This window comes from Methylobacterium sp. DB0501 (genome assembly GCF_011043735.1).
Lineage (GTDB): Bacteria > Pseudomonadota > Alphaproteobacteria > Rhizobiales > Beijerinckiaceae > Methylobacterium > Methylobacterium alsaeris.
This window is the reverse complement of the sequence record NZ_JAAKGV010000008.1, coordinates 1-52704: the sequence shown is the minus strand read 5'-3', so window position 1 is coordinate 52704 and position 52704 is coordinate 1. Positions and strand designations below refer to the sequence as shown.

The 52704-nt window shown below is 70.8% G+C and carries 62 protein-coding genes and 1 tRNA gene (1 of these 63 only partly in view); 26 read left to right on the top strand and 37 right to left on the bottom strand.

Annotation, left to right across the window (positions count from 1 at the left end; translation table 11 throughout):
- From tolR to G4G93_RS13285, 5 genes are all read right to left on the bottom strand, one after another.
- Nucleotides 1-362, bottom strand: the 5' portion of a protein-coding gene (tolR, locus tag G4G93_RS13305) for a protein TolR (RefSeq protein ID WP_165084897.1). Its footprint begins 133 nt before the window's first position; the window shows 362 of its 495 coding nt (coding positions 1-362); the start codon lies at nt 360-362; its stop codon lies beyond the left edge, outside the window.
- A 62-nt stretch (nt 363-424) separates the two neighbouring features.
- Complete coding sequence (locus tag G4G93_RS13300; protein WP_165084896.1) at nt 425-1117, bottom strand: MotA/TolQ/ExbB proton channel family protein; 693 nt, start codon at nt 1115-1117, stop codon at nt 425-427.
- 128 nt (nt 1118-1245) lie between these two features.
- Nucleotides 1246-1821 (bottom strand): Tat pathway signal protein, encoded by a 576-nt coding sequence (locus tag G4G93_RS13295; RefSeq protein WP_312891965.1) that lies wholly within the window; start codon nt 1819-1821, stop codon nt 1246-1248.
- Between the two features lie 299 nt (nt 1822-2120).
- Complete coding sequence (locus G4G93_RS13290; RefSeq protein ID WP_246736746.1) at nt 2121-2591, bottom strand: photosystem reaction center subunit H; 471 nt, start codon at nt 2589-2591, stop codon at nt 2121-2123.
- A gap of 52 nt (nt 2592-2643) precedes the next feature.
- A complete protein-coding gene (locus tag G4G93_RS13285; RefSeq protein ID WP_165084895.1) occupies nt 2644-3048 on the bottom strand; it encodes a response regulator in 405 nt (134 codons plus the stop codon).
- Between the two features lie 251 nt (nt 3049-3299).
- On the opposite strand from G4G93_RS13285, the gene G4G93_RS13280 reads away from it, so the two are divergent.
- The 3 genes from G4G93_RS13280 (at nt 3300) to G4G93_RS13270 (ending at nt 6423) form a co-directional block, all read left to right on the top strand.
- Nucleotides 3300-4313, top strand: coding sequence for a WD40 repeat domain-containing protein (locus tag G4G93_RS13280; protein ID WP_165084894.1), 1014 nt, complete (start codon nt 3300-3302; stop codon nt 4311-4313).
- A 2-nt stretch (nt 4314-4315) separates the two neighbouring features.
- Entirely contained in the window at nt 4316-4582 is a 267-nt protein-coding gene (locus tag G4G93_RS13275) for a hypothetical protein (protein ID WP_165084893.1), read from the top strand.
- 611 nt (nt 4583-5193) lie between these two features.
- Nucleotides 5194-6423 (top strand): peptide ABC transporter permease, encoded by a 1230-nt coding sequence (locus G4G93_RS13270; protein ID WP_165084892.1) that lies wholly within the window; start codon nt 5194-5196, stop codon nt 6421-6423.
- Here the strand turns inward: G4G93_RS13270 and G4G93_RS13265 are convergent.
- From G4G93_RS13265 to argB, 5 genes are all read right to left on the bottom strand, one after another.
- The gene (locus G4G93_RS13265) at nt 6347-6679 is read right to left on the bottom strand and encodes a hypothetical protein (protein WP_165084891.1); all 333 of its coding nucleotides are present in this window, start codon (nt 6677-6679) and stop codon (nt 6347-6349) included. The two genes, G4G93_RS13270 and G4G93_RS13265, sit on opposite strands and share 77 nt — an antisense overlap.
- A gap of 284 nt (nt 6680-6963) precedes the next feature.
- Nucleotides 6964-7386, bottom strand: a complete 423-nt coding sequence (locus tag G4G93_RS13260) for a metallopeptidase family protein (protein ID WP_165084890.1) — start codon at nt 7384-7386, stop codon at nt 6964-6966.
- A gap of 32 nt (nt 7387-7418) precedes the next feature.
- Nucleotides 7419-7586 carry a hypothetical protein gene (locus tag G4G93_RS13255; protein WP_165084844.1) on the bottom strand — a complete coding sequence of 56 codons (168 nt, stop codon included), beginning with the start codon at nt 7584-7586 and terminating at the stop codon, nt 7419-7421.
- Complete coding sequence (locus G4G93_RS13250; RefSeq protein WP_165084889.1) at nt 7583-8314, bottom strand: pyrimidine 5'-nucleotidase; 732 nt, start codon at nt 8312-8314, stop codon at nt 7583-7585. Before G4G93_RS13250 ends, G4G93_RS13255 begins: the two co-directional genes overlap by 4 nt.
- A 251-nt stretch (nt 8315-8565) precedes the next feature.
- Nucleotides 8566-9504 carry an acetylglutamate kinase gene (gene argB, locus G4G93_RS13245; RefSeq protein WP_165084888.1) on the bottom strand — a complete coding sequence of 313 codons (939 nt, stop codon included), beginning with the start codon at nt 9502-9504 and terminating at the stop codon, nt 8566-8568.
- A gap of 261 nt (nt 9505-9765) precedes the next feature.
- Here argB and G4G93_RS13240 point away from each other — a divergent pair, with 261 nt between their 5' ends.
- On the top strand, nt 9766-9975 hold the full coding sequence (locus tag G4G93_RS13240) for a hypothetical protein (RefSeq protein WP_165084887.1): 210 nt from the start codon (nt 9766-9768) through the stop codon (nt 9973-9975).
- 10 nt (nt 9976-9985) lie between these two features.
- Here the strand turns inward: G4G93_RS13240 and G4G93_RS13235 are convergent, their stop codons facing one another.
- Complete coding sequence (locus G4G93_RS13235; protein WP_165084886.1) at nt 9986-10759, bottom strand: MOSC domain-containing protein; 774 nt, start codon at nt 10757-10759, stop codon at nt 9986-9988.
- Between the two features lie 285 nt (nt 10760-11044).
- On the opposite strand from G4G93_RS13235, the gene clpB reads away from it, so the two are divergent.
- Nucleotides 11045-13684, top strand: a complete 2640-nt coding sequence (clpB, locus tag G4G93_RS13230) for an ATP-dependent chaperone ClpB (RefSeq protein WP_165084885.1) — start codon at nt 11045-11047, stop codon at nt 13682-13684.
- A gap of 60 nt (nt 13685-13744) precedes the next feature.
- Here clpB and G4G93_RS13225 read toward each other — a convergent pair whose 3' ends face one another.
- Nucleotides 13745-14449 carry a haloacid dehalogenase type II gene (locus G4G93_RS13225; protein ID WP_165084884.1) on the bottom strand — a complete coding sequence of 235 codons (705 nt, stop codon included), beginning with the start codon at nt 14447-14449 and terminating at the stop codon, nt 13745-13747.
- A gap of 168 nt (nt 14450-14617) precedes the next feature.
- Between G4G93_RS13225 and G4G93_RS13220 the strand changes: the two genes are divergently transcribed.
- Entirely contained in the window at nt 14618-14827 is a 210-nt protein-coding gene (locus G4G93_RS13220) for a hypothetical protein (RefSeq protein ID WP_165084883.1), read from the top strand.
- 497 nt (nt 14828-15324) lie between these two features.
- Here G4G93_RS13220 and trpS read toward each other — a convergent pair whose 3' ends face one another.
- From trpS to G4G93_RS13200, 4 genes are all read right to left on the bottom strand, one after another.
- Nucleotides 15325-16365 (bottom strand): tryptophan--tRNA ligase, encoded by a 1041-nt coding sequence (trpS, locus tag G4G93_RS13215; RefSeq protein ID WP_165084882.1) that lies wholly within the window; start codon nt 16363-16365, stop codon nt 15325-15327.
- A gap of 118 nt (nt 16366-16483) precedes the next feature.
- Nucleotides 16484-17218 (bottom strand): endonuclease III domain-containing protein, encoded by a 735-nt coding sequence (gene nth, locus G4G93_RS13210; protein WP_165084881.1) that lies wholly within the window; start codon nt 17216-17218, stop codon nt 16484-16486.
- A 53-nt stretch (nt 17219-17271) separates the two neighbouring features.
- A complete protein-coding gene (locus G4G93_RS13205) occupies nt 17272-17925 on the bottom strand; it encodes a septation protein A (RefSeq protein ID WP_165084880.1) in 654 nt (217 codons plus the stop codon).
- Between the two features lie 145 nt (nt 17926-18070).
- A complete protein-coding gene (locus G4G93_RS13200; RefSeq protein ID WP_165084879.1) occupies nt 18071-18310 on the bottom strand; it encodes a hypothetical protein in 240 nt (79 codons plus the stop codon).
- An 868-nt stretch (nt 18311-19178) separates the two neighbouring features.
- Here G4G93_RS13200 and G4G93_RS13195 point away from each other — a divergent pair.
- The 11 genes from G4G93_RS13195 (at nt 19179) to G4G93_RS13145 (ending at nt 29150) form a co-directional block, all read left to right on the top strand.
- Complete coding sequence (locus tag G4G93_RS13195) at nt 19179-19847, top strand: metallophosphoesterase family protein (protein ID WP_165084878.1); 669 nt, start codon at nt 19179-19181, stop codon at nt 19845-19847.
- Between the two features lie 171 nt (nt 19848-20018).
- Nucleotides 20019-20093, top strand: a tRNA-Thr gene (locus G4G93_RS13190).
- Between the two features lie 64 nt (nt 20094-20157).
- Nucleotides 20158-21288, top strand: coding sequence for an alpha/beta fold hydrolase (locus G4G93_RS13185; RefSeq protein WP_206289746.1), 1131 nt, complete (start codon nt 20158-20160; stop codon nt 21286-21288).
- Between the two features lie 9 nt (nt 21289-21297).
- The gene (locus G4G93_RS13180) at nt 21298-22359 is read left to right on the top strand and encodes an asparaginase (protein ID WP_165084877.1); all 1062 of its coding nucleotides are present in this window, start codon (nt 21298-21300) and stop codon (nt 22357-22359) included.
- Between the two features lie 170 nt (nt 22360-22529).
- Entirely contained in the window at nt 22530-23027 is a 498-nt protein-coding gene (gene tsaA, locus G4G93_RS13175; protein WP_165084876.1) for a tRNA (N6-threonylcarbamoyladenosine(37)-N6)-methyltransferase TrmO, read from the top strand.
- A complete protein-coding gene (locus G4G93_RS13170; protein WP_165084875.1) occupies nt 23024-23986 on the top strand; it encodes a quinoprotein relay system zinc metallohydrolase 2 in 963 nt (320 codons plus the stop codon). Before tsaA ends, G4G93_RS13170 begins: the two co-directional genes overlap by 4 nt.
- Nucleotides 23987-24413: 427 nt before the next feature.
- On the top strand, nt 24414-26216 hold the full coding sequence (gene xoxF5, locus G4G93_RS13165; protein WP_165084874.1) for a lanthanide-dependent methanol dehydrogenase XoxF5: 1803 nt from the start codon (nt 24414-24416) through the stop codon (nt 26214-26216).
- A gap of 160 nt (nt 26217-26376) precedes the next feature.
- Nucleotides 26377-26997: a c-type cytochrome, methanol metabolism-related gene (locus tag G4G93_RS13160; RefSeq protein WP_165084873.1), complete on the top strand. Its 621-nt coding sequence runs from the start codon at nt 26377-26379 to the stop codon at nt 26995-26997.
- Nucleotides 26997-27854: a rare earth element methanol dehydrogenase accessory protein XoxJ gene (xoxJ, locus tag G4G93_RS13155; RefSeq protein WP_165085067.1), complete on the top strand. Its 858-nt coding sequence runs from the start codon at nt 26997-26999 to the stop codon at nt 27852-27854. The genes G4G93_RS13160 and xoxJ overlap by 1 nt, the downstream gene beginning before the upstream one ends.
- Entirely contained in the window at nt 27851-28387 is a 537-nt protein-coding gene (locus tag G4G93_RS13150; protein ID WP_165084872.1) for a PQQ-dependent catabolism-associated CXXCW motif protein, read from the top strand. The genes xoxJ and G4G93_RS13150 overlap by 4 nt, the downstream gene beginning before the upstream one ends.
- A gap of 58 nt (nt 28388-28445) precedes the next feature.
- A complete protein-coding gene (locus G4G93_RS13145) occupies nt 28446-29150 on the top strand; it encodes an SDR family oxidoreductase (protein WP_165084871.1) in 705 nt (234 codons plus the stop codon).
- 155 nt (nt 29151-29305) lie between these two features.
- On the opposite strand, the gene folK is transcribed toward G4G93_RS13145, so the two are convergent.
- Genes folK through folP form a run of 3 tightly spaced genes read right to left on the bottom strand, consistent with a single transcriptional unit; the run spans nt 29306 to nt 30954 of the window.
- Complete coding sequence (folK, locus tag G4G93_RS13140; protein WP_312891961.1) at nt 29306-29806, bottom strand: 2-amino-4-hydroxy-6-hydroxymethyldihydropteridine diphosphokinase; 501 nt, start codon at nt 29804-29806, stop codon at nt 29306-29308.
- Nucleotides 29799-30164 (bottom strand): dihydroneopterin aldolase, encoded by a 366-nt coding sequence (gene folB / locus G4G93_RS13135; protein ID WP_246736745.1) that lies wholly within the window; start codon nt 30162-30164, stop codon nt 29799-29801. The genes folK and folB overlap by 8 nt, the downstream gene beginning before the upstream one ends.
- Before the next feature lie 4 nt (nt 30165-30168).
- Nucleotides 30169-30954, bottom strand: a complete 786-nt coding sequence (folP, locus tag G4G93_RS13130) for a dihydropteroate synthase (protein WP_246736764.1) — start codon at nt 30952-30954, stop codon at nt 30169-30171.
- 253 nt (nt 30955-31207) lie between these two features.
- Here folP and G4G93_RS13125 point away from each other — a divergent pair, with 253 nt between their 5' ends.
- On the top strand, nt 31208-32032 hold the full coding sequence (locus tag G4G93_RS13125) for a quinoprotein dehydrogenase-associated SoxYZ-like carrier (protein ID WP_246736744.1): 825 nt from the start codon (nt 31208-31210) through the stop codon (nt 32030-32032).
- A gap of 32 nt (nt 32033-32064) precedes the next feature.
- Nucleotides 32065-32454 (top strand): VOC family protein, encoded by a 390-nt coding sequence (locus G4G93_RS13120; protein WP_165084868.1) that lies wholly within the window; start codon nt 32065-32067, stop codon nt 32452-32454.
- Nucleotides 32455-33021: 567 nt separating this feature from the next.
- On the opposite strand, the gene G4G93_RS13115 is transcribed toward G4G93_RS13120, so the two are convergent.
- Nucleotides 33022-33954, bottom strand: coding sequence for a cyclase family protein (locus G4G93_RS13115; RefSeq protein WP_165084867.1), 933 nt, complete (start codon nt 33952-33954; stop codon nt 33022-33024).
- Nucleotides 33955-34248: 294 nt separating this feature from the next.
- Here G4G93_RS13115 and G4G93_RS13110 point away from each other — a divergent pair, with 294 nt between their 5' ends.
- Nucleotides 34249-34764, top strand: coding sequence for a hypothetical protein (locus G4G93_RS13110; RefSeq protein ID WP_165084866.1), 516 nt, complete (start codon nt 34249-34251; stop codon nt 34762-34764).
- Nucleotides 34765-34870: 106 nt separating this feature from the next.
- On the opposite strand, the gene G4G93_RS13105 is transcribed toward G4G93_RS13110, so the two are convergent.
- From G4G93_RS13105 to G4G93_RS13055, 11 genes are all read right to left on the bottom strand, one after another.
- Nucleotides 34871-35239: a hypothetical protein gene (locus G4G93_RS13105; protein WP_165084865.1), complete on the bottom strand. Its 369-nt coding sequence runs from the start codon at nt 35237-35239 to the stop codon at nt 34871-34873.
- The gene (locus G4G93_RS13100) at nt 35220-35888 is read right to left on the bottom strand and encodes a hypothetical protein (protein WP_165084864.1); all 669 of its coding nucleotides are present in this window, start codon (nt 35886-35888) and stop codon (nt 35220-35222) included. Before G4G93_RS13100 ends, G4G93_RS13105 begins: the two co-directional genes overlap by 20 nt.
- Entirely contained in the window at nt 35885-37048 is a 1164-nt protein-coding gene (pqqE, locus tag G4G93_RS13095) for a pyrroloquinoline quinone biosynthesis protein PqqE (protein WP_165084863.1), read from the bottom strand. The genes G4G93_RS13100 and pqqE overlap by 4 nt, the downstream gene beginning before the upstream one ends.
- A 34-nt stretch (nt 37049-37082) precedes the next feature.
- Nucleotides 37083-37370: a pyrroloquinoline quinone biosynthesis peptide chaperone PqqD gene (gene pqqD / locus G4G93_RS13090; RefSeq protein ID WP_165084862.1), complete on the bottom strand. Its 288-nt coding sequence runs from the start codon at nt 37368-37370 to the stop codon at nt 37083-37085.
- Nucleotides 37367-38176: a pyrroloquinoline-quinone synthase PqqC gene (pqqC, locus tag G4G93_RS13085; RefSeq protein WP_165084861.1), complete on the bottom strand. Its 810-nt coding sequence runs from the start codon at nt 38174-38176 to the stop codon at nt 37367-37369. Before pqqC ends, pqqD begins: the two co-directional genes overlap by 4 nt.
- Nucleotides 38177-38329: 153 nt before the next feature.
- Nucleotides 38330-39229 (bottom strand): pyrroloquinoline quinone biosynthesis protein PqqB, encoded by a 900-nt coding sequence (gene pqqB, locus G4G93_RS13080; protein ID WP_165084860.1) that lies wholly within the window; start codon nt 39227-39229, stop codon nt 38330-38332.
- Nucleotides 39230-39247: 18 nt separating this feature from the next.
- Complete coding sequence (gene pqqA, locus G4G93_RS13075; protein WP_048436488.1) at nt 39248-39337, bottom strand: pyrroloquinoline quinone precursor peptide PqqA; 90 nt, start codon at nt 39335-39337, stop codon at nt 39248-39250.
- Nucleotides 39338-39454: 117 nt separating this feature from the next.
- Nucleotides 39455-39544, bottom strand: coding sequence for a pyrroloquinoline quinone precursor peptide PqqA (pqqA, locus tag G4G93_RS13070; protein ID WP_048426854.1), 90 nt, complete (start codon nt 39542-39544; stop codon nt 39455-39457).
- Nucleotides 39545-39764: 220 nt separating this feature from the next.
- Nucleotides 39765-40469 (bottom strand): response regulator transcription factor, encoded by a 705-nt coding sequence (locus G4G93_RS13065; RefSeq protein WP_165084859.1) that lies wholly within the window; start codon nt 40467-40469, stop codon nt 39765-39767.
- A 22-nt stretch (nt 40470-40491) separates the two neighbouring features.
- A complete protein-coding gene (locus G4G93_RS13060) occupies nt 40492-42105 on the bottom strand; it encodes an ATP-binding protein (protein ID WP_165084858.1) in 1614 nt (537 codons plus the stop codon).
- Nucleotides 42106-42181: 76 nt separating this feature from the next.
- Entirely contained in the window at nt 42182-43159 is a 978-nt protein-coding gene (locus G4G93_RS13055; protein WP_165084857.1) for an NAD(P)H-binding protein, read from the bottom strand.
- 92 nt (nt 43160-43251) lie between these two features.
- Here G4G93_RS13055 and G4G93_RS13050 point away from each other — a divergent pair, with 92 nt between their 5' ends.
- Nucleotides 43252-44136: a LysR family transcriptional regulator gene (locus G4G93_RS13050; protein ID WP_165084856.1), complete on the top strand. Its 885-nt coding sequence runs from the start codon at nt 43252-43254 to the stop codon at nt 44134-44136.
- Between the two features lie 24 nt (nt 44137-44160).
- Here G4G93_RS13050 and ftsY read toward each other — a convergent pair whose 3' ends face one another.
- Nucleotides 44161-45570: a signal recognition particle-docking protein FtsY gene (gene ftsY / locus G4G93_RS13045; RefSeq protein WP_165084855.1), complete on the bottom strand. Its 1410-nt coding sequence runs from the start codon at nt 45568-45570 to the stop codon at nt 44161-44163.
- A gap of 84 nt (nt 45571-45654) precedes the next feature.
- Between ftsY and G4G93_RS13040 the strand changes: the two genes are divergently transcribed.
- On the top strand, nt 45655-46353 hold the full coding sequence (locus G4G93_RS13040) for an RluA family pseudouridine synthase (RefSeq protein ID WP_165084854.1): 699 nt from the start codon (nt 45655-45657) through the stop codon (nt 46351-46353).
- Between the two features lie 113 nt (nt 46354-46466).
- Here the strand turns inward: G4G93_RS13040 and mtaB are convergent, their stop codons facing one another.
- A complete protein-coding gene (gene mtaB, locus G4G93_RS13035) occupies nt 46467-47699 on the bottom strand; it encodes a tRNA (N(6)-L-threonylcarbamoyladenosine(37)-C(2))-methylthiotransferase MtaB (protein ID WP_165084853.1) in 1233 nt (410 codons plus the stop codon).
- Entirely contained in the window at nt 47699-48583 is an 885-nt protein-coding gene (gene dapF / locus G4G93_RS13030) for a diaminopimelate epimerase (protein WP_165084852.1), read from the bottom strand. The genes mtaB and dapF overlap by 1 nt, the downstream gene beginning before the upstream one ends.
- Before the next feature lie 218 nt (nt 48584-48801).
- Here dapF and G4G93_RS13025 point away from each other — a divergent pair, with 218 nt between their 5' ends.
- Nucleotides 48802-49563, top strand: coding sequence for a GyrI-like domain-containing protein (locus tag G4G93_RS13025; RefSeq protein ID WP_246736743.1), 762 nt, complete (start codon nt 48802-48804; stop codon nt 49561-49563).
- Between the two features lie 75 nt (nt 49564-49638).
- Here G4G93_RS13025 and G4G93_RS13020 read toward each other — a convergent pair whose 3' ends face one another.
- The 3 genes from G4G93_RS13020 to G4G93_RS13010 are packed head-to-tail and all read right to left on the bottom strand — an operon-like array spanning nt 49639 to nt 51190.
- Entirely contained in the window at nt 49639-50253 is a 615-nt protein-coding gene (locus G4G93_RS13020; RefSeq protein ID WP_165085064.1) for a DsbE family thiol:disulfide interchange protein, read from the bottom strand.
- An 11-nt stretch (nt 50254-50264) separates the two neighbouring features.
- Nucleotides 50265-50420, bottom strand: coding sequence for a heme exporter protein CcmD (ccmD, locus tag G4G93_RS13015; protein WP_165084850.1), 156 nt, complete (start codon nt 50418-50420; stop codon nt 50265-50267).
- Nucleotides 50421-50422: 2 nt separating this feature from the next.
- Nucleotides 50423-51190: a heme ABC transporter permease gene (locus G4G93_RS13010; protein WP_165084849.1), complete on the bottom strand. Its 768-nt coding sequence runs from the start codon at nt 51188-51190 to the stop codon at nt 50423-50425.
- Between the two features lie 163 nt (nt 51191-51353).
- On the opposite strand from G4G93_RS13010, the gene G4G93_RS13005 reads away from it, so the two are divergent.
- The 3 genes from G4G93_RS13005 to G4G93_RS12995 form a co-directional block, all read left to right on the top strand.
- Nucleotides 51354-51527, top strand: a complete 174-nt coding sequence (locus G4G93_RS13005) for a DUF1328 domain-containing protein (RefSeq protein WP_093564380.1) — start codon at nt 51354-51356, stop codon at nt 51525-51527.
- A 47-nt stretch (nt 51528-51574) separates the two neighbouring features.
- Complete coding sequence (locus G4G93_RS13000; protein WP_165084848.1) at nt 51575-51832, top strand: hypothetical protein; 258 nt, start codon at nt 51575-51577, stop codon at nt 51830-51832.
- 63 nt (nt 51833-51895) lie between these two features.
- The coding region (locus G4G93_RS12995; RefSeq protein ID WP_165084847.1) for a transposase at nt 51896-52704 on the top strand (809 nt) is incomplete at its 3' end.

Genomic DNA, 52704 nt, shown 5'->3' with positions numbered 1-52704 from the left:
ACCTTGCCGTAGGGCACGTCCTTGTCACCGCGCACCAGCACGGTCTGGCCCGGATCCTCGGCGGCGGCCTGCTTCAGGCGCGCCAGCGCGGTGTCGGCCGGCAGGGGCTCCTTGGCGAGGAAGGCCTGGCCGTCCTTGTCGATCGACACCACCACCGGCTTCTTCGATTCCGCGCTCTTCGCCGCGGCGGTCTTCGGCAGCTGCACCGGCACGCCGACGGTCATCAGCGGTGCGGCGACCATGAAGATGATCAGCAGCACCAGCATCACGTCGACCATCGGGGTGACGTTGATCTCGGACATCGGCGCGGCGTCGAAGCCATCCTCGTCGCCGGCGCCGGCCTGCACCGGTCCCATACCCATCTGACGGGCCTCCGGCCGCCTGCCCTGTGGGCAGGGGCGCTACGCGTTGGACTGAAGGACGATTACTCGGCGGCGGCGCTGCGGGCGTGGTGGCCGCGGTCGCGGGCCAGCCGGTTGCCCAGGATCTGGATGCCGGCGACGAAGGCCGACTGCACCTTGCCGAGATCGCTCGAGAACTTGTTGTAGGCGAGCACCGCCGGAATCGCGACCACGAGGCCGATCGCGGTGGCGAACAGTGCCTCGGCGATGCCCGGCGCCACCACCGCGAGGCTGGTGTCCTGGCTCTTCGCGATCGACGAGAACGAGTTCATGATGCCCCAGACCGTGCCGAACAGGCCGATGAACGGCGCCGCCGAGCCGGCGCTGGCCAGGAACGGCAGGCCGACCTGGAGCCGCTTGATGTCGAGGGTCAGCGCCGCCCGCATGGCGCGCTCGATGCGCTCGCGGCGCTCGGCCCGGGTCTCGCTCGAATCCTGGTCGCGCCAGGCCTCCTGGGCCGCGGCCACCACCCGGGCCGACATGCCCGATCGCGCCTCCGGCATGCCGCCGCTGGCGACGAGCTTGGCGAACGACTTCGCCTGGCGGCGGGCGCCGGCGATGCGCACCAGCTTCTCGATGATGATCGTCCAGGAGACCAGCGAGGCCAGGACGAGGAGGATCATCACCCCCTTCACGATCGGGTCGGCCTGCAGGAAGAGCCCGAGGAAGGAGAAGTCGTGGCCTGCGGCCGCGGCGGGCGCGGTGGTCGGATCCATCTCGGCGGTCTCCGGAAAGAACGGGGTTTCTACGCACCCTTCGCCGAAGCGGTCGCCGCTTCGGCGAAGGGTGCAGAATCAAGGGGCGAAGCAGAGCTGCGCCATGCAACTCTGCCTGGGAGGAGAGGTCAGCGCACGAACGGCGCGGCGCCCTTGGCGGAGGAGGGCTCGATGCGCTCGAGGCAGGACTCGCGCGACAGGGTGTGGCCCGACCCGTCCTGACCCTCGCAGGCCGCCACGTCGTTCAGCAGCACCCGGCCGACCTGGGCGCAGGGGGTGGGGGAGATCTCGAACTGGCGGAGCGCCGTCTTGCGAGCCGGCACCGGGCCGAGCTCGACCATGCTGCGCTTCTGCACGATCCCGTCCGGATCGAAGGCGTTGAGGTCGAGGCGCAGCGACTTGATCGCGCCACCCTTGCCGTTCTCGACGATCAGGATCGCCTTGCAGGCTTCACCGGCGGTCTCGAGCTTGTTCAGCTCGATCCGCAGCGGCGCGCCGGCCCCTTGCGTCACGGCAGCGCGGGTCACGGTGGCTTCGGCAGACTTGCCCTCGACCGACTTGCTCTCAGCCGACTGCGTCTCTGACTGCGCCGCGGCGGGGCCGAGCAGCGTCAGCGACAGGGCGACGCAGGAGGCCGCCCCGACGAGGGCGGTGCGCCGAAGAGCAATGCGGGCCCGGGACCGGGGCAACCCTCGCGTGAGCACGTCTGGCGACTCCTCTGGAACGGCTGAGCGCGGCACAGCCGTCAGGGCGCGGGCCGACCGCCCTCCCGAGCGACGGCGCGACGCCATCCCGGCTCCCGCTCCTGTTCGTCGACTAAGACCGGCTCCGACCCGGACACCCGAAGATCGGGGTTCCGGGCCGCCGGCAGGCACGAACTAGCGAGAGGAACGGGCGGGATCAAGGCCGCCAGCGAAACTCAGAGGAATTCCAATCTGTTACCGCCATCCTCGACGGGGCCGCCGGGAACATTCGGCAAGCCCCGCTTCCATCTCGTCCTCCGCTATTTCTTCGGCTCGGGCGCCCCGGGAAGAGATTTGACTTCGGGCGATTTCGTGTCGGGGGCTTTCGGCTTGCGGGCCTGCTCGACGGCCTCGGCCTTCTCCTCGTCGGTGTCGCCGCCCTGGTCGATCGCCTGCTCCGGGTCGGCGGCGAGGTGGCGCAGGACGGTGAGGACCTGCGCGCAGACCTCCGGATGCTTGTAGGCATCGAGCACCACGGCGGCGTCGCGCAGGGTGCGCAGGTCGCGCACCGCCTGCTCGTTGGCCGGCTTCTGCAACTCGGCCGATTTCGCGATCACCTCCTCGAGCCGCAGGCCGACGACGTCGCAGGCCGGGCTCGGCAGCGGCGCGGCACTCCGCACCGCCGAGGCAGCGGGGGCGGCGGGGGCCGGCACGTCCTTGGCCCCGGCGGTGAGGGCGTGGCCGGCGAGAACGAGAGCCAGGAGGCCGGTCAGGACGAAGGGCGGACGCATTGGGGTCAAGGCTCCTCTTGTGACGACGATCGAGTCTGGAATCGCCTCGGGCTCAGTGCCCGAGGATGCGGTTGGCAAGCGCCACGATCTGGCTCGGGCGGTAGGGCTTGGGCACGAAGACCGAGTCGGCGACGGCCTCGCCCTCGCGCAGGGTGTGGCGGCCGCCCGAGGTATAGACCACCGGCAGGCGCGGGCAGTGGCGCCGCGCGTCGCGGGCGAGCGCCACGCCGTTGGTGTTGCGGGCCAGGTCGATGTCGGTGAACAGCATGTCGACCCGCTCGGCCTGCAGGATGCGGCCGGCTTCGACCGCGTCGGCGGCGGTGAGCACCCGGTAGCCCTCGTCCGCCAGGGCCTCGGCGGCGATCTCGCACACCATGGCCTCGTCCTCGACCACCAGCACCGTCTCGCAGGGGAGGGCGGCGGGCGGCACCATCGCCGCATGGGCAGACTGGATCATCACGCAACTCGCTCCAGGAGGATGGGGGCGCCGGGCGCTCCGGCGACGGTTCGGATGAAGAACCACCGGAACCTGGGCGGTGTTCGGGCCAGGTCGGTCAAATTGACTCGGTGTGGTGAGCGAAGCCTTAACCCTGCGCGAGGAGCGGTTAATGCGGGCGGGAACCGGTCGCACCCTTTGCCGCGGACCCTTGCGCGCCGGCCCCCCGTGTGAGACGCCCGCCCTCGAATCCGAGGTTCACAGGAAGAGCGATGAGCGCCACCGCCGCCCCCTCCCTCACCCAGCAGGTCACGGCGATCGATGCGGGTGCTCACGTCATCGCGGCGCAGTGGCTCGGCCGGACCCTCGCCCTGGCCCTCGGCGATGGGGCGGCACTGCTCGTCGCGGAGGGCGGCGAAACCCGGCGGGTCGAGGCCCATCCGGAAGCCGGCATCCTGGTGGCGGCAGGCGATGGCAAGCGCCTCGTCACCGGCGGCGACGACGGCCGGGTCGTGTCGCTGAAGGCCGACGGGACGCTCGACGAGATCGCGACGGCGAAGGGCGGGGCCTGGATCGACGCGCTGGCGCTTCACCCCGACGGCGGCGTCGCCCATGCGGCGGGCAAGCGCGTCGTCGCCCGCGACGCCAAGGGCCGCGAGAGGACCTTCGAGGCGCCCTCGACCGCCCGCGGCCTCGCCTTCGCGCCGAAGGGCTACCGGCTCGCGGTGTCCCATTACGGCGGCGCCACGCTGTGGTACCCGAACCTCGACACCGCCCCTGAAGCCCTGACTTGGAAGGGCTCGCACATCGACGTGACCTGGTCGACGGACGGACGCTTCGTCATCACCACGATGCAGGAGAACGCCCTGCACGGCTGGCGCCTGCAGCCCGACCGCGGCCACATGCGGATGACCGGCTACCCGGCCAAGGTGCGCTCCACCGCCTGGTCCTCGGACGGGGACTGGCTGGCGACGAGCGGCGCGGAGGCCGTGATCGTGTGGCCGTTCGATTCCAAGGAAGGCCCGACCGGCAAGGCGCCGCGGGAATGCGGCGTGCGCCCGGCCCGGGTGTCGCGGGTCGCGTTCCACCCGAAGGCTCCGGTCCTGGCGGCGGGCTACGAAGATGGCTGCGTGCTGCTGATCCGCTTCACCGACGCCTCGGAGCTGCTCGTGCGCCCCGCGGTGCGGGGCAGCGCCGTGACGGCGATGAGCTGGCATCCCGGCGGCGAGCACCTGGCCTTCGGCTGCGCCGACGGCCAGGCCGGCCTGCTCAGCCTGCCGCGCTGACCATGGGCCTCCTCGGCGCCTTCCGCCGGCGCCCGGGGCCGGACGCCGCCGCGCGGGCCCGGGTGGCGGAGATCGCCCGCCGGCTCGGCGGCTTCGGCCCGGAAGTGACGCTCGCCGTCAACGAGATCGTCTGCGCCGATCCGGCCTGCCCGGGCACCGAGACGGTCATCCTGATCATGGCCCCGAGCGCAGGCTCCCGCGCCTGCAAGGTGGCGAAGGCCCTCGACGCGGTGACGGAGGAGGACGTGGCGGCGGCTTTGGACGGCTGATCCGGCACCTTCGCACGAGCGCGGGAACTGCACCGGTTTCACCCGAAGGATGTCCGGGCATGTCCGGACGACCGTCTCGGCGAGGGCGGCAGCACATCGATGAAGGCTCGACGCCCCCAGCGCCGCTTGCTGCAAGGTCATGAGATCGACGATCTCCTGCCTCGACACATCCCCAATCGACCGGCGTGGAGCAGGCGGGTATAGGCGTTCTGCTTCGATCTCGACACCGAGACGCTGAAGAACCAATAGCGTAACGCACGCTGGCAGAACGGCGACCAGGACATTCCCCGGGTGCCGGAGCGCCACGGCTTCGACCGGCAGCAGGGTAGCGTCGACTTCGGCAACGGCCAGGTCGACCCGGTGCGGTGCGTCCTGACGTTTCAGGACGTGGCGCGGGAATCCCCGTGGTTCCGCACCGTCATGGTCGATGTCCGGATGCTGCGGATCGAGGAGAACAACGACCTGCTGCCGGCGCTCCAGCCGCTCCCGGACGCGCCGCGCCCGCCGCGCCCTTCCTCAGTGTTGCGCCCCATCTACAGCGCAGGAGCCGCCCTCTCGACTAGGAGGGGAGGGAGCGGCGCCCTTTCGCGCCGTCACCCGGATTGGCCGCCATGCCGCGCGCGACGTCGCACACCCCCGATCCCGCCGTCGACGCGGCGGCGCTGCTGCGCCGCCTCGCCTTTTTCGGCCTGACGGTGGTGATCCCGGTCACCGCGCTGGTGTCGCGGCGCAGCGTGGTGATCCTGGCGCCGATCGGCATCGCGCTGCTCATCATCGCCGCCCTGCTCGACGGGGCGCAGCGGCCCCTCAGGGCGGGGCTGTCGCGGCTCGGCGGGGCGCGGGCGATCCTGGCCGGCGCGCTGCTGCTCGGCTGGTGCGCCCTGTCGCTGGTCTGGACGCCGTTCCCCGGCCCGGCGAGCGAGCGCCTGCTCAACCTCGCCGCCACGGTCGGGCTGACGGTGGCAGGCTATCTCGCGCTGCCCGACCGGATGCGTTCGGCCAATCTCTACCTGCTGCCGCTGGGCGTCGGTGCGGCGGCGATCGGGGCGGTGCTGCTCGGGCTGTTCAGCGGCGCCTCGCTGCGCGGCGGCTTCGAGGACGACAGCGCGCTGGAGCGCGGCGCGATGCTGCTCGCCCTGCTGCTCTGGCCCGCCGCGGCCTGGCTGCGCTCGCGCCGCCGCGACATGGAGGCGCTCGGCCTCGCCGTCGTGGTCGCGCTCGCCCTGGTGCTGGCACCCGGGCCGGTGCCGCTGATGGCGCTCGCCGTCGGGGCGGCCGCCTTCGCGCTCTCGGCCTGGCGCCAGGGGCTTGGCGTGCGGGTCACCGCCGGGGTCGCGGCGGGCCTCGTCGCCCTGGCGCCGCTGCTGCCCTTCGTCCTGCGGCCGCTGCTGACGCCGCTGCTCGGGCCGCTCCACCCGACGATCCTGTCCCTGAAGGCCTGGCAGCGGGTGGTGACGAGCGAGCCCCTGCGCCTCGTCACCGGTCACGGCCTGGAGACGGCGCTCCGCGGCAAGGTGGTCGGCATGCTGCCGATCAACGCCCCGTCCTCCCTGCTGTTCGAGATCTGGTACGAGCTCGGGATCGTCGGCGCCTTCGCGGCCGCCTTCGTGCTGTGGAACGGCATCCGCCATTCCGGCCGCGAGCACCCGGTGCTGACGCCGGGCGCGATGGCCACCGCCGCCACCGCCTTCACCTCGGCCTGCCTCGGCATCGGCACCACCGCGAGTTGGTGGTTCACCAGCGTGACGATCGTGGTCCTGATCTTCATCGCCGCGGAGCGGGGCCAGTTCCGCACCAGCCGGCCGAAGGCGAGCGCGCTCCCACCGCGCAGTGCGGCCTGACCCGGGCCGTCCGGTCGTCGAGCCAGGCGCAGGCCGCATCGAGGGTCGGGAAGGCCGGCGGGCGCGGCTCGTCGACGACCCGCCCGAACGCCGCCTCCAGGAACCAGTGCCGGCCAAGCCCCAGTTCGTCGTAGAGTTCCGGGTCGAGCAGGGTCAGGACGCCGATGAGGCGCCCGTCGCGGAAGGCCAGTCGGCCCTCGCTGTCGAAGCCGCCGGTCTCGATGCGGACCGGGGCGAGGGTGCTGGGTACGGACATGTCCGATTCAGGGTGACGAGGGACAACGATTCATCGCACCCAATAGGGTTGAGTCCAATCGTCGGCAATTACCTCACGGTTATACTGCCCCAGGGCATATCGATGCGGCGCGGCGAAGCCTGAGAGATACGTCAATCTTGTCAATGATGTAGACCGACCTGGGACGCCCATGCGAGCCGGCATCGCCCTAGCCCGTCAGGAATGTGCCGCCGACATCCGGCAAGGAATTCTGGCGAAACGGCCTCAGCCGGCGCGAGACCCGCCTGGGCGCGGGCAGGCCGGCCTCACTCCTCGGCCGCCGCCTCGATCGCCGCCATGTCGTCGTCGGAAAACCCGACATGGTGACCGATCTCATGCACCAGGACGTGGGTGACGAGATGGCCCAGGGTCTCGTCGTGCTCGGCCCAGTAATCGAGGAGCGGCCGGCGATAGAGCCAGACCATGTTGGGGAACTGCCCGGTGGCGAGGTTCAGGGCGCCGCCGCCTTGGGCCAGGCCGATGCCGCGGAACAGCCCGAGAAGGTCGAACTCGCTCTCGCAGCCCATCTCCTCCAGGGTCTCGTCGTCGGGAAACTCCTCGACCCGGATCACCACGCCCTCGCACAGGGCCCGGAACTTGTCGGGCAGGCGCGCGAAGGCCGCTTCGGCCAGGGCCTCGATGGCGGCGAGATCGGGGGCTCGGCGGGTGCTCCAGTCGGTATCGGACATCGTGGTCTCGGGTCCTGGTGGTCTCGGAGGCGTCACCACAGGGCCAGCTGCCGGCCAAGCAGGTAACCCAGCACGACGAGGGCCGCGAAGCCGAGCCCACGGCCGATGCGCCGGCCCCAGATCTCCGCAGGATCCTGCTCGCCGGGATCTTGCTCGCCGGGATCTTGCTCACCGGGATCTTGCCGGTCCGGCACGCTCACGCCGCCAGCACCGGGGCGACCCGGTCGGTCAGGAAGCCCGCGAGGTCGTTGGTGATGTGGTCGATATGGGGCGCGCGCACCGCCTCCTGCTCGAAGCTCTCGCGGAACGGGTCGATGGTGCGGGGCACCACCAGCACCGTCGCCATGCCGAGGTCGTGCGGGACGACGAGGTTCTTGGCGATGTCCTCGAACAGGGCCGAGCGGGTCGGGTCGACGCCGTGGCGGCTCAGGAACTTCTCGTAGGCGCTGCGTTCGGGCTTGGGCACGAAATCGGCCGCCGCGATGTCGAACACGTCCTCGAAATGGTCGAGGATGCCGAGCTTCTTCGCCACGTTCTCGGCATGCCGGCGCGAGCCGTTGGTGAGGATCAGCTTGCGGCCGGGCAGGCTCTCGATCGCCAGTCCGAGATCCGGATTGAGCGCGATGCTCGAATGGTCGATGTCGTGGGCGAAGTCGAGGAACTCGTAAGGATCGATTTTCCACTCGGCCATCAGCGCACGCAACGTCGTGCCGTAGCGGTGGTAGAAGTACTTCTGCAAGGCCCGCGCCGAGATCCCGTCGAGCCCGAACAGGTTCATCACGTAGAGGGTGATGCGCTCGTCGACCTGCGGCCAGACGCGGGCGTCGTGGGGATAGAGCGTGTTGTCGAGGTCGAACACCCAGGTGTCGATTCCCGAGAAGCCGCGGGCCTTAGGCGCGGTGAGGTGGCTCTCGCCTGGCAGGAGCAAGGGACGATCCGGCGACGGGGGCCCCACGGCCCCGGACGCCCAAGATAAGCGAGGCACGGCGGAAGGGAAGGCGAAAGGATGGTCTCGTGCGATTTCCGACTGTTCGCTGCGCGATGCGAAAATCGGCTTCGCTCACGCGTGTGGAGCCTCCGGCTCCACCGCGCGGGCTGGTGATACGAAATCCGGACGATCACGTCCGGATTTCGTATCACGGATCGGGCGGCCCGCAGGGCCGACCGAGGCCGTCGTGCTCACGAGCGGCGGATCAGGGTCCCGGCGCCGTAATCGGTGAACAATTCGAGCAGCACCGCGTGCGGCACCTTGCCGTCCAGGATGACCACCGCCTCGACGCCCTGCTCCAGGGCATAGATGCAGGTCTCGATCTTCGGGATCATGCCGGCCGTGATGGTCCCGTCGGCGATCAGCCGGCGGCAATCCTCGATCGACAGTTCCGGGATCAGCTTCTTGTTCTTATCGAGCACGCCCGGCACGTCGGTCAGCAGCAGCAGGCGCTTGGCCCGCATCGCCCCGGCGATGGCCCCCGCGAAGGTATCGGCGTTGACGTTGTAGGTCTGGTTGTCGCTGCCGACCGCCACGGGGGCGAGGACCGGGATCAGCTCGGCCTTCAGCACCGCGTCGAGGACGGTGCGGTCGACGTGCTCGGGCTCGCCGACGAGGCCGAGATCGAGCTGGCGCTCGATGAGCGAATCGGGATCCATCACCGTGCGGGCGGCGCGGCGCGCCCGCACCATGTTGCCGTCCTTGCCGCACAGGCCGATCGCCTTGCCGCCCTCGGCCGAGATCCAGCCGACGATCTGCTTGTTGATCGATCCCGCCAACACCATCTCGACGACCTCGACGGTGGCCTCGTCGGTGACGCGCAGGCCCTCGCGGAACTCGGACTTGATGCCGAGCCGGTCGAGCATGCGGCCGATCTGCGGCCCGCCGCCATGGACCACCACGGGCTTCAGGCCCGACTGCTCGAGGAGCACGATGTCCTCGGCGAAATCCTCCGCCGCGGCGCGGTCGCCCATGGCGTGGCCGCCATACTTGATGACCACGACCTCCTCGTCGTAGCGCTGCATGTGCGGCAGCGCCTGCACCAGCACCTCGGCCCGCACGTGGACGTTGGGCAACTGGACTTCGGGCGGCTGGACTTGGGGCGCTTTGTCCGCTCCGGAATCGCTCATCGCGGCGGGTGTCCTCTCGCAAGGTCGGGTCGCGGCACTGTCGCGGCACGCGGTCGGCGCGGGGTTCTACGCATCATCGCGCGGCGTGTCACACCGAAATCTCACGCACGGCGTTTCCGCGCGACGGCCGCGCCCCTCGGGTCGCCGGGTTCTGGCGGCGGCCCGCGACGGTTGGATGACGGCGCCTGAGACCGGTCGCGCTTTACCTGTGCTTAACCACGATCCGAGCATCCTGTGGACGGTCCACCGGATCCCCCAACGATGCGCCTCGTCGATTCGCTCCTGCCGCGTCCCGCCCTCACCAACCCGTCGCTGCTCGCCGCGACCGTCACCTCGCTGAGCCACCGCGCCGCCAGCCGCCAGGATCTCTGGCGCCTGCTCACCGACAGCTACACGGTCGATCTCGACGCCGTGGCGGCGGTGCTGCCGCGCCAGGAGCCCGAGCCGGACTGGCTGCCGTCGAAGCGCTGAGACCCGCGCGTCAGCCCACCCGCAACGCGTCCCCCATCCGCACCACGCCTCCCGCGACCACCTCGGCATAGACCCCGCAATCGGCGTGGCCGAGGGTCTTTTGCAGGGCCTCCGGGATCGCGAGGTCGCGCTGACCCGTTGCCGGGTCGACGTTGGTGGCGGCGCAGCGCACGATGCGCTTCGTCACCTTGAGACGCAGGCCCGCCTCCGTGGCGAGTTCGGCCCCGACGAGGTCGAGCTCGGCGAAGGCCGGGAGCCCGGTGACATGCAGGTTGCCGCGGAACCGCAACGGATCCACCGCCGCCCCGACCATGTCCTCGACCGCCGCAACGCTCGCCAGGTTGATGAGCGAGACGAAGCCTCTGCGCGAATCGGTGAAGCGGTAGCCCTCCGGCGCGGCCAGCACCTTCGGCGGGCCGCGCAGCTCCTTCGGGAGGTAGCGGCGGAAGAACGCCTCGATGGTGAGCCGTCCCTCCTTCGTCCCGAGGTCGCCGCGGGCCGCCTCGCGGTCGCCCTCGCGGATCGTCAACATTCCGGTCGCGTCGTCGTAGGTGGTCGCGAGACGGGCCAGCGCCTCGTTGCGCATCAGCATCAGGTACTTGATCTTGGGCTGGTGCACCGGCGCGGCGGGATCGAAGCCGCTCGGGCCGTTCTCGACCGCGAACAGCCGGTCGCCCGGGAAATAGCCGCCGGCCGTCAGCGCGGCCGCGGCCAGGGGCTCGGGCGAGAGGCCCTTCACGGGATAGCGGTGAAGGGCGGTGACGGTGAGGGCGGCGGCGGTCATGCCCTCTGGTTAGTGGAAATCGGCCCGCCTGAACATCTGACCTCGCGCCCTTGCCGTAACGCCGCCGCCGAGCCAGCACCAAGCCATCCCCGCGCCGCATGGTTCCGGCCCGCGAAATCGCGCCGGCCGCCCCTTGTGTTACAGATATGTCACACCACATGGGAAGGGCTGGCCGCTTCCAGGAAGGGCCGGCGCCCGGCGCGCGACGACTGCGCGAGGGCGAACCCTTCGATCCCCCGTCGCCTCGTCAGAGGGCGGGAGGATCGGCCGAGGAGGAGCGAATTCATGAACTTCGAGAAGTACACCGAGCGGGCGCGGGGCTTCGTTCAGGCGGCGCAGTCGCTGGCCCTGCGCGAGGGGCATCCGCAGCTGGGCCCCGCCCATGTGCTGAAGGTGCTGCTCGACGATCCCGAGGGCCTGTGCGCAGGCCTGATCGATCGGGCCGGCGGCCAGTCGCGCGTGGCGCTGGCACAGACCGAAGCGTGGCTGGCCAAGCAGCCGAAGGTCTCGGGCGGCGCCTCGCAGCCGCAGGCGACCCGCGAGCTGATGCGCCTGTTCGACACCGCCGAGAAGGCCGCCGAGAAGGCGGGCGATTCCTACGTCACCGTGGAGCGCCTGCTGCTGGCGCTCGCGGTCGAGAAGGACAGCGATGCCGGCAAGATCCTGAGCCAAGCCGGCGTCACCGCCGCCTCGCTCAACGGCGCCATCAACGCCCTGCGCAAGGGCCGCACCGCCGACAACGCCACGGCCGAGAACGCCTACGACGCGCTGAAGAAATACGCCCGCGACCTCACCGAGGCCGCCCGCGACGGCAAGCTCGACCCGGTGATCGGCCGCGACGAGGAGATCCGCCGCACCATCCAGGTTTTGTCGCGGCGCACCAAGAACAACCCGGTCCTCATCGGCGAGCCCGGCGTCGGCAAGACCGCCATCGTCGAGGGGCTGGCGCTTCGCATCGTCAACGGCGACGTGCCGGAAAGCTTGCGCGAGAAGCAGCTCCTCGCCCTCGACATGGGCGCGCTGATCGCCGGCGCGAAGTATCGCGGCGAGTTCGAGGAGCGGCTGAAGGGCGTGCTCTCCGAGGTGACGGCCGCGGAAGGCCAGATCATCCTGTTCATCGACGAGATGCACACCCTGGTCGGGGCCGGCAAAGCGGATGGGGCGATGGACGCCTCGAACCTGCTGAAGCCCGCGCTCGCCCGCGGCGAGCTGCACTGCGTCGGCGCGACCACGCTCGACGAGTACCGCAAGCACGTCGAGAAGGACGCGGCGTTGGCCCGGCGCTTCCAGCCGGTCTTCGTCTCGGAGCCGACCGTTGAGGATACGGTGTCGATTCTGCGCGGCATCAAGGAGAAGTACGAGCAGCATCACGGCGTGCGGATCCAGGATTCGGCGCTGGTGGCGGCCGCGACCCTGTCGAACCGCTACATCACCGACCGCTTCCTGCCCGACAAGGCGATCGACCTCGTCGACGAGGCGGCCTCGCGCCTGCGCATGCAGGTCGATTCGAAGCCCGAGGAACTCGACAACATCGACCGTGAGATCGTGCGGCTGAAGATCGAGGGCGAGGCGCTGAAGAAGGAGACCGATTCCGCCTCCCGCGACCGGCTGGTGCGGCTGGAGAAGGAACTCGGCGACCTCGAGGAGCAGTCGGCCGCGATCACCGCGCGCTGGAAGGCCGAGAAGGACAAGCTCGGCCGTGCCGCGGAGCTGAAGAAGAAGCTCGACGAGGCCCGCAACGACCTCGCGGCGGCGCAGCGCCAGGGCCAGTACCAGAAGGCGGGCGAGCTCGCCTACGGCATCATCCCGGGGCTCGAGCGCGAGCTGGCCGAGATCGAGGCGCGCGGCGCCGACGGCTCGCGGGGCAACGGCTCGGGGATGATGGAAGAGGCGGTGACGCCGAGCCACATCGCCGGTGTGGTGTCGCGCTGGACCGGCGTGCCGGTCGACAAGATGCTGGAAGGCGAGCGCGAGAAGCTGCTCGGAATGGAGGCGGCGCTGGGTAAACGCGTCGTCGGCCAGACCGAGGCGGTGGTGGCGGTGGCCACCGCCGTGCGGCGGGCCCGCGCCGGGCTGCAGGACCCGCACCGGCCGATCGGCTCGTTCATGTTCCTCGGCCCCACGGGCGTCGGCAAGACCGAGCTGACCAAGGCGCTCGCCGGCTTCCTGTTCGACGACGACACCGCCCTCGTGCGGATCGACATGTCCGAGTACATGGAGAAGCACGCGGTGGCCCGCCTAATCGGCGCGCCTCCGGGCTATGTCGGCTACGAGGAGGGCGGCGCTCTGACCGAGGCCGTGCGGCGCCGGCCCTACCAGGTCGTGCTGTTCGACGAGATCGAGAAGGCGCATCCGGACGTGTTCAACGTCCTGCTGCAGGTCCTCGACGACGGGCGGCTCACCGACGGGCAGGGGCGGACGGTGGACTTCCGCAACACGCTGATCGTCATGACGTCGAATCTCGGCTCCGAGTATCTGGTCAACCAGCCGGAGGGCCAGGACACCGACGTGGTGCGCGACGACGTGATGAATGTGGTCCGCTCGCACTTCCGGCCCGAGTTCCTGAACCGGGTCGACGAGATCATCCTGTTCCACCGCTTGCAGCGGCAGGAGATGGGGGCGATCGTCGACATCCAGCTCGGGTGCCTCGCCAAGCTGCTGGAGGATCGCAAGATCACCCTCGACATCGAGCCCGACGCCCGCACCTGGCTCGCCGAGAAGGGCTACGACTCGGCCTATGGCGCGCGCCCGCTGAAGCGGGTGATCCAGAAGGCGGTGCAGGACCCGCTCGCCGAGCAGATCCTGGCCGGCCGGGTCCATGACGGCGAGACGGTGCCGGTGCGCCTCGGCCCTGTCGGCCTGTTCATCGGCGACCAGTCGGTGTCCCCCGACGAGCGCCGGCCGGCGCACGCCCTGCTGAACTGAGGACCCGCGCGGGGTCTTATCGGGGCCCGCCTCCTTCGGGGGGCGGGCCTTTACCTTGCCTCAGCAGCCGAGCTGGCGGGCAAGATCCGCCAAGTCCGACGCCGCAACATCCACCGGCACCAGGGGCGCCGGCTCGCCGGTGCCCGGGCCGCTCTCGTCGGGCCGGGCGACGTGGGCGGTGGCGAGACCGCAGGCGGCCGCCGCCGCGAGGTCCGAGGAATGGGCCGCCACCATCATCACCTCGTCCGGCTGGAGCCGCAGGACCTCGACGGCACGAAGATAGACGGCGGGCTTCGGCTTGTAGTCCTGGGCGATCTCGGCCCCGAGCACCGTGTCCCAAGGCAGGCGGTTGCGGCGGGCCTGCGCGATGGCGAGCCGCACATGCGCGTTGGAGCAGGGCGCCAGCAGGTAGTTTTCGCGAAGGCGCGCGAGCGCGTCCGGCACCTCGGGCCAGGCATCGAGCCGGTGCCAGGCGAGGACCAGTTCGGCCCGGATCTCCGGCGGCACCGCCTCCGCCAGGTTGAGGCCGGCGAGCACGCCCTCCAGGCTCTCGGCATGCAGGGTGTCGAGGTCGGTGTAGCTCCGGGCGCCCTGGCGGATCGGCTCCATGCCGGGCTGGTAGCGGTCGCGCCAGGCCCGTGCGAAGGCGGCGCCGTCGAGGTCGGGCCGGAACGGCGCCAGAAGCCGCCCCGCCTCCCGGGCGACGCCGCCGTGCCAGTCGAGCAAGGTGCCGAAGACGTCGAAGATGAGGGCCTGGATCGCCATGTGCACCGTCTCCCGCGGATGATCGCTCCGCCCGGGTTATCGGCCCGGCCGGCTGCGCTGCAAGCCCGTGAATGGCGATCATCACCATCCGGTGAGGGAGCCCACCCGACGGCATGGGCCTGACAGATCTTTACCACCTGTTAACGACGCCGTCAGAGCATGCCCGGCATGTCGAGCCACCGCAAATCACCGCCGTATCGGCAGCATGGAACCGCGCCACGGAACACCGTCCTGCGGGACCAGATCGAAATCCTGCGGCAAAAGTCACGCTCACGCCCGACTTTGATCGAGGAGTGGGTTCAGGATGTGCAGCGGGATGATTCGGCCGAGCGGGCTGTGACGCGGCTGTCACAGTTGAAAGCCAGCGGCAAGATGTGAGGATGATTTTGCGCGGCTGCACGTGGTCGGCGCGAGCGAGGGATGGATTTGGCGTCAGGGTTTGCAAAAGCTGCGACAGCCGAAATGAGTCCGCATCGTCAAGCCTCCGACCGCCACAGTCTTGACGTTAGACTGTATCGCTCAGTCCGATATCTGACAGATGATGACAGCGGCGCCGAGACACCCGCATGCTGGAGCACTGCCCGATCGCGCGGCAACTCACTACACGACACAGCAGGTTGCGGGGAGGGTTTCGGCGCGGCGGCCGTCGTTCCCGCATCTCTCAACGTGCTGTGTCATACACTGTGGGCAGGCCGACGCTTCGTCCGCTTGGACGCTTGGTTTGTCGCAGAGGCGGCAACCACTTTTGCGAAATCTGCTGAGGACCGGTCCCATTGACGAATCTAAAAAACCTTCTTGTCGTTCCGGGCTCCGCTGCGCGGCCCCGGAACGGCAAGAAGGTGTTCTAGATCCACTGGGGCGGCGGCGAGCGGTCCTCAGCGCCGGCGCACGAAGCCGACGATGTCCTTGACGGCGGCGATGTTGGGGGCGGCGATCGCCTCGGCGCGGGCGGCACCGTCGGCGAGCACCGCGTCGATGTGGCCCGGATCGGCGACGAGGCGCTGCATCTCGGCGCCGATCGGTCCGAGCTTCGCCACCGCGAGGTCGACGAGCGCGCCCTTGAAGGCCGAGAACTGGGCGCCGCCGTAATCGCGCAGCACGTCCTCGCGGGTCGCGTCGCTGAGCGCCGCGAAGATGCCCACGAGGTTGTCGGCCTCCGGCCGCTTCTCGAGGCCGGCGATCTCGGAGGGGAGGGGTTCGGCGTCGGTCTTGGCCTTGCGCACCTTCTGGGCGATGGCGTCCGAATCGTCGGTGAGGTTGATCCGCGAATAGTCGGACGGGTCCGACTTCGACATCTTCTTGGTGCCGTCGCGCAAGGACATCACCCGGGCGGCCGGCCCGCCGATCAGCGGCTCGGTGATCGGAAAGAACGCCTCGCCGTGGCCCTGTTCCGCAATGGCGCCCGCGAAGTCGTTGTTGAACTTCTGGGCGATGTCGCGGGTCAGTTCGAGGTGCTGCTTCTGGTCCTCGCCCACCGGCACATGGGTGGCGCGGTAGGCCAGGATGTCGGCGGCCATCAGCACGGGGTAATCGTAGAGGCCGACGCTGGCGTTCTCGCGGTCCTTGCCGGCCTTCTCCTTGAACTGGGTCATGCGGTTGAGCCAGCCAAGGCGGGCGACGCAGTTGAAGATCCAGGCCAGTTCGGCGTGCTGCGGCACCTGGCTCTGGTTGAACACCACCGAGCGGGCGGGGTCGATGCCGGCGGCGAGGAACGCCGCGGTCACTTCACGGATCTGTCGAGTCAGTTCGGCCGGGTCCTGCCAGACCGTGATCGCGTGCAGGTCGACGACGCAGTACAGGCAGTCGAACTGCGCCTGCATGGCGACGAAGCGCTTGATCGCGCCGAGATAATTGCCGAGATGCAGGTTGCCGGTCGGCTGGACGCCGGAGAAGACCAGTTCCTTGAAGGCGGGCATCGTGATCGTCGTCCCCTGGGTCCGTCGTCCCTTGGCCGGGGGCTGTCGCAATCCCGCGGGCGCGGCGTTCTGGACCGTTCCGGCAGGGGGGTCAAGCAGAGGGTCGCAGGGCCTGGAATCAGGGGTGGAGGGCGGCCGTTTCCCGCCTCGCCCGCTCGCCCGACCTGGCCTGTCCGGTGGGGCACAGATCGAGCACGGCGCAACGCCCGCAGGCCGGGTTGCGGTGGAAGCAGCAGCGTTGCCCGTGCAGCATCAGGACTTCGTGGTTGTCGTACAGGTGCTGCGCATCCCAGTCCGCCGGCAATTGCGCGCGAAGGATCGCGTGGGACGGGCCAACATCGACCTTCGGGCCGATCAGGCCGGTGCGCTGCGCGACGCGGTGGTGGTGGCTGTCGACCGGCAGGGCCGGCATCCGCAGGGCGCTGAACGACAGCACCGCCGCGCTGGTCTTCGGCCCGATGCCGGGAATCGCCTCGAGCCAGGCCCGCGCCTCCGGCACCGGCATCTCGCGGAGAAAAGCCAGGTCGAGGCTCCCGGCCCGCTCCCGCACCGCGCGCAGGACCGCCTGGATCCGCGGCGCCTTCAGCTCCGGCCAGGTCACGCCGGAAATCAGCGCCTGCACCTCGTCGGTCGGCGCCGCGACGAGCGAATCCCAGTCGTTGAAGCGCGCCCGCAGCGCCTTGAAGGCGCGGCCGGAATCGGCGTTGCGGGTGCGGTGGGAGAGGAGCGAGGAGATCAGCTCGCTCACCGGGTCGAGGTCGTGAAAATAGGCGATCGGGCAGCCATAGACCCCGCACAGTCGGCGGTGGATCAGGAGGGCCTTGTCGGCGAGGTCGGCGGGGCTTGGGATCATGACGGGGTGAATCGCCGATCCCCGGCGCCCGTTCCGCCTGCGGCACTGCGTCCCTATGCTTGGTCGGATCCTTTACCGGACTCTTGCCCGGACCCGGACCTCGTCTCGTCCTTCTTGCGCTCGTAGCGCAGCAGCAGCGGAGTCTGGGCGAGCGCGAAGGCGATGGTGAGCGGCATGATGCCGAACACCTTGAAGCTGACCCAGAAATCGGTGGTCTGGGTGCGCCACACCACCTCGTTCACCGCCGCCAGGAAGAAGAAAAACAGGCCCCAGCGGAAGGTGAGCTTGCGCCAGCCCTCCTGGGTGAGGTCGAACACGCTGTCGAGCACCAGGGCGAGCAGCGGCCGGCCGAAGGCGAGGCCGCCGAGCAGCACCGCCCCGAACAGGCTGTTCACGATGGTCGGCTTGAGCTTGATGAACAGTTCGTCGCGCAGGAGCAGCGTGAGCCCGCCGAACACCACCACCACGACGCCGGAGACGAGCGGCATGATCGGCAGCCGCCGCACCCAGACGTAGTGGACCGCGAGCGCCGCCAGGGTCGCGACGATGAACAGCCCGGTCGCCACGAACAGGCGCTGGTCGGACGCGAAGCCGAACTTCTCGGCATAGGCGTTGCCGAGGAAGAACACCCCGAGGGGTCCCAGCTCCAGGGCGAGCTTGGCGAGAGGCGGCAGGTGGGTCTGCGGCGGAACGGCTTCGATCTGCATGGGGCGGGGGCGACGCTCCTCGTCGATGCGCGGGCGGCCCGATCCTTGCGCGGGCGGACCCGCGCGGGCCTTGTTTGCGCAACGGGAGGGAGGGCATAGCCCGGCGCGGCCGATCCATCCATCCCCCCGCACCCGCCTTGCGTCGCTAGCGCGCCTCCGCCTCGGGGCGGAGCGCGGCGGTGCGCCGGCGCTCGCAGGCAACCTTCAGGTAGGTCTCGCGCCCGCGCACGAGGCCGCTGCGCGCCGCCAGGGTCTCGCCCTGCATCAGGCAGGCGATGGGGGTCGGGGCCGGTGCGACCGCGACGTCGAGGGCGGTGTCGCGCGAGCAATCCGGCGCCGCCAGCGTGCCGGCGCAGACCAGGGCGACGGTGAGAAAGTCCGTCATGTCATCTCCACCGGCCTCGAGGGCGCGAACGGCGGGCGACGATCCGGGCCGGGGGATCTTGGCGCCGCGCCGGGGAAGCACAGCGATTCACGTGCCAGGGCCGGACCAAGGTCGAACACTGCGGCCTTATGTTGCAGTGCAGCAACGGCCCGTCGGCCTCGGGGCCGATCGTTGCACCAGTCGGCGAGGTGCCGGCCGATCGGGATATCCCGCGGGTGCGCCTCCCGGCCCGCACCGGCCATGCGCACCACGTCCCGGGCCTGTGCCGGTCCTGCCTGCGGCGCGTGATCGGGGTCGCGCCCCGATCCCGAGAGGGCGAGACCGGGAAGTTCCGCGACCACCCGGGCGAGGCGCTCGCCAGGGCGCCGGCGAGGACGAGCCGGGCGGCGGCGTGGTCGAAGCCGTCGCGCCGGCCCGCCGCGGCCTCCGGACACGTGCGACGCTCCGCACCCGGCGATCGAACCGGATTAGGCCGTCGAGCCGAATGGCATCGGCCACGGTCGCGTCGAGGCCGTGATACGCCTCGAACCCGTCCTCCGCTGGCGGCATCGCGCCGTCGGTCGAGAAGTACGGCCCCGCCTCGTATCGGGCGGTCGTTCCTGCCTTGGGCATAGATCGCTCGGCTGATTTGTCGTCACTCGCCGTGAGAGCGAAAAGACCAGGCAAGGCAAGGACGAAACGTCCGGCAATCGACGGAGGCCGGGGTCGGGGGGGGGCCCTGTCGTCCCGGGATCCCGTCGGCGGCCGGACTCTGCGTCCCGAAGTCTTCTCGCCGCGTCTCGTTCCGGCGCGGCGGCCTTGACGCGGGTCAGGCTCTCCGTTTCGGCCTTTTCATCCATCCCCCGCCCGACGGAGCCCATCCCGCACCATGGACGAACTGACCTACGCCATCGGCGACGTCCACGGCTGCGCCGGCGCGCTCGAGAGCCTGCTCGGCCGGATCGCGGCGCACGGGGCCGGCCGGCGCCGGCGGCTGGTTTTCCTCGGCGACTACATCGACAAGGGACCGGAGAGTGCCCGCGTCGTCGCCGCCGTGCGGGCGTTGCAGGAGGCCGATCCCGTTTCCGTCACCTGCCTGATGGGCAACCGGGAAGCGGCCCTGCTGCGGGCGGCGCACGATCCGCACGGGGCTGCCGCTTGGCTCGCGACCGGCGGCGACCGGACCCTCGCCTCTTACGGCGTGGCGCGGATTGCGGACCTTCCGGCGGCGGAGCTGGCCTGGATCGCCGGGCTGAAGACCGTGCATGAGGACACGCTGCGCTACTACGTCCATGCCGGCTTCCGCCCGGGCCGCCGCGGCATCGATCCGAGCGTGGAGGCCCGCCTGTGGATCCGCGAGCCGTTCCTGTCCGTCGACTACGATTTCGGCAAGCACGTCGTCCATGGGCACACGCCCTGCTACGCCGGCCGGCCCGACTGCCATCCCTTCCGCACCAACCTCGACACCGCACCGCTGCGGACCGGCCGCCTCACCGCCGCGGTGCTCGACCGGACCGCGCCCGCCCCGGTCGCGTTCCTGCAATCGCAGGGCGGCTGACCGTTGGGGATGGGGATCGTCGCGGGCCAAGGCCGGGCACGCGGGCGGGGGCGCCCAGCCCGGATTTTGCGCCTTGACGCCGGCACGCCCAGGGGCTCTAAAGACCCGCCCGTGACGGGGTCTCGTGTTTGCGTATCAAGTGCTTGCGGGTTCTCGGGCTTGCGGGCTCTCGCCGGTGTAGCACAGCGGTAGTGCAGCGGTTTTGTAAACCGAAGGTCGGGGGTTCGATCCCCTCCGCCGGCACCAGCCATCCCGGGCAAGGGTCAGGAACAGGCAGGCCGCCCGCGGCGGCGATGCTCCTCGAGGCGCGATGATGCTCCCGCTCCGCACCCGACGGCTCCTCCTCGCCCGGCTCCTCCTCGCATTGCCGCTCCTGCTCGCGCCGCCGGCCCTCCGGGCCCAGGGCGCCGACGAGGCGGGCCGGCACCACAGACCCGTCTCCGTCCTGGCCGACCGCAGCCTGACGGTGGCGCCGGGGGCGCGGCTGCTGCTCTTCGCCTCCGCCGATCTGGAACGGCCCCACCCGGAGCTGACCCGGGCGGTGATCGTGCTCCATGGCCGCCTGCGCGATGCCGACGCCTATTTCGACACCGGCCTCGCCGCCCGGGAGGAGGCCGGCGCCGCCGGCAAGGGCACGCTCGTGGTGGCGCCGCAATTCCTGGCCGAGACCGACTGGGCGGCCTACGGCCTGCCGGCGGACGTGCTGCACTGGTCGCTGGAGGGCTGGCAGGGCGGCGAGGACGCGCTGAGGCCACAGCCTCTCAGTTCCTTCGACGCCCTCGACGCGCTCCTCGCCCGGCTCGGCGACCGGACGCTCTTCCCGAACCTGTCGCGCATCGTCGTCGCCGGGCATTCAGGCGGCGGGCAGGTGGCGCAGCGCTACGCGATCCTGTCCCGGGCCGGCGACGCCCTGGGTCAGCGGGGCGTGCGCGTGAGCGTCGTCGTCGCCAACCCGAGCAGCTACGCCTGGTTCACGCCCGAGCGGCCCGGGCCGACCGTGGGCTGCCCCGGCTACGACCGCTGGAAATACGGCATGCGGGACCTGCCGCGCTATGCCGCCGGGGCCGACCCGAAGGCGCTGGAAGCGGCCTACGTCGCCAGGCCGGTGACCTATCTGCTCGGCAGCCGGGACACCGACCCGGATCATCCCGCCCTCGACCGGAGTTGCATGGCCGAGGCGCAGGGGCCGTTCCGCCTCGCCCGCGGCGAGTTCTACTGGGAGGCCCTGCGGGCACGGCACCCGGACCTGCGCCAGCCCCTCCATATCGTGCCGGGCGTCGGCCATAGCGGTCGGCGGATGCTCGGCTCGGCCTGCGGCCTGGCGGCTCTGTTCGACGCGCCGGGCTGCGGGCAGACCGCCGGCACGGATCCTGCCACGAAATCGACGACGGGGCCGGCCGCGGAGCCGGCCTCCTCCGCCGGACACGCGCGCACGAGGTAATCGACCCGCATGACAGCCTTGCCCCAGGCTCCCCTGCCCCAGGCTCCCTTGCCCCAGGCTCCCTTGCCCCAAGCTCCCTTGCCCAAGGTCGCCTTCATCGGCACCGGCGGCACCCTCTCGTCGGTGGGCCGCGACAGCCTCGACATCCTCGACTACACCGCCACCGGCGAGCGCCTGGAGGCGGAGGAGATCCTGGCGCGGGTGCCGGAGACCCGCACCGTGGCGGAGGTGGTGCCCGTGCGCTACCGGGCGGTGACGAGCCCGGGGGTGGGATTCGCCGACTGGCGCGCCCTGGTCCTGCTCTGCGAGCGGCTGGTGGGCGAGCACCGGGACCTCGCCGGCATCGTCGTCGGCCACGGCACCGCCACCCTGGAGGAGACCGCCTACGCACTGAGCCTCACCCTGACCGTTGACGTGCCGGTGGTGGTGGTCGGCTCGCAGCGGCCGATCAGCGCCCTGTCGAGCGATGCCGGCCTCAACCTCGTCGCGGCGATCCGCACGGCGGCGGCGCCGGAATCGCGCGGGCGCGGCGTGCTGGTGGTGCTCAACGACGAGATCCAGGCCGCCCGCGACGTGACCAAGACCTCGGTCGCCCGCCTGCAGACCTTCCGGACGCCGGATTTCGGCGTGCTCGGCCAGGTCGACGGGCCGCATGTGCGCTACTACCGCCGGGCGGAGCGCCGTCACGCCCCCGGGACGCCGTTCGACATCCGGGGCCTCGACGCACTGCCGCGCGTCGACATCTCCTATTCCTACGCCGATGCCGACGGCACCGCGGTGCGGGCCTTCGCGGCGGCCGGCGCGCGGGGCATCGTCTCGGCCGGGCTCGCCCCCGGCATGACGCCGCCGGCGGAGGCCGAGGCCCTGGGGGAGGCGGTGGCCGCCGGGATCGCCGTCGTGCAATCGACCCGCGCCGGCAGCGGCGTGGTGCCGGCGACCCGGCGCCTGGCCGAACTCGGCATCCTCAGCGCCGACAACCTGACGCCGCAGAAGGCCCGCATCCTGCTGGCGCTCGCCCTCACGGTGACGCGCGACCCCGCCGCCGTGGCGGAGATCTTTTCGACGTATTGAGAACGGCTCGGCCCCGCTGCCGATTGCCAGGCCGGCGACCGGTGCAATAGGTTCCGGCGGCCGGGCTCACGACTGCCCCCGCGGGTCGGTCCGGCGGCAGGTCGGGCCGGCGCAGTCTGAACACCTCCGTTGAGGCCCGGCCTGCTCGCGAGGGGAGGGAACCGAACGGCATGGTGCGCCTCAACGAGATCCGGGCCGGCGAGGTCGCGGTGGAGCCGCCCGCGGCCCTGGATGCCGGACTCGTCTTCATCGGCCGCATCCGCACCCCCTGGACCGACCGGCTCGGCTGTCCGCGCCAGGGCCGGGCCGACGGGCCGGCCTGCCGGATCGAGGTGTTTGCCCCCTGGCGCGCGGCCCTCGACGGCGTCGCGCTCTACGAGCGCCTGGAGATCCTGTACTGGCTCGACCGCTCGCGCCGCGATCTGGTGCGCCAGAGCCCGGCCGATGACGGCACCACCCGGGGCACCTTCTCGCTGCGCTCGCCGGTGCGGCCGAACCCAATCGGCACCAGCATCGTCACGCTGATCGGGGTTGAGGACGGAATCGTGCACGTACGCGGGCTCGACTGCCTCGACGGCACGCCGCTCCTCGACATCAAGCCCGACCGCACCCTGTTCACGCCGCTGGCGCCGCCCCAGGCCGGCGACGCGGAGGCGGGGATCCCGTGAGGAGAGCCGCCGCCACCTTCGTGCTCGCCCTGCTCCTGGCCGCCCCCGCGCGGCCGGCCGCCGCCGCGGAGACGCCGGCCGGGACCTCGGCCGGCACGGCCAAGGTGGATCCGCTGCCGATGCAGGAGGTCGCGCCGGGCGTCTTCGTCTACGCCGCGCCCTACGCGCTGGCCGGGCGGGGCAATGCCGGCGCCATCGCCAATGTCGGATTCGTGATCGGCCGCGACGCCGCGGCGGTGATCGATACCGGCGGCAGCCTGAAGGCGGGGCAGCGCCTGCTCGCGGCGTTGCGGCAGCGCACCGCCCTGCCGGTGCGCTACGTGATCAACACCCACGTCCATCCCGACCACCTGCTCGGCAACGCCGCTTTCGCGGGCGAGGGCGCCACCTTCGTCGGCCACCAGGCCCTGCCGGAGGCGCTGGCGGCCCGGGCGGACGGGTACCTGAAAGCCAATGCCGAGCTCGTCGGCCCCGATTTCGCCGGCACCCGCATCGTGCCGCCAACCCTCCTCGTCTCCACGCGACTCGACCTCGACCTCGGCGGGCGGGTCCTGCATCTCGAGGCCTGGCCGACCGCCCATACCAACAGCGACCTGACGGTCCGCGACGAGGCGACCGACACCTGGTTCCTCGGCGACCTCCTGTTCGTCGGCCACGTGCCGGCCCTCGACGGGCGACTCTCCGGCTGGATCGCGGTGCTGCAGCGCCTGAGCGCGCGACCGGCCGCCCGGGTCGTGCCCGGCCACGGCCCGGCGGCGGTCCCCTGGCCCGCCGCCGCCGCCGCCATCGACCGCTATCTCACCACCCTCCAGGCGCAGGTGCGGGCGATGGTGCGGGACGGCGCGCCGATCGGGGAGGCGGGTCGGGCTGCGGGTGTGGAATCCGGGAAATGGGCCCTGTTCGACGACTTCAACGCCCGCAACGCCACTGCCGCCTATCACGAACTCGAATGGGAATAGGCTCGCGATGGTTAGCCGACGCGGCGCCAAGCTCTTCCATTCGCATGCGAACGTTGGTCGGCGCCAGAATCTGATGTTGCAGGGCACAATTTCCATACTGCTGTGCAGCATGCTACCCGCTATATACCTTAGTTATGAATTTGGGGCCGCGCCGAGCCCACCCTGCGGCAGGCTGGTGTGTTGACGGCGTCCGAATTTCTCTTAGAGTTCCTTCAGCTTCGGTTTCAACGGTGCCGTCGGGGGAAGGCGGCGTCCGGTTCGCAGACACGGCGAGGCCCGCCAGGCCCCTCTCGCGCCAGCAGCGCCGCTGGCCGCCGGTTGTGACACGCTGCCGAGGCCAAAAACGTCCCCAAACGCTAACAACAGGAAACGGTCCGTTGCGTCCCGCGGGGGGGCGTACGGCGGAATGCACCTGTCGGAGGAATCCATGAGAGCGGTCCATCTTCTTGCGCTGAGCGCGGGCATCCTCGGCGCCACCCCGGCCCTGGCCAACGACGACGTACTGAAGCGCACGGCCAACCCGGCCGAGCAGGTCCTCCAGACCGTCGATTACGCCAACACGCGCTACTCGAAGCTCGACCAGATCAACGCCGGCAACGTCAACAAGCTGCAGGTAGCCTGGACGTTCTCCACCGGCGTGCTGCGCGGCCACGAGGGCTCGCCGCTGGTCATCGGCGACGTGATGTACGTCCACACGCCGTTCCCGAACATCGTCTACGCGCTCGATCTGAACCAGGACGGCAAGATCCTCTGGAAGTACGAGCCGAAGCAGGATCCGAACGTGATCCCGGTGATGTGCTGCGACACGGTGAACCGTGGTCTGGCCTATGCCGACGGCGCGGTCTTCCTGCACCAGGCCGACACCACGATCGTGTCGCTCGACGCCAAGACCGGCAAGGTGAACTGGTCGACCCAGAACGGCGACCCCAAGATCGGCGAGACCAACACCGCCACCGTGATGCCGGTGAAGGACAAGCTCATCGTCGGCATCGCCGGCGCCGAGTACGGCATTCGCGGCAACATCACCGCCTACGATCTCAAGACCGGCAAGCGCGCCTGGCGTGCCTACAACGTCGGTCCCGATGACGAGATGAAGATCGACCCGGAGAAGACCACCCAGCTCGGCAAGCCGGTCGGCAAGGACTCCTCGCTGAAGAGCTGGGAAGGCGACCAGTGGAAGACCGGCGGCGCCTCGACCTGGGGCTGGTACTCCTACGACCCGAAGCTGAACCTCGTCTATTACGGCACCGGCAACCCCTCGACCTGGAACCCGAAGCAGCGCCCGGGCGACAACAAGTGGTCGATGACGATCTTCGCCCGTGATGCCGATACCGGCATGGCGAAGTGGGTCTACCAGATGACCCCCCACGACGAGTGGGACTATGACGGCATCAACGAGATGATCCTCACGGATCAGAAGGTCGACGGCAAGGATCGTCCGCTCCTCACCCACTTCGACCGCAACGGCTTCGGCTACACCCTCGACCGGGCGACCGGCGAGCTGATCGTCGCCGAGAAGTACGATCCGGCGGTGAACTGGGCGACTAAGGTCGACATGGACAAGTCGTCCAAGGATTACGGCCGTCCGCTCGTCGTCGCCAAGTACTCGACCGACCAGAACGGCGAGGACACCAACACGAAGGGCATCTGCCCTGCGGCGCTCGGCTCCAAGGACCAGCAGCCGGCGGCCTACTCGCCCAAGACCAACCTGTTCTACGTGCCGACCAACCACGTCTGCATGGACTACGAGCCGTTCCGGGTGAGCTACACCCCGGGCCAGCCCTATGTCGGTGCCACCCTGTCGATGTACCCGGCGCCCAACAGCCACGGCGGCATGGGCAACTTCATCGCTTGGGATGGCGTGGCCGGCAAGATCAAGTGGTCGAATCCCGAGCAGTTCTCGGTCTGGTCGGGCGCTCTCGCCACCGCGGGCGACGTGGTGTTCTACGGCACGCTGGAAGGCTACCTGAAGGCGGTGGATTCCAAGACGGGTAAGGAACTCTACAAGTTCAAGACCCCGTCGGGCATCATCGGCAACGTGATGACCTTCCAGCACAAGGGCAAGCAGAACATCGCCGTGCTGTCGGGCGTCGGCGGCTGGGCCGGCATCGGCCTTGCGGCCGGCCTCACCGACCCGAATGCCGGTCTCGGCGCGGTCGGCGGCTACGCCGCCCTGTCGAGCTACACCAACCTCGGTGGCCAGCTCACGGTCTTCAACCTGCCGAACTGATCGACCGGTACGACTTGGAGGCGGCCTCCGCCTCACTGTCTCAGACCTAAGTCCGGGCCGGCGCGGGTATCCGCGCCGGCCTCCTTATGATTAGGTTATCATCAGGGCTGCGGAATGCCGGCTCGGGCGGCAGCTCAATGATATCAGGGAGAAGCGTCCTTTGCGTCACCTCAGCAAAGTTGTCCTTCGGCCACTCGCGGCCGGCCTCGCCCTAGCAACCGTCGCGATGGTTGCCGTACATGCTGAGGATGCCAAGAAAACCGACGCGAAGCCGGATCCGGCCCTCGCCAACCAGCTCAACCCCGCCGACAAGGCCGAAGTCGACGAGAAGCTTCTCGCCAAGGATGCCGCCGTGAAGGTGGAGGACGGCAAGTATTTCGACGCCTCCGGCGCCCCGACCTTCCATATCACCGACAACGGCAAGAAGGTCGACTGGTACACCTATTCGGGCTACCGCCGCTACCACGCCGAGTGCCACGTCTGCCACGGCCCGGACGGCATGGGCTCGACCTACGCCCCAGCCCTCAAGGACTCGCTGAAGACCCTCTCCTACGAGGAGTTCGTCGGCATCGTCGTCGGCGGCAAGCAGGACGTGAACTCGTCGACCCAGAAGGTCATGCCGGCCTTCGGCGACAACAAGAACGTCACCTGCTACATGGACGACCTCTACGTCTACCTGAAGGCGCGGGCCGCCGGCGCGCTCGGCCGGGTGCGTCCGGGCGAGAAGGAAGAGAAGCCCGAAGCGGCGCGCAAGCAGGAGAAGGAGTGCCTCGGCGGCTGATGGCGCAGGCTCTTCTCACGATCACCGTCCTGGCGGCCGGCCTCGCGCTGGCCGCCCCCGCGCAGGCGCAGAACCTGCCGGACCTCGTCACGACCGATACCCTGCGGGTCTGTGCCGATCCCGGCAACATGCCGTTCTCGGAGCGCAAGGGCGACGGGTTCGAGAACCGCATCGCGGAGATCGTCGCCGACGAACTGAAGGTGAAGCTGCGCTACTACTGGCTCACGCAGGGGCCGGGCTTCGTGCGCAACACCCTCGGCACCGGCCTGTGCGACGTCATCGTCGGCTCGGCCGTCGGCAGCGACCTGCTGCAGCACACCAACCCGTATTACCGCTCGACCTACGTCCTGGTCTCGCGCCGCGGCAGCCTCGACGGCCTGACCGGGCTCGACGACCCGCGCCTGAAGGGCAAGGCGATCGGCGTCATCGTCGGCACACCGCCGGTGGAGCGGATGGGAGCGGTCGGCCTCGTCCCGACGATGAAGCCCTATCCGCCCTACCAGTTCGACCCGGCGCGCCCGCACCAGACCGTCACGGCCGAGATCGTCGCCGACGTGGCCTCGGGCAAGCTCGACGCGGCCGTGCTGTGGGGGCCCGCCGCCGGCTGGCTCGCCAAGCAGGCCGGCCAGCAGGCGGGATCCCTCGACGTGGTGCCGCTGCTGCGCGAGCCCGACCGTCCGCCGCTCTCCTACCGCATCGCCATGGGCGTGCGGCACGGCGAGAACGAGTGGAAGCGGATCCTCAACAATGCCCTGCGCAAGCGCCGTGCCGAGATCGAGGCCGTCCTGCGCGACTACGCCGTCCCGCTCCTCGACGAGGAGGAGAACCGGCTGCTGCCGGCGGACGCGAAGCCATGAGACGTCTGGCGGTCGGCGCCTTGCTGCTCCTGACGGCGGGTACGGCGGAGGCCGCCGCTCCGCCTGAGCCCGACGGCTACCGCCAGGAGGATTTCCGGAGCCCGACGCCCGCGACCCTGCGCGGTGCCGAGACCGTGACCACCGCGCAGGCCGAGCGACTGTGGCGGGCGGGCGCCGCCTTCGTCGACGTGCTGCCGCGCCCCCCGAGGCCCGCGACGCTGCCGCCGGGCACGATCTGGCGCGATGCGCCGCACGACACGATCCCGCGCGCGCAGTGGCTGCCCAATACCGGCTTCGGCGCGCTGGCGCCGCAGACGGACGCGTATCTCCGTCATGGGCTCGCGGCGGCGACCGCGGGCGACCAGGACAAGCCCCTGGTCCTGTTCTGCCAACGGAACTGCTGGATGTCGTGGAACGCCGCCAAGCGCGCCCTGGCGCTCGGCTACCGCCACGTCCACTGGTACCCGGACGGCACCGACGGCTGGGGCGAGGCTGGCCTGCCGCTCGAACGGGCGAGCCCGGTCGCCCCGTGACTCCGGCTCCTGAGCCATGGCATCCAGGCGTGCCTGACACACCGGGAGACCCAGCACCATGAGCACCGAGCGCGTCGCCATCATCACCGCCGGCGGCAGCGGCATGGGGGCCGCCGCGGCCCGCAAGCTTGCGGCGGACGGGTTCCGGATCGCGATCCTGTCCTCGTCCGGCAAGGGCGAGGCCCTGGCCGAATCCCTCGGCGGCGTCGGGGTGACCGGCTCGAACCGATCGACCGACGACCTGGCCCGCCTCGTCGAGCGCACGATGGAACGGTGGGGCCGGGTCGACGTGCTGGTCAACAGCGCCGGCCACGGGCCGAAGGGCCCGCTCCTCGACCTCACCGACGAGGACTGGACCCGCGGGATGGAGGTCTACTTCCTCAACGTCGTGCGGCCGACCCGCCTCGTCACGCCGATCATGCAGAGCCAGGGCGGCGGCGCGATCATCAACATCTCGACCTTCGCGGCCTTCGAGCCCGAGCAGGCCTTCCCGACCTCGGGGGTGTTCCGCTCAGGGTTGGCCGCCTTCACCAAGCTCTTCTCCGATCGCTACGCCGCCGACAACATCCGGATGAACAACGTGCTCCCGGGCTTCATCGACAGCCTGCCGGAGAAGCCCGGCATCCGCGACCGCATCCCGCTCGGCCGCTACGGCAGCGAGGACGAGATCGCCGCGGTCGTCGCCTTCCTGGCCTCGGCGGGGGCGGGCTACATCACCGGGCAGAACTTGCGGGTGGATGGGGGGATCACGCGGTCGGTGTAGCGTCGCGGCCGAAGCAAGCGACATCGTTTCGACCTGACGGCTCTCGAATCCACAGGATCGTGTCCACGGGTCGTGGCGGGCTGCGCTGCGCGACCCCGGGCCGACGCCGAGGATGCGAGGACCGCCAGCCTGCCTCGGATCACCGGTGACCCGCGTCAGGCCTCCCCCTCCACCGGCTCGATCCCGCTCCGGTCGAGCCGCCCCAGCGCCTCGGTCACCGTCTCCCCGCCGATCACCAGATCCGGCGCGATCTCGGCGAGCGGCACCAGCACGAAGGCGCGCTCGCGCAGGAAGCGGTGAGGCAGCACCAGGCGCTCGTCGCTCACCGTGGCGCCGGCATAATGCAGCACGTCGATGTCGATCACCCGCGGGCCCCAGCGGCGCTCGCGCACCCGGCCGAGGCGGGTCTCCGCGGCGAGGCAGGCCTCCAGCAGGGCGTGGGGCGACAGGCTCGTGTCGATGCCGATCGCGGCGTTGAGGAACCAATCCTGGTCGGTGTCGCCCCAGGGCGGCGTGCGGTAGTTCCGCGACCGGGCCGTCACGGCGAGGCCGGGGGTGGCGGCGAGCGCCGCGATCGCGGCGTCGAGCATCGCGGCCTTGTCGCCGAGATTGCTGCCCAGCCCCAGATAGGCCTCCGCCGAAGGGATCTCAACCACGGCGGGTCCTCGTGATCTCGACCGCGACGCCGTCGAGCACCAGGGGCACCGGCGCGCCCGGCTTGTCGATCCGCACGGTGAGGCCGGCGAGCGCCGGGAAGGCGTCGAGGGCCTCCGTGGCGATGGTCTCGGCCAGGGCCTCGATCAGCCGGAAGCGGCGCTCGGTGGCGATGCGGTGGGCGAGGCCGGCGAGGTCGGCGTAGCTCACCGTGGCGGCGATGTCGTCGCGGGTGCCGGCCTCGCGCAGGTCGAGGCGGGCCTCCAGCGAGAGGTAGAAGCGCTGGCCCAGCACCTCCTCCTCCGGCAGGACCCCGTGCCGGGCAAAGACCGCGAGGCGGTGGATCAGGATGCGGTCCAACGGATCAGGCTCCGGTACGGGCGGCGGGGCGCGTGATCGCGTCGACCACCTGGCAGGCCTCGACATGGGGGCGCACGTCGTGGGCGCGCACGATGTCGGCCCCGAGCACGGCCGCCGCCACATGGGCGGCGATCGAGCCGAACAGCCGGTCGGCAGGGGCGGTCGCGGCGTTGTGGATGCGCCCGAGTACCGACTTGCGCGACACGCCGACGAGGAGCGGGAAGCCCAGCGCACGCAATTCGGGCAGGCGCCGCAGGGCTTCGAGGTGCTGTTCCCAGCTCTTGCCGAAGCCGATCCCGGGATCGAGCACGATGTCGCGGTCGGGGATGCCGGCCCGACGCGCGATGGTCAGCGAGCGCTCGAAGAAGGCCCGCATCTCGTCCACGATGTCGAGGCTCGGATCGACGGTCTCGCGGTTGTGCATCACCATCACCGGCGCGCCGTGATGGGCGGCGACGACCGCGATCTCCGGATCCCGCTGCAGGCCCCAGACGTCGTTGACGATGCGGGCTCCCGCCTTCAGCGCCGCGTCGGCGGTCGAGGCCTTGTAGGTGTCGATCGAGATCGGGACGGGGAGGGCGGGGCCGAGCAGGCGGATCGCCGGCAGCACCCTGGCCTGCTCCTCCTCGGCCGGGACCGGCGTGTGGCCGGGCCGCGTCGACTCGCCGCCGATATCGAGGAGAGCCGCGCCCTCCTCGACCAGGCGGGCGGCCTGGGCACGGGCCGCATCGAGGTCCTGGAAGCGGCCGCCATCCGAGAACGAATCCGGGGTGACGTTCAGGATGCCCATCACCAGGGTGCGGCGGCCGAGATCCGGCAGCAGGGCGGCGAGTGCAGACACGGGTGACGATCCTTGCGGCGACGCTCCGGGATAGGCCGGCGGGGGCCGGCGCGCAACGGCGGCGAGGGCGATCACCATCCGGCGAGACGAGCCTCGAAACCGCGTGCGCTCAGGGACTTATCCTGGCGTCAGGCGGACCTCTCCTCTACATTGGTCGGAGACGCGAGAGAGGCCCGTCGGGGCCCGCATCCGGGAGTGCGCCATGAGAGTGTCGTTGGGGCAGGCGTCTTGGTGGCAATCGTCGGCGGGCCGGGTCCTGTCGAGCCTTGCGATCGTCGCGGCCCTGGCCGGGCCGGCTGCGGCCCAGGACGAGCGCCCCGAGACGACCTGGGCCGAGTTGCGCCCGACGATCCTCGGCGACAAGCCGATCCGCGACGGGGCCGGGCTCGTCAGCCTGGAGGCGCCCAAGCGCGCCGAGGACGCCGCCATCGTGCCGGTGACCCTCCATATCACGCTGCCCGAGGGCGATGCCCGCCGGGTGAAGAGCCTGACCCTGGTGGTGGACGAGAATCCCTCGCCGGTGGTCGGCACGATCCGCTTCGCGCAAGGCCGGAGCCGCTTCGACCTCTCCACCCGCATCCGGGTGAATTCCTATTCCTACATCCGCGCCATCGCCGAGACCGAGGATGGCGGGCTCTACATGACCAAGGCCTACGTCAAGGCGGCGGGCGGCTGCTCGGCGCCGGCGGTCAAGGACCCGGCCGAGGCCAAGGCCCATCTCGGCGAGATGCGCTTCCGGGCCTTCGCCGATCGCGGCGAGGCCCAGGTCCAGGTGCGCCATCCGAACTATTCCGGCCTGCAGATGGACCAGATGACCCGGCTCTACACCCCGGCCTGGTTCGTCGAATCCCTGAGCGTGCGCCAGGGCGAGACGCCGCTCTTCTCGATGACCGGCGGCATCTCGATCAGCGAGGATCCCACCTTCCGTTTCACCTATGCGGGCCATGGCGAGCCGGTGACGGTGGCGGCCAAGGACACCGAGGGGCGGGTGTTCACACAGACATTCCCGGCGGGGGGTGGTACCTGACGGCGCAAGCGCCACCGGGGACGATTTTAGAGATGCGGCTCGGCTACGTGATCCTCTACGTTCCGGACGTGACGGCGAGCGTCGCATTCTACGGATGCGCGTTCGGGCTGGCGCCCCGCTTCGTCCACGAGAGCGGGCAGTATGCCGAGCTGGAGACCGGAGGCACGGCGCTGGCCTTCGCGGAGGAGGGGTTCGTCGGCCAGACCTGCCCGGGCTTCCGACTCAACCGCCGCGCCGAGGCACCGGCGGGCTTCGAGGTGGGGCTGATCGCCGAGGACGTCCCGGCGGCCTTCGCCAGAGCCGTGGCGGCGGGGGCGATCGCGGTGGCGGAACCGGTCACGAAGCCCTGGGGCCAGACCGTCGCCTATGTGCGGGACGAGGACGGCGTGCTGGTCGAATTGTGCAGCGCCGTCGGCGGGTGATCCGTTCGCGGGAGGGGACCAACCGTCACGCGAGCCGCCGGCGCGGCCGCAGGTGCGTGCCGGTATAGAGCGCTCCGACCGGGCATTGGAGCCCGAAGGCCGGCAAGTCCGGTCCAGCATCCGGTTCGCGCAGGCGCCACACCGTCCACCCGTCCGGCCGCGCTCCCGGACCGTGACCTCGATGCGGTTTCGCTCGACGATTAGGATTAACCGGCAGGACTCGTGCGTCCGGTAGAGCCGGGTTTTGGCGTCGATCCTCGGCAGCCCGTCCGGAAGCACCGGCTCGTCGTCGGTGCCTGACACCGCCTCGGCCGGGAGGTAGGCGCAGTCGACGAAGCGGCGCCCGGCCACCGGATCTTCATCGATCACCGCGACGTCCGGCTCCGACCGGTAAGCCCAGGCCCGCCGGCAGGGCCGAGCCCGAGTTCGAGGTCCGGGCGCTGCACAGCTTCGCAGTCGGGATCGGGTCGCTCCAGGGCGTCGTTCAGCAGGCGCCCGAGGTTCTGGCGATCCGGTGATGGTCGATCAGCGACGGAGAGGCGGCCCTGCATCGTGATCGGGATCTCCTCACCGCTCCATCGGCCGCATCACCCCATCCGCGTCGCGCCGCAGCGGCGCAGGCTGGAGCGGCAGCGGCGCGCCCGGCACCGCCTCGACGCTGACCCCGTGCGGCCACGAGGCCGGCGCGATGGCGACGTAGCGGGCGAAGCCCCCGGTGCCGCCGAGGGGCTTGGCGAAGCCGATCGCGATCAGGGCGCCGGCTTCCGGCACCTGGTCGAGATTCGCCACCCCCTCGGCCTGCGCGAAGTTGTTGTGCATCAGCCAGGCCTCTCCTTCGAGGTTCGGCGTCGTGTCGGTGTCGAGCGGCTCGTGGCCGTGGAACAGGATCTTGCGCTCGAGGTGCAGGAATTGCAGCGCCGCGAGGCTCACGCCCGGGAACGGCTTCTGCCGGAACCGCTCGGGCTCGGCCCAGCGCTTGGACCAGTCCGAGCGCACCATCACCACGGCGCCGGCCGGGATGCGGCCGTGTGTCTCCTCGTAAGCCGCGATGTCGGCGACCTGAAGGTGGTAGCCCTCGTCGCGGGCGGCCTTCGGGGAGATGTCGATCACCGCGAGCGGCCGCAGGGTGTAGGTCGCCGGCAGGTCGCTGATCGTGGCGCCTCGCGGGTTCCAGTGCGCCGGCGGGTCGAGCTGGGTGCCGTACTGGTCGGTCGGCAGGTCGTAGGCCGTCGCGACGAAGCCGTGGGTCTCGTAGGTGAAGACGTCGCCTTCCTTGGCGAACCCTTCCAGCGTGCGGCCGGCCCTAGCCGGCTTGAACCGGGCGCCGGCAAAGCCGGGCCAGACGGGCTGGACCGGCGCGAAGGCGTGGGTGAGGTCGATGTATTTCGCCGAGCGGAGGGTTCGGTCGTAGAGCGACCAGAGGGAGAGGTCGTCGGCTATGGCCGGGCTGAGACCGAGGAGGAGACCCGACAGAAGAGCTGCGCTGCGGATCCGTGCCATAATCTCATCCCCTTCCGTTGCCCGTCGGCAGAGTGGCCGGCTCCGGAGCGGCGCGCAACATCGCGGGACGTCCGTCGCGCCGGTGGACATTTTGCCAGCCGCATCGAGCCCCAAGATGAAATCAGCAAAATCTTGATCGGACAGTTCGGCCGATATCATTGCACTTTTCCGGCATTCATCTTTTCATGAGCAGGAATGTGATTTTCATAATATCGTGTTGAAACATAAAGATTGATTATGCATCGTCATCGACGATGCTAGATCATCGCGTCTCACTGAAGACAGGGCGCCCGCATGAGCACGGACGGCGTTTTCATTTCCTCCTCGACTTTGCTGCGCATGCCGAACGACGTTCGGGAGATGGTCATCGCATTCGTCCTGGGACATCGGGATGGTCCGGGCGATGAAGGCGAGACCGGGACGGGTTCCGGAACCGGCAACGACCCCACGGGGGACAGCTCTCCAGACGACGAAGGTTTCGCCGACCTGACGCCGCGACAGGCCCGGCGGTTCATCGACGGATGTGGCGACAGGACGAGGGCGGCCATCGAGGCGATCGCGCGCAGCGACACCCGTTACTTTCAAGTGAAGGATGTCGCCGCCGCGGTCGGCGCCGCCCCGCACGAGCTGCGCGGCGTGTGGGGCGGCCTGACACGTCGTGTCAAGACCGTGACCGGTGATGCCGATGCCTATCTCATCGACTGGGACCGTTCGGATCCGGTCTTCAACGAGGCCGGCCTGTACGTGGATCAGCGCGGCGAGATCACTGATCTGACGCACAAGTCTCTTCGAAAAGCCCTCAAACTGTAACGATCACCCTCGGCGCGGTGCCGCGCCGGGCCGACCGGGGGCGCTAAGGCCAAGCGGGGCGGGCGGAAGCGCTCCCCCGCCGAGGCGGCCTGAGGGCCGCGCGGGATCAGTTCGCGCTCGGCCGGTAGCAGCGGATCTCCGCCTCGGCCTGGGCGCGCCGCAGCTCGGCCACCTGGTCGTCGAACATCTTGGTCGAGCGGAACTCGTTGGCGCGCTGGCCGATGCCCTGGCGCATCCCCAGGATCGTCGAGGCCCGGACATATTTGTCGTAGGGCAGAATCGCCGCGATCGCGTCGATCGAGCAGGCGCATTTCGTCAGCGCCTCGCGGGTCTGGCCGTTCGCCGCCATGCAGCCGAAGACGTAATCGGCCCGGGCCTCGGTGGGATAGTCGTTGTCGTCGGCCCGCGCGGCGGCGAGGCCCGCCGCGAGCACCATGCCGGCGGCGAGCGCCGCCTTAACCAGCAGTCGGTTCATGGGTCAGGGTTTCCTGCAGCAGGATGCCGCCCTCCGGATTCGTCGCCTTGGCGTCGATCGAGACGATCTGGCCAGGCACGGCGGGGGAGACCACGAAAGTGTAGGTCAGGCTGTCGAAGCCGCGCAGGCGGTCGCGGATCGGATCGTCGACGAAGGGCCGCGCCACCACGCGCCAGCCCGGCTTCTTCGCCCCGTCGACCTCGACCTCGGTCGGGGTCACGGTCGCGGTCTCGCGCAAGGCGCGCCGGATGGCGTTCTTGATGTAGCGCGGGTTGCCCTTGAGCACCTTGGCGAGGTCGTCGAGGTGGTGCTCGAGGAAACGCACCAGGACCGGATTGCCCGGCATGTCCTCGTAGGACGCCGTCGGCATCCGGCGCTCGCCGGAGAACATCTCGACCTTGAGGTTGCGGGTCTCGGGATTCGGGCCCGGCGCCACCTCCTCGCGGATGCGGTCCTCGACCGGCGGGCCGAACGGCGCGCCGTCGATGCCGCTGAAGCGGGTGTAGCGGTAGCTGAGCGGCCGGCCCGGCGGGACGTTGGCGAGCTGATTGGTCTCGAACAGGAGCTTGGTGGCGGTCGGCGTCTCTTCGGCCGAAACCGGACCCGCGAGGGCGGCGGTGACGGCGGCAACCAGGACGAGGCGTCTCACACGGGCGCTCCCTCGGGCGTGGCGACGCGCGGCGCGCCGCCGATGGTGCGGTACTGGTAGTCGGGCGCGGTCTCAAGCGCCGATTCGGCGATCGCCAGGGCCTGGACCTTGCCGTGCAGCGGCGACAGCGAGCAGGCCGGATCGGTGGCCGCGGCGTCCCCGGCGAGAGCCAGGGCCTGGCAGCGGCAGCCGCCCCAATCCTTCTCGCGCCGGTCGCAGGAGCGGCAGGGCTCCTGCATCCATTCGGTGCCGCGATAGGCCAGGAAGGCCGGCGAGTCGGCCCAGATCGCGCCGAGCGCGTGGTCCTGGACGTGCCAGAATTCGAGGCCCGGGATCGTCTCGGCGGCGTGGCAGGGCAGCACCTTGCCGGTGGGCGTGACGTTCATCAGCCGCCGGCCCCAGCCGCCGGCGCAGGCCTTCGGATACTTGGCGTAGTAATCCGGCACCACGAGATCGATGACGAGCTGGCCCTTCAGCCGCTCGCGCGCCTCCTCGACGGTGCGGATCGAGCGGTCGACATCGGCTTTCGCCGGCATCAGGGCCGCGCGGTTGACGTAGGCCCAGCCGTAATACTGGGTGTGGGCCACTTCCAGGCGCTTGGCGCCGAGGCGGACCGCGAGATCGATCAGTGCCGGCACCTCGGCGATGTTGCCGCGGTGGATCACGGCGTTCAGGGTCAGCGGCAGACCGAGCGCCGTCACCCGCTCGGCGAAGGCGAATTTCTGCGGTTGCGCGTTCTTGAGGCCGCCGATGCGTTCGGCATTGGCCGCCTCGACCGCCTGGACCGAGAGCTGCACGTGGTCGAGGCCGACATCGGAGAGCGCGTCGAGCTTGTCGAGCGCGCCCGCCACCCCGGAGGTGATCAGGTTCGAGTAGAGGCCGAGTTCGGCACAGGTGCGGGTGATCTCGACGATGTCCTGCCGCGCCGTCGGCTCGCCGCCCGACAGGTGGACGTGCAGGACACCCAGGCCCGCCGCCTCGGAGAGCACCCGCTGCCAGGTCGCGGTGTCGAGCTCGGCCGAGCGCCGGTCGAGCTCGAGCGGGTTCGAGCAGTACGGGCAGCGCAGGGGGCAGCGATGGGTCAGCTCGGCGAGGAGCCCGATCGGGGCCGGCAGGGCCGGGGGGCCGGCAGGAGGGCCCGCAGGAGTGACGGCGTTCATGATGGCCTCTTCTCGGCTCGGTCTCTCCCGGGCGTCACGCCGCCGGCACGGTCTCCAGCACGCGCTTCAGCAGCAGGCCGTCCAGCATGGCGATGACGTCGGGCTCGATGACGCCGCGATCGACCTCGTATTGCAGGGCCAGCGCCTCGGCGATGGCCCGGATGCTGCGGCTGCCGTCGACGAGGCTGAGGACCGCGACGGCATTCTGGTCGAGGTCGAAGGTGCGCTCGGGCGCCAGCAGCACGTGGGCGTCGCGCACCGTGTCGTGGCGCAGGCGCACGCCCCGGGGCAGGCGCGGCACGCTGTCGGGGGTCAGGCTCATGCGGGGCTCCCGACGAAATCGGCCCGCAGGCCTTCGCCGGGCCGCCAGGCATCCGGCGGAATCATCCCGGGCGCCACGTATGCGAAGTAGAGCGCGTCGAGCTGGGTCCACAGCACGCTGCACTTGAAGCGGAGGGCGGCGAGGGCCTGGGCCTGCAGCTCGGGCGTGGTGGCGTGGCGCTTGACGTAGTCGAGGGCGAAATCCGCGTCCCGCGGCGCCTGGGTCAGGCGCTTGTCGAAATAGGCCAAGGTCTCGCGGGTGATGAAATCGTAGTTCTTCAGCATCCCGGCCACGCGCTCGGAGATGATGGTCGGCGAGAACATCTCGGTGAGCGAGGAGGCGACGGCCTCGAGGAGCGAGCGCTGGCCGACGAAATGCACGTAGGCCTCGACCGAAAAGCGGGTCGCCGAGAGGATGCCCGTCGTCGAGAGGACGTAATCGCGATCGAAGCCGACGCCCTCGGCGAGCTTGAGCCAGCGCTCGATGCCGCCGTCGCCCTCGTGGTCGCCGTCATGGTCGACGATGCGCTGGCGCCAGATCCGGCGGAGCGCCGCGTCCGGCAGGCGGGCCAGCAGGGTGGCGTCCTTCACCGGGATCATCGCCTGGTAATAGTAGCGGTTGAGCGCCCAGGCCCGGACCTGGTCCTTGTCGAGCTTGCCGTCATGGAGCAGGCGGTGGAACGGATGCAGGTTGTGATAGCGCCGCGCCCCGATGTCGCGGAGCGCCGCCTCGAGCTCGTCGGGCGAGAGCAGGCGGCCGGCGGGCTCGACGGGACTGGACAGGAGGGCGAGGGAAGCGGCGGTCATGGCGTCCTGGCTGGGCTTCTTGGTGTTCCGGTTTCTCGCTCGGCGGCCGAGCCGGGGAGATTGCTCCGCGGCGGGAGCCGGTCAAGGGCGACCAAAGTGCCCGAGGTACCGCGGAGAGACTCCGCGCCTTTCCCGTCGATGCGGAGGCTGGCGTCACAGGGCCAGCGTCAGCCCGTCCTGCGCCACGATCCACCCCGCCGCCTCGATGCCGCGGCGCTCGTCGGAGCCCTCGACGAGCACCGGGTTGGTGTTGTTGATGTGGACGAAGACCCGCCGCCCGATCGGTACCTCGGCGAGGGCCGCCACCGAGCCGTCCTCGCCGGTCATCGGCACGTGGCCCATGCGCCAGCCGGTCTTGGTACCGACCCCGGCGCGGATCATGTCGTCGTCGGCGAGCACCGTGCCGTCGAACAGGAGCGCATCGACCCCCGCGACGCGGTCCTTCAGGCCGTCGGTGACCCGGGCGCAGCCCGGCACGTAGGCGAGGCGCTTGCCCCCGGCCTCGATCATCGCGCCGACCGTGCTCTCGGTCTCGGCGCCGATCTCCGGCGTACCGTCCTCGAGCCAGAGCGGCACCTTGCCGGGGACCGGGAACAAGGTCACGGTGAGTCCCGGCACCGGCGAGAAGGCCTCGTTCAGAGCGATCTCGGCCCGCTCGACGACGCCCCGTGCCATCACGTCGAAGACGCGGTTATCCGCGATCGAATCGAGGATGCCGCGCGTGGCGTGGAGGCGGAAGGGCTGGCCCTCGCGCAAGGTGAGCAGCCCCGCGACGTGATCCACGTCGCCGTTGGTGAGCAGCACCGCCCGGATCGGCGAGTGGCGCAGGCCCTCGCGCGGATGGAGGGCGGGCGTCTCGGAGAGTTGCTGGCGGATATCCGGCGAGGCGTTCACCAGGAGCCAGTGGTCGCCGTCGGCGGAGACCGCGAGGCTCGACTGGGTGCGGGCCAGGACCCGGCGGTCGCCCGCCCGGGCCATGGCGCAGATCGGGCAGCGGCAGTTCCACTGCGGCACGCCCCCGCCCGCGCCGGAACCCAGAACGATGGCCTGCATGATCTGGGTGCGACCCCGTCAGTTGAAGGGATCGATCTCGGCGGACTCGTAGGACGTGACTTCCATGCCGACGCAGATCTCGGCGACGACGGGCATCGACCACTTCATGAGGTTCCTCCTTCGACTTCGGCGGACGGTCCGGCTCGTGGCGGCCGGAATTCTGGTGGTGTCTCGACCGAGCGCCATCCGGCGGCGAGCCGCCGGAGGCGCAAACCGTGCGAGCCCTTAGTTGAAGGGATCGATCTCGGCGGACTCGTAGGACGTGACTTCCATGCCGACACAGACCTCGGCGACGACGGGCATCGACCACTTCATGGCGTTTCTCCTGGGCTTGCCGAAACCTCTAAGAGGTTCTTAAGACGTTGGAATGACAGTGGTTTCTGTCACACGGGATATATCGGCAATCAGGGCCCGGAGTGCAAGCGCTATTTTGCCGAAACCTCCGATGCGGTGGGGACGCACATTCTCAGACCGGTCTTATTGTGCAGGATTCCTGAGGAGTTAGCCAGCATCGATTGCGCCCAAAATAATTTCGTCACTGACGAAATCCCGCCTCGTGCAGGTCGAGCATGAAGCCGCGGCCGCGCACCGTGACGAGGCTCGGGCCGCCGGCCCGGACGATGTCGGCGAGCTTGGTGCGCAGGTAGCCGACATAGACGTCGACGACGTTGAGGGAGAGGCCGCCCTGGCTTGCCCAAAGCTTGTCGAAGATGTCGCCGCGGGCGACCGGGCGGCTCGCCTGCTCCATCAGGATCGCCAGAAGCTCGGCCTCGCGCTGGGTCAGCCGCGCGGTGACGTCGCCGAAGCGGACCTGCCGCGTCGCGAGGTCGAGCGAGAGGCGCCCGGCGGTGACCAGGGTGCGGGCCTCGCCGGCGGCGCGGCGCCGCTGCAGATGGACGCGCAGGCGGGCGAGCAGCTCGTCGAACGCGAACGGCTTGACGATGTAGTCGTCGGCGCCGACCGCCAGGCCGTCGACCCGGTCGCCGACCTCGTCCTTGGCGCTCAGGAACAGGATCGCCCCCGGATAGCCGCCCTCGCGCAAGCTGCGGCACACGTCGTGGCCCGAGCCGTCCGGCAGCATGTTGTCGAGCAGCACCGCTTCCGGCACCCGCTCGCGGGCGGCGGCGAGCGCCTCGTCGACGCCGCCCGCGAGGTCGATGTCGAAACCCTCGGCGCTCAGGCCCCGGGCCAGCATGGCGCGGATGTCGCCGTCATCCTCGACGATGAGCACGTTGGTCATCGGCGTCCGTCTCGTCGCCGGCTCATGCCGCGTCCCCCGCCGCATCCCATGCCGCATCCTCCCTCATGTCCTCGCCGGGGAGTTCCAGCGTCACCCGGGCGCCGGACTTTCGGTCACCCGCGCCCCCGGAGTCCAGGCGGATCGTCCCATCATGGCGCTCGACGACCCAGCGCGCCAGAGCGAGCCCGATGCCGAATCCGGCCGCCGGGCCCGGCCCGTCGCCGCGCCGGAACCGCTCGAACAGGCGCTCGGCCTCCGGCGGGAAGCCGGGGCCGTCATCGGTCACCGTGACGGCGGCACCGTGGCCGCGCGGTGAGAAGCCAACGCCGACCCGGGTGGCGCCGGCCGCGTGGCGCAGCGCGTTGTCGATCAGCCCCTCGACGATCTGGCGCAGCCACTCGGCATCGGCCAGAACCTCGACGTCGGCGGCGCTCGGCTCCAGCTCCAGACTGATGCGGCGGCGCCGGGCCTCCGGCGCGCAGCTCTCCACCGCCTCGGCCAGGATGCCCGCGAGGCCGACCGGGCGCAGCTCGAGGGCGATCTGGCCGGATTCCGAGCGTGCCACCCGCAGCATGTCGCCGACGCGGCGGTGCAGCCGCAGGGCGCGGTTGCGGATGGTGGCGATGACCGGGCGGAACGCATCCGGCGTGCCGGGCGAGCGGGCGGCGAGGTCGCACTCGCCGAGGATCACGGTGAGCGGCGTGCGCAGCTCGTGGCTGACATCGGCGAAGAAGCGCCGGCGCGAGGCGTCGATCTCCTCCAGCCGGGCATTGGCGCCGCGCAGGTCGGCGGTGGCGCGGGCGACGGTCTCCTCCAAGGCCGCCCGGTCGGCGGCGACCCGCGCCTCGCGCCGCTTCAGCCGCGCCGCCATGCGGTTGAAGCTGGCGACCAGGAGGCCGAGCTCGTCGCGGCTCGCCACCGGCAGGCGGGTGTCCAGCTCGCCGCGGCCGATGGCGGCGGCACCCGCCCGGATCGCCTCGATCCGGCGCAGGATCGGCCGGGTCAGGCCCTGGTGCAGCAGGACGAGCAGCAGCACGATCAGCACGGCCGCCGCCACCGCGACGCCGCGCATCCGGCCGGCCAGCGTGCGGACCTCGGCCGAGGAGGCCTCGACCGCCCGGCGCTCGGCCTCGACCAGGAAGGTGAGGGGCTGGCCGGTCACCGCCCCGAAGGCGTTGAGCGCGCCGCGGATCGCGTCGGCGCGCCGGGCGGGGTCGGGCTCGCGCTGGATCTGCGCCACCTGCCGGTCGAGCATGGCGCGGGCGGCCCGCAGGCGGGCCAGCGGCCGGGCCCGCGCCGTGTATTGCGTGCGGTCGAGGACGCCGCCGGCCCCGGCGACGGCCCGGCTGAGGCCGTCGTCGACGGCGTTGAGCGCCCGGTCGACCTCGTTGCGGGCATTGGCGAGGCGCTCGGGCCGGCCCGGATTGTCGCTCACCGCCTCGATCGCCGCGAGGCCGAACTCGGTCAGCCGCCCGGACAGTTCGGCGATCAGCTCCAGGCGCACCTGCGCGTCGAGGGTCGCGTCGAGGGTGCGCTCGGCGGTGTGCAGCGTCGCGTAGAGGCCGATCGCGGCCAGCACCACGAGGGCGGCCGCGCTTCCCACCAGCAGGCCGAACCTGACCCTGAGCGATCCCATCCCGACGCGGCTCTCCCGGTTAGTCCGCCATCCTGCACGGGATCGTGGGGAAGGGCGAGCGGACGAAGGGCGAGGGTCAGCAATGTGCCGCTTCGGCTCGGGGCCGCTCCGCCAGGCATCCGAGCCCGGCGAGCGTCTCCCGCACCGCCGCGTCGAGGGGCGTGTGCGGCTCGGCTCCCAGGAACTCCACCAGCCCCGCATTGCTCATCCGCACGGGCTCCTGCCAGAGATAGCGCATCTCTCGGATCTCCCGGGCCAGCGGCCAGACCGGCGCGGCCAGCGGCAGGAGCATCCAGGGAAAGCGCCACACCGGGACATCGCCGACCGCGCGGGCGATCGCCGCGATCATCTGCCGGCCGTCCGGGTCCCAGTGGCCGTCCATGTTGAAGGCGGAGAAGCGCGGCAACTCGGCCTCGCGCCCGGCGAGCCGCACCATCGTCTCGGCCACGTCGGGCAGGTAGGCCCATTGGTGGCCGATCCCCGGCGTGCCGGGATCGAGCACCCGCCGCACCGGCCGTCCCGGCCGCACCAGCGCCGAGGAGAACCAGGAATTGGCGCTGGTGCGCGGCCCGAAGAAGTCGCCGGCCCGCACGACCAGGCTGCGCACGCCGGACGCGCGCAGCCGCGCCTCCATGGCGATGCGGATGCGGCCCTTGGCGGTCCGGGGCGTCTGGGGCGCGTCGGCGCCCGGGCTCGGGCCGGCGTCGCGGCCGTAGACGTAGACGTTGCCGGGCAGGAGCAGGCGGGCCTCCGCGCCCTTCGCCGCCGCGATCGAGGCGTCGAGCATCGGCAGCACCAGCCGGTCCCAGTCGCGGTAGCCGGGCGGATTGACCGCGTGGACGAGGAGCGACGTCCCGGCGGCGGCCGCGATCACGTCGGCGGGCACCATCGCGTCGCCGCGCACCCAGTCGAGCCCGTCCGGCCCTCCTCGCGCCGCCCGGTCGGGATCGCGGTGCAGGGCCCGCACCGTCCAGCCCTCCTGCCGGAGGCGCCGCGCCACCGCGCCGCCGATTCCACCCGTCGCGCCCAGAACCAGGGCCGTCCTCGTCGTCATCGCGCTCTCCTCATCGGGGGACGGGGGAGATGTGCCAGGGCGCCGGCACCCTGGAAATTGCCGAACGGCGACGATCGGCTAAACGAAACCGTATGACCGAACCGAGCTGGGATCATTACCGCGCCGCGCTCGCCGTGCTGGAGGAGGGCTCGCTCTCCGGCGCAGCGCGGGCGCTCGGCCTGACGCAGCCGACCCTCGGCCGGCAGGTCGCGACACTCGAACGGGCGCTCGGGGTCGCCCTGTTCACCCGCTCGCCCGCCGGCCTCGCGCCGACCGAGGCCGCCCTGACGCTGGCGCCCTTCGCGCGATCCCTGCGGGCGACGGCGGAGGCCCTGCGCCGGGCGGTGACGGCGGACGCGGAGGGGCTGTCGGGGCGGGTCCGGATCACCGCTTCCGAGGTCGTTGGCGCCGAGGTGCTGCCGCCGATCCTGGCCGCGCTTCACGGCCGCCATCCCGGCCTCGCCCTCGACGTGGCGCTCTCCGACCGGATGCAGGACCTGCTGCGGCGCGACGCCGACATCGCGGTGCGCATGGCGGCGCCGACGCAGGGCGCGCTGGTGGCACGACGGGTCGGCACGGTCCGTCTCGGCCTCTACGGTCACCGCCGTTACCTCGAACGGCGCGGCGTGCCGGAGGCTCCGGCGGATCTCGCCCGGCACAGCGTCATCGGCTTCGACACCGAGACGCCGTTCCTGCGGGCGATGATGCGCAGTGCCCCCGCCCTGGCCGGGGTCGGCTTCGCCTGGCGCAGCGACAGCACGCTGGCCCAGCTCGCCGCGCTCCGGGCCGGGTTCGGCCTCGGCGCCTGCCACACCGGCCTCGCCGCCCGCGACCCGGACCTGGTCCGAGTCCTGCCGGAGATCGTCTGGGAGCTGCCGACCTTCGTGGCGATGCACGAGGACCTGCGCGCCTCGCGCCGCTGCCGGGTGGCGTTCGACGCGCTGGCGGAAGGGATGGCGGCGTATTGCGCGGAGTGAGCGGGGGACGGTCCCCCGCTCCCGTCAGCCCTTGTCGAGACCCGCGATCGCCCGGGCGAAGTCCCGCGCCGCGAAGGGCTCCAGGTCGTCGACGCCCTCGCCGACGCCGATGAAGTGGACCGGCAGGCCGAACTTGGCGGCGAGCGCCACCAGGATGCCGCCCCGCGCCGTGCCGTCGAGCTTGGTCATCACCAGGCCGGTGACCCCGGCGGCCTTCTGGAAGATCTCGACCTGGCTCAGCGCATTCTGGCCCACCGTGGCGTCGAGGACGAGGAGCACGGCGTGGGGCGCGTCCTCGTCGAGCTTGCGGATGACCCGGATCACCTTCTCCAGCTCGGCCATCAGCCCGGCCTTGTTCTGCAGCCGGCCGGCGGTGTCGATCATCAGGATGTCGGTGCCGGCGTCGCGCGCCGCCTGGAGCGCGTCGAAGGCGAGGCCGGCGGCGTCCGAGCCTTGCGCGCGCGCCACCACCGGCGCGCCGGTGCGCTCGCCCCAGACCCGCAGCTGCTCGATCGCCGCGGCCCGGAAGGTGTCGCCGGCGGCCAGCATGACGCTGTGCCCCTGCGCCCGGAATTTCTGGGTCAGCTTGCCGATCGTCGTGGTCTTGCCGGCGCCGTTGACGCCGATCATCAGGATCACGAACGGGTTCTTCGTCGTGTCGATGACGAGGGGCCGGGCGACCGGATCGAGGGCGCGCTCGACCTCGGTCGCCAGGATCGCCCGCACCTCGTCGGGGGCGATGCCCTTCTCGTAGCGGCCCTTGCCGACCGCTTCCGCGATCCGCGCGGCGGTATCTAGGCCGAAATCGGCCTGGATCAGCGCGTCCTCCAGCTCTTCCAGGGTGTCGGCGTCGAGCTTGCGCTTGGTGAACAGCCCGGTGACACGGTCGGACAGGGCCGAGGAGGTGCGCTTGAGGCCGCCGGTCAGCCGGCTCCACCAGCCGCGCCGCTCCTCCGCCTCCGGCGCTTGAGCCGGGGGCTGGAAGATCTGCAGCGGGGCCTCCTCGGGTGCAGGCTCCTCGGCGATCTCAGCGACGGGCTCCGCGACCGGGACGGGTTCGGGCTCCGGCTCGTGAGGCTCGGGCTCGGGCGCCGGCGGCACCGCGCCTTCGGGCTGCACCTCCTCGACGGGCTCGAGATCGGCCCCGGCGAGCTCGTCGGGCAGGTCCTGCTCCGGCGCGGTCTCGGGCGAGGCCTCGGTCACGGTCGGGGGGGCCGGAAGGATCTCGTCGGCGGCGGTGGTGAAGTCGGGCACGCCCTCCGACAGGGTGCCGGTCGGCTCGGTCGGCATCGTCCCGGCGGGGTCGGGCTCGGCGCCCCCGGCCGGAGCCTCCCCGGGCGCCGTGGCGGGCGTCTCGACAGGGGTCTCCGTCGGCGTCTCGGCCTTCCGGCCGAACAGTCGGCCGAACCAGCCCGGCTGTTTGGTCTCACTCATCCGCACTTGCTCCCGGCCCTGCGGACGATCTAGGGCGGCCTGCCCCGAACTTCGCCCACATCCGCCGCCCTTAGCGACAGGCCCATGATCGTTGACGACATACTCTCGCGGCTCCTCTACCGCGATGCCCTGGTGCTCGTCATCGACAAGCCGGCGGGTTTGCCGGTCCATCCCGGGCCGAAGGGCGGCGAGACGCTGACCCAGCACCTCGACGCCCTGCGCTTCGGCCTGCCGCGCCGGCCCGAGGCCGCCCACCGCCTCGACCGCGACACGTCCGGCTGCCTGGCGCTCGGCCGCCACGCCAAGGCGCTGGCCCGGCTGAACGCCCTGTTCGCGCAGGGGCGCGCGGGCAAGACCTACTGGGCGCTGGTCGAGGGCGGTCCCGCCGAGGAGGCGGGCGAGATCGACCTGCCCCTCGCGCGCCGCTCCGACGACCCCCGCAGCTGGTGGATGAAGACCGATCCGACGGGCGACCCGTCCCTGACGCGCTGGCGGGTGATGGGGCGCGATCCGGCCTCCGGGCGGACCTGGCTGGCGCTGAACCCGGTGACCGGGCGCACCCACCAGCTCCGGGTCCACTGCGCGGCGATGGGCTGGTCGATCCTGGGCGACCCGATCTACGGCAGCGCCCCGCGCCAGGGCGGGCCGGGGCTGCAGCTGCACGCCCGCGCCCTGACGCTGCCGCTCTACCCGAAGAAGCCGGCGATCACCGTCGAGGCGCCGGCACCGGGGCACATGCGGGAGGGGTTGCGGGCGTGCGGGATGGCCGACTCGCCGGAGTGATCCGGAGATGACGGCGAGAAGATTCTGCCCGACGCTTCTGACACCCTCCGGGTTCCCAGCTGCGCCGGGGCCCAGGATGACGAGGAGGTCGGAAGGTCCACCCGTCGGCGCTTCTAGGCCGCTCGCAGCTCCCGCCCGTCATGCCCGGCGATCCGCAGGTCGACCAACGCCCCCGCCTCCACCCACTCCGGCAGCCGCACCGGCAAAAAACCCTCCGTCCGCCCGATGCCGCCGCGCTCGGCCAGCACCCGGCGGGTCTCGCCGACCTCGCGGTCGAGGCGGCGGGCGAAGGCGGCGGCACCGGCCTCGCGCAGGCGGGCGGCGCGGTCGCGGATCTCGCCCGAGGCGACCTGCGGCATCCGGGCCGCCGGCGTGCCGGGGCGGGGCGAGTAGGGGAAGACGTGGAGCTGGGCGAGGCCGCATTCCTCGACGAGGGCGAGGGAGCGGGCGAACTGCGCCTCGGTCTCGGTCGGGAAGCCGGCGATCAGGTCGGCGCCGAACACCGCGTCGGGGCGGAGTTGCCGGATCTCGGAGCAGAACCGGATCGCGTCGTCGCGGCCGTGCCGGCGCTTCATGCGCTTGAGGATCAGGTCGTCGCCGGCCTGGAGCGAAAGGTGAAGATGCGGCATCAGCCGCGGCTCCTCGGCGAAGGCCGCGACCAGCGCCGGATCGGCCTCGACGGAATCGATCGAGGACAGGCGCAGGCGGTCGAGGCCGGGGACCTCGCGCAGGATCGCCCGCACCAGGATCCCGAGGGTGAGGTCCCCGAGGTCGCGGCCATAGGCCGTGAGGTCGACGCCGGTCAGCACCACCTCGCGGGTACCGCAGGCCACCAGGGCACGGACCTGCGCCACGGCGTCCGCCAGCGGCACCGAGCGCGAGTTGCCGCGGCCGAACGGGATGACGCAGAAGGTGCAGCGATGGTCGCAGCCGTTCTGCACCGGCAGGAAGGCGCGGGTGCGCGCCCGCATGGGTGCGGCCTCCGGCAGCGGGTCGGGCCTCGGCGCCATCACGTCGTCGATCCGGACCCGCTCGGGGGAGGGCGCGGCCCAGATTGCGGGATCGAGCTTGCGGCGGTTGCCGAGGATCTCGGCCACCTCGGGCATGGCGGCGTAGGCCGTGGTCTCGACCTGGGCGCCGCAGCCCGTCACCACCACCCGCGCCGCCGGGTTCGCCCGTGCCGCGCCGCGGATCGCCTTGCGGGCCTGGCGCCCGGCCTCGACGGTGACCGCGCAGGTATTGACGAGGAGGAGATCGGTGCGGCCGGCCGCTTCGGCCTGCCGGCGCATCGTCTCCGATTCGGCGGCGTTGAGGCGGCAGCCGAAGCTCAGGACCTCGACCGACATCACGCCGCCCCGAACAGCGAGGCCGCGAAGGTCCCCTCGTGCTCCAGCTCGGTCGGGCCGGTCATGCGGACGTGGTCGTCCTCGCCCCAGTCGATGCGCAGGTCTCCGCCCGGCAGCGTCACGGTCGCCTCGCGGTCGGTGAGGCGCAGGCGCGACGCCGCGACGAGGGCGGCGCAGGCGGCGGTGCCGCAGGCCCGGGTCAGGCCGGCGCCGCGCTCCCAGACCCGCAGGCGGATGTGGCCGCGGTCGATCACCTGCGCCAGCGAGATGTTGGCCCGGTCGGGGAAGATCGGGTGCGATTCGAGCAGCGGGCCGATCCGGCCGAGGTCGTAGGCGTCGGGGTCGCGCTCGACGAAGAACACCGCGTGCGGGTTGCCCATGCTGACCGCACCCGGCGAGTGCAGGACGGGATCGTCGATCGGCCCGATCTGCAACTCGATGCGGCGGGTATCGGGGAACGGCTCGGCGAGCGGGATCTCGTCCCACTTCAGGCGCGGCGCCCCCATGTCCACGGTGAAATCCACGGGCGAGACGCGCACGACCTCGAGCAGGCCGGGGCGGGTCTCGAGGGTCAGGCGGTCGTCCGGAACCGGACGCGCCATCACGGGGTCGTCCATCATCGCCCAGGCGACGCAGCGGGTGCCGTTGCCGCAGGCGCCGGCCTCCGAGCCGTCGGTGTTGTAGATCCGGACATAGGCGTCGGTGCCCGGGGTCACGGGATCGTGCAGCACCATCATCTGGTCGAAGCGCGAGGCGGGATCGGCCGCGATGGCGCGCGCCTCGTCCGGCTGCACCCGGGCGTCGCTGCCGCGTAGGTCCAGCACCACGATCTCGTTGCCGAGGCCGTTCATCTTCAGGAAGCGGCGATGGGCGAGGGGGGACACGGGCAGGCTTCTCCGGTCAGGCACGGCTCAGGTGGGGATGCGGCGGTGTATGGACCAGAACCGGCCCGCAGGCGAGCGGCGGGCGCGGGATGGCCTTCTCGACGGACCCCTCGCGCTCACGCATCCGCGATGAGGCTGCAACGGCTTTGCGCTTGACGCGTTCGACACGTCCGGCGATGCCGGCCCACGCTGAAGCCGCCCGGAGCGCTCCGCCCGTGATGAAGACCCGCCTTCCGACGATCGCGATCGGCCTCGCGGCCGCCCTGGCCTGCGGAACACCCGCCCCGGCGCAGCAGCCGGCCCCGGCCCCCGCGCCGTCACCCGCAGCGCCCCCGGCCAGCACGCCGTCGCCCGCGCAATCTACCCCGCTGCCGACCACCACGGCTCCCGGACCGGGACCCGGGGCCAACCAGGCGCCGACCCCGCCGGCGCCCGAGAAGGCGCTGCCGCCCTCGACCCCGGTGCCGCCGACCGCCGGACGCGTGCCGCTCGTCGCCAATCCGGGCGATCCCTCCGATGTCGACGAGGTGACGCTGCCGGCCAAGCCGGCCGCGATCCTGTCCGGCACCGCGAAGTGGGACCAGGCGGTGCCGAGCCTCAAGGACGCGATCGCCAAGGTCGAGGCGGCGCTCGCCCAAGCAGGCATCACGGCGACCGGCAAGCCGCTCTCGGTCTTCACCCGCACCGACGACGACGGCTTCCAGTACGAGGTGATGGTGCCGATCGAGGCCGCCCCGAACCCGCGCCCCGCCGGCCTGCCGGACGACCTGCGCTTCGGCGCCACCCCGAGCGGCAAGGCCCTGCGCTTCACCCACAAGGGGCCCTACGAGGGCATCGACCAGACCTACGAGACCGTGACGGCCTATCTCGACGCCAAGGGCATCATCGTCCAGGACGCCTTCGTGGAGGAGTACCTGACCCCGCTGGCGAGCCCGTCCGACGAGGCGCTGGAGGTGAACATCTACGCGCTGCCGAAGTAGGGGGGGCACGCAGCGCCCCCTAACCCGGACGCCTGAAGCGTCCGCGATAGAGGGCGAGGCTCAAGCCCTCGCCCTCTATTTCAGCGCCCGCACCCGTGCCAGGAACGCGTCGTAGTTCTCGGGCGTGAGGATCCCGACCAGCTTCTCGCGGATGCGCCCGTCCGGTCCGATCACGAAGGTCTCGGGCACGCCGTAGACCCCGAGATCGATGCCGACGCGGCCGGTCTCGTCGGCGCCGACGGCCTTGAACGGGTTGCCGTGGCGGCCGAGGAAGCGGCGGCCGTTCTCGGGCTGGTCCTTGTAGTCGATGCCGACGAGGTTCACCCCGTCGCGGGCGAGCCGCACCAGCATCGGGTGCTCGACCTGGCACGGGGCGCACCACGAGGCCCAGACGTTCAGGACCGTCACCTTGCCCTTGAAGTCGGCGGCATTCAGGCCCGGCACCGGGGCGCCGGCGTCGGTCAGGCCCGCCACCCCCGACAGGGTGAAGTCGGGCACCTGGCGGCCGATCAGGGCCGAGGGCACGGCGGAGGGGTCGTAGCCGGTGGTGAGCAGCTTGCCGAGGAAGATGCCGGCCAGGCCTGCGAAGGCGAGGAGCGGCAGCAGGAACAGCAGCCGCGAGCGGCGCGGCGCCGCCTCGGACTCCTCGCCTGGGCCGGCTTGGCCGGCGCCGTCCCGGACCGGATGCACGGGGGCGTCGCTCACCGGCGGCCCCGCGGAGGTTCCTGTGCGAGCCGGGCGAGCGCCCGCTCCTGCGCCCGCCGGTCGAGGATCGCGTGGGCGACGAGCGCGAGGATCACCAGGACGGTGAACCCGTAGGCGCCGAGGATGAAGGGGGCGTGAGGTCCGAGATCCATGGTCAGGCCGCCTGCGGGGCCATCAGGGCGGCGTCGAGCCGTTCGGCTTCGAGGATCGTGAGCGTGCGCACGCGCCGGCGCAGGATCTCGGTGCGCATCGCCTGGAGGTGGAGCGCGATGCCGAGCACCGAGGCGGCGGCGATCATGACGAGGAGCGGATAGAGCATGCTCGCGTAGATGGTCGGCCCGCCCATCCGCAGGATCGAGGCCGGCTGGTGCAGGGTCGACCACCAGTTCACCGAGAACTTGATGATCGGCAGGTTGATAGCGCCGACCAGCGTCAGGATCGCGACGGCCCGGGCGGCCCGGTTCGGGTCCTCGATGGTGCGCCACAGGGCGAGCAGCCCGCAATAGATCAGGAACAGCACCAGCATCGAGGTCAGGCGCGCGTCCCAGACCCAGTAGGTGCCCCACATCGGCTTGCCCCAGAGCGAGCCGGTGACGAGGCAGATCAGCGTGAAGGCGGCCCCGATCGGGGCGGCGGCGCGCTGCGCCACGTCGGCCAGCGGATGGCGCCAGATCAGGGTGCCGAGGGCCGAGACCGCCATGGCGCCGTAGAAGAACACCGCCATCCAGGCCGCCGGCACGTGGATGTACATGATCCGCACCGTCTCGCCCTGCTGGTAGTCGGGCGGGACCACGAACCAGGTCAGGTACTGGCCGACCGCCAGCAGCACGACCGCGAGGCCCGCCACCCAGGGCAGGAGAGCCCCGGACCAGCGCATGAAGTGGCCGGGCTGCGCCAGCCGGGTGAGGAGACCGATCGCCATGACGCGGGTGTAGCGCGCGGGCGTCCCTCGGGGCAATGCGGACGAACGGCGCAGGACCGCGTAGCGAAGCCGGGTGCGGCAAAGGGTGTGGACCATCCGGAACGAAGCGTGGCGGTGCCGGTTACCCTCCCGACTTTTCGTCGTGACCGGGGGGCCTTCCGCGATGTTGAAATGGGCGATCATCTTCTTCGTGATCTCGCTGGTGGCCGGTGCGCTCGGCTTCACCAACGTCGCCTCAGGCGCCCGCGGCATCGCGCGGCTGCTCTTCGGGCTGTTCCTGGTGATCGCGGTGGTGATCGTGATCGCGGCGGTGCTCATGGGGCAGGCGGTGTTCTAGACGGCAAGCGGCCCTCCCCCGGTGCGCGGTGCCGGGGGAGGGGGGCGATGGTGGACGACATACGCCTGGCGACGATGGACGATGCGGGGGAGATCAGCCGTGTCGTCCTTTCTGCGTTGCACGAGAGCAATGCCCGTGATTACGGGCCGGAGACCATCGCCCGGGTCGCCCAAGGCTTCACACCGGAAAGCATTGCCGTTCAAATTGCGACGCGACAAGTCTTCGTCGAACCGGAGGCGATCAATATCATCAGCGCCCACGGTACACGACAATGGCGTCTGCGAGGCTGGTACAGCTACGGTTGATGCCCTGGTTGTGGGCGGTACGCTGTGGTGGACTGAAGGATTCTCCGCCAAGAGGATCCTCCGATGTCCTGCTGCCTGCGCACCACCCTGGTAACGAGCCTATCGACCCATCTTGTTCTCAGAAAATCCCGTCTCGAGACCCTTGGCACCCTGATCATCGCGCTGATCCACGGCCGAAGCGTCAATCTCACTCACATCGCCAGCCACTGTCGCGGATCAGCCTGCTACACGTCGAAGTATCGCCGCCTGCAACGCTTCTCCCAGCATGTCCGCCTCGATCAGGCTGTCATCGCCGCGCTCGTCGTCCGCATGCTCAACCTGGCTCGCCCCAAGTGCCTGGCGCTCGATCGCACGAACGGGAAGATTGGCCGGCACGATGTCAACATCCTGATGCTCGCCATCGTTACCCGTCGCTTCCGTGTGCCTCTGTTCTGGACAGTGCTACATAACCAGGGCAACAGCAACACGGCTCAGCGGATCGCACTCCTCAAGCAGTACCTGGCTTTGTTCGAGCCTGGATCGATCGAGTTCCTGCTCGCCGAGCGCGAGTTCATTGGCGCCGCGTGGTTCAAGTTTCTCATTGAAGCCGAGATCCCGTTTGCCATCCGGGTCCGATCCGAACTGACCATGAGCCTCCCGGACGGACGACCGTGGTCGATCGAGAGCCTGCTGCGCAACAAGCGGGCGCGGCGGACCATCCACACACTCGATCTCGTCCTGCCCGATACGGCATTGACCGTGAAGCTGGCAGCCAAGCGATTGGCCAGCGGCGAATGGTTGATCGTCATGACCAACACCGCCAAACCCAAACGTGCGCTCCAGCTCTATCGGCGACGCTGGGGGATCGAATGCTTGTTTGGCGATGCCAAGGC

Coding starts and splice junctions, on each gene's coding strand:
- clpB (WP_165084885.1), top strand. CDS start 11,045: ATGAACTTCGAGAAGTACACCGAGCGGGCGCGGGGCTTCGTTCAGGCG.
- G4G93_RS13225 (WP_165084884.1), bottom strand. CDS start 14,449: ATGGCGATCCAGGCCCTCATCTTCGACGTCTTCGGCACCTTGCTCGAC.
- nth (WP_165084881.1), bottom strand. CDS start 17,218: ATGATCCCAAGCCCCGCCGACCTCGCCGACAAGGCCCTCCTGATCCAC.
- xoxJ (WP_165085067.1), top strand. CDS start 26,997: ATGGCGCAGGCTCTTCTCACGATCACCGTCCTGGCGGCCGGCCTCGCG.
- G4G93_RS13195 (WP_165084878.1), top strand. CDS start 19,179: ATGGACGAACTGACCTACGCCATCGGCGACGTCCACGGCTGCGCCGGC.
- G4G93_RS13115 (WP_165084867.1), bottom strand. CDS start 33,954: ATGGCACGGATCCGCAGCGCAGCTCTTCTGTCGGGTCTCCTCCTCGGT.
- G4G93_RS13300 (WP_165084896.1), bottom strand. CDS start 1,117: ATGGATCCGACCACCGCGCCCGCCGCGGCCGCAGGCCACGACTTCTCC.
- argB (WP_165084888.1), bottom strand. CDS start 9,504: ATGAGCGATTCCGGAGCGGACAAAGCGCCCCAAGTCCAGCCGCCCGAA.
- G4G93_RS13185 (WP_206289746.1), top strand. CDS start 20,158: ATGATGCTCCCGCTCCGCACCCGACGGCTCCTCCTCGCCCGGCTCCTC.
- pqqC (WP_165084861.1), bottom strand. CDS start 38,176: ATGACCGCCGCTTCCCTCGCCCTCCTGTCCAGTCCCGTCGAGCCCGCC.
- trpS (WP_165084882.1), bottom strand. CDS start 16,365: ATGCCCGCCTTCAAGGAACTGGTCTTCTCCGGCGTCCAGCCGACCGGC.
- G4G93_RS13065 (WP_165084859.1), bottom strand. CDS start 40,469: ATGACCAACGTGCTCATCGTCGAGGATGACGGCGACATCCGCGCCATG.
- pqqD (WP_165084862.1), bottom strand. CDS start 37,370: ATGAGCCTGACCCCCGACAGCGTGCCGCGCCTGCCCCGGGGCGTGCGC.
- G4G93_RS13060 (WP_165084858.1), bottom strand. CDS start 42,105: ATGGGATCGCTCAGGGTCAGGTTCGGCCTGCTGGTGGGAAGCGCGGCC.
- G4G93_RS13025 (WP_246736743.1), top strand. CDS start 48,802: ATGAAGACCCGCCTTCCGACGATCGCGATCGGCCTCGCGGCCGCCCTG.
- pqqA (WP_048436488.1), bottom strand. CDS start 39,337: ATGAAGTGGTCGATGCCCGTCGTCGCCGAGATCTGCGTCGGCATGGAA.
- G4G93_RS13180 (WP_165084877.1), top strand. CDS start 21,298: ATGACAGCCTTGCCCCAGGCTCCCCTGCCCCAGGCTCCCTTGCCCCAG.
- G4G93_RS13280 (WP_165084894.1), top strand. CDS start 3,300: ATGAGCGCCACCGCCGCCCCCTCCCTCACCCAGCAGGTCACGGCGATC.
- G4G93_RS13010 (WP_165084849.1), bottom strand. CDS start 51,190: ATGGCGATCGGTCTCCTCACCCGGCTGGCGCAGCCCGGCCACTTCATG.
- G4G93_RS13220 (WP_165084883.1), top strand. CDS start 14,618: ATGTCGAGCCACCGCAAATCACCGCCGTATCGGCAGCATGGAACCGCG.
- G4G93_RS13050 (WP_165084856.1), top strand. CDS start 43,252: ATGACCGAACCGAGCTGGGATCATTACCGCGCCGCGCTCGCCGTGCTG.
- G4G93_RS13145 (WP_165084871.1), top strand. CDS start 28,446: ATGAGCACCGAGCGCGTCGCCATCATCACCGCCGGCGGCAGCGGCATG.
- G4G93_RS13200 (WP_165084879.1), bottom strand. CDS start 18,310: ATGACGGACTTTCTCACCGTCGCCCTGGTCTGCGCCGGCACGCTGGCG.
- G4G93_RS13055 (WP_165084857.1), bottom strand. CDS start 43,159: ATGACGACGAGGACGGCCCTGGTTCTGGGCGCGACGGGTGGAATCGGC.
- xoxF5 (WP_165084874.1), top strand. CDS start 24,414: ATGAGAGCGGTCCATCTTCTTGCGCTGAGCGCGGGCATCCTCGGCGCC.
- ccmD (WP_165084850.1), bottom strand. CDS start 50,420: ATGGATCTCGGACCTCACGCCCCCTTCATCCTCGGCGCCTACGGGTTC.
- G4G93_RS13235 (WP_165084886.1), bottom strand. CDS start 10,759: ATGACCGCCGCCGCCCTCACCGTCACCGCCCTTCACCGCTATCCCGTG.
- G4G93_RS13260 (WP_165084890.1), bottom strand. CDS start 7,386: ATGTCCGATACCGACTGGAGCACCCGCCGAGCCCCCGATCTCGCCGCC.
- ftsY (WP_165084855.1), bottom strand. CDS start 45,570: ATGAGTGAGACCAAACAGCCGGGCTGGTTCGGCCGACTGTTCGGCCGG.
- tsaA (WP_165084876.1), top strand. CDS start 22,530: ATGGTGCGCCTCAACGAGATCCGGGCCGGCGAGGTCGCGGTGGAGCCG.
- G4G93_RS13290 (WP_246736746.1), bottom strand. CDS start 2,591: ATGCGTCCGCCCTTCGTCCTGACCGGCCTCCTGGCTCTCGTTCTCGCC.
- G4G93_RS13265 (WP_165084891.1), bottom strand. CDS start 6,679: ATGTCCGTACCCAGCACCCTCGCCCCGGTCCGCATCGAGACCGGCGGC.
- G4G93_RS13105 (WP_165084865.1), bottom strand. CDS start 35,239: ATGAACCGACTGCTGGTTAAGGCGGCGCTCGCCGCCGGCATGGTGCTC.
- G4G93_RS13120 (WP_165084868.1), top strand. CDS start 32,065: ATGCGGCTCGGCTACGTGATCCTCTACGTTCCGGACGTGACGGCGAGC.
- G4G93_RS13125 (WP_246736744.1), top strand. CDS start 31,208: ATGAGAGTGTCGTTGGGGCAGGCGTCTTGGTGGCAATCGTCGGCGGGC.
- G4G93_RS13110 (WP_165084866.1), top strand. CDS start 34,249: ATGAGCACGGACGGCGTTTTCATTTCCTCCTCGACTTTGCTGCGCATG.
- mtaB (WP_165084853.1), bottom strand. CDS start 47,699: ATGTCGGTCGAGGTCCTGAGCTTCGGCTGCCGCCTCAACGCCGCCGAA.
- pqqE (WP_165084863.1), bottom strand. CDS start 37,048: ATGAACGCCGTCACTCCTGCGGGCCCTCCTGCCGGCCCCCCGGCCCTG.
- G4G93_RS13040 (WP_165084854.1), top strand. CDS start 45,655: ATGATCGTTGACGACATACTCTCGCGGCTCCTCTACCGCGATGCCCTG.
- G4G93_RS13150 (WP_165084872.1), top strand. CDS start 27,851: ATGAGACGTCTGGCGGTCGGCGCCTTGCTGCTCCTGACGGCGGGTACG.
- G4G93_RS13205 (WP_165084880.1), bottom strand. CDS start 17,925: ATGCAGATCGAAGCCGTTCCGCCGCAGACCCACCTGCCGCCTCTCGCC.
- pqqA (WP_048426854.1), bottom strand. CDS start 39,544: ATGAAGTGGTCGATGCCCGTCGTCGCCGAGGTCTGTGTCGGCATGGAA.
- G4G93_RS13270 (WP_165084892.1), top strand. CDS start 5,194: ATGCCGCGCGCGACGTCGCACACCCCCGATCCCGCCGTCGACGCGGCG.
- G4G93_RS13275 (WP_165084893.1), top strand. CDS start 4,316: ATGGGCCTCCTCGGCGCCTTCCGCCGGCGCCCGGGGCCGGACGCCGCC.
- G4G93_RS13285 (WP_165084895.1), bottom strand. CDS start 3,048: ATGATCCAGTCTGCCCATGCGGCGATGGTGCCGCCCGCCGCCCTCCCC.
- folP (WP_246736764.1), bottom strand. CDS start 30,954: ATGGGCATCCTGAACGTCACCCCGGATTCGTTCTCGGATGGCGGCCGC.
- pqqB (WP_165084860.1), bottom strand. CDS start 39,229: ATGCAGGCCATCGTTCTGGGTTCCGGCGCGGGCGGGGGCGTGCCGCAG.
- G4G93_RS13240 (WP_165084887.1), top strand. CDS start 9,766: ATGCGCCTCGTCGATTCGCTCCTGCCGCGTCCCGCCCTCACCAACCCG.
- G4G93_RS13005 (WP_093564380.1), top strand. CDS start 51,354: ATGTTGAAATGGGCGATCATCTTCTTCGTGATCTCGCTGGTGGCCGGT.
- G4G93_RS13000 (WP_165084848.1), top strand. CDS start 51,575: ATGGTGGACGACATACGCCTGGCGACGATGGACGATGCGGGGGAGATC.